At 68.0% G+C, this 54,026-nt stretch carries 61 protein-coding genes (1 of these 61 running past the window's edge); 38 read left to right on the top strand and 23 right to left on the bottom strand.

Annotated elements, in window-relative coordinates; translation table 11 throughout:
• Positions 1-912, bottom strand: the 5' portion of a protein-coding gene (locus WBL06_RS02785; protein WP_424454454.1) for an RNA-binding domain-containing protein. 879 nt of this gene lie to the left of the window's left edge; the window shows 912 of its 1,791 coding nt (coding positions 1-912); the start codon lies at positions 910-912; the stop codon falls past the left edge of the window.
• A gap of 298 nt (positions 913-1,210) precedes the next feature.
• Between WBL06_RS02785 and WBL06_RS02780 the strand changes: the two genes are divergently transcribed.
• Complete coding sequence (locus tag WBL06_RS02780; RefSeq protein WP_424454453.1) at positions 1,211-1,708, top strand: single-stranded DNA-binding protein; 498 nt, start codon at positions 1,211-1,213, stop codon at positions 1,706-1,708.
• A 19-nt stretch (positions 1,709-1,727) separates the two neighbouring features.
• Here WBL06_RS02780 and WBL06_RS02775 read toward each other — a convergent pair whose 3' ends face one another.
• Entirely contained in the window at positions 1,728-1,967 is a 240-nt protein-coding gene (locus WBL06_RS02775) for a hypothetical protein (RefSeq protein WP_424454452.1), read from the bottom strand.
• A 98-nt stretch (positions 1,968-2,065) separates the two neighbouring features.
• On the opposite strand from WBL06_RS02775, the gene WBL06_RS02770 reads away from it, so the two are divergent.
• The 5 genes from WBL06_RS02770 (at position 2,066) to WBL06_RS02750 (ending at position 6,272) form a co-directional block, all read left to right on the top strand.
• Positions 2,066-2,530: a DUF6993 domain-containing protein gene (locus WBL06_RS02770; protein WP_424454451.1), complete on the top strand. Its 465-nt coding sequence runs from the start codon at positions 2,066-2,068 to the stop codon at positions 2,528-2,530.
• Positions 2,531-2,579: 49 nt separating this feature from the next.
• Complete coding sequence (ettA, locus tag WBL06_RS02765) at positions 2,580-4,262, top strand: energy-dependent translational throttle protein EttA (RefSeq protein WP_424454450.1); 1,683 nt, start codon at positions 2,580-2,582, stop codon at positions 4,260-4,262.
• A gap of 2 nt (positions 4,263-4,264) precedes the next feature.
• Positions 4,265-4,747 (top strand): acyl-CoA thioesterase, encoded by a 483-nt coding sequence (locus tag WBL06_RS02760; protein ID WP_424454449.1) that lies wholly within the window; start codon positions 4,265-4,267, stop codon positions 4,745-4,747.
• 176 nt (positions 4,748-4,923) lie between these two features.
• Positions 4,924-5,259, top strand: coding sequence for a PadR family transcriptional regulator (locus WBL06_RS02755; RefSeq protein WP_424454448.1), 336 nt, complete (start codon positions 4,924-4,926; stop codon positions 5,257-5,259).
• Positions 5,256-6,272, top strand: a complete 1,017-nt coding sequence (locus WBL06_RS02750) for a permease prefix domain 1-containing protein (protein WP_424454447.1) — start codon at positions 5,256-5,258, stop codon at positions 6,270-6,272. Before WBL06_RS02755 ends, WBL06_RS02750 begins: the two co-directional genes overlap by 4 nt.
• Here WBL06_RS02750 and WBL06_RS02745 read toward each other — a convergent pair.
• Positions 6,269-7,138 carry an acyl-CoA thioesterase gene (locus WBL06_RS02745; protein WP_424454446.1) on the bottom strand — a complete coding sequence of 290 codons (870 nt, stop codon included), beginning with the start codon at positions 7,136-7,138 and terminating at the stop codon, positions 6,269-6,271. The two genes, WBL06_RS02750 and WBL06_RS02745, sit on opposite strands and share 4 nt — an antisense overlap.
• Positions 7,139-7,159: 21 nt before the next feature.
• Here WBL06_RS02745 and WBL06_RS02740 point away from each other — a divergent pair, with 21 nt between their 5' ends.
• Complete coding sequence (locus tag WBL06_RS02740) at positions 7,160-7,816, top strand: hypothetical protein (protein ID WP_424454445.1); 657 nt, start codon at positions 7,160-7,162, stop codon at positions 7,814-7,816.
• A gap of 72 nt (positions 7,817-7,888) precedes the next feature.
• On the opposite strand, the gene WBL06_RS02735 is transcribed toward WBL06_RS02740, so the two are convergent.
• From WBL06_RS02735 to WBL06_RS02725, 3 genes are all read right to left on the bottom strand, one after another.
• The gene (locus WBL06_RS02735; RefSeq protein WP_424454444.1) at positions 7,889-9,547 is read right to left on the bottom strand and encodes an FAD-binding dehydrogenase; all 1,659 of its coding nucleotides are present in this window, start codon (positions 9,545-9,547) and stop codon (positions 7,889-7,891) included.
• A 74-nt stretch (positions 9,548-9,621) separates the two neighbouring features.
• A complete protein-coding gene (locus tag WBL06_RS02730) occupies positions 9,622-10,032 on the bottom strand; it encodes a globin (protein WP_424454491.1) in 411 nt (136 codons plus the stop codon).
• A gap of 8 nt (positions 10,033-10,040) precedes the next feature.
• Positions 10,041-11,027, bottom strand: coding sequence for a mechanosensitive ion channel family protein (locus WBL06_RS02725; protein ID WP_424454443.1), 987 nt, complete (start codon positions 11,025-11,027; stop codon positions 10,041-10,043).
• A 216-nt stretch (positions 11,028-11,243) separates the two neighbouring features.
• Here WBL06_RS02725 and WBL06_RS02720 point away from each other — a divergent pair, with 216 nt between their 5' ends.
• From WBL06_RS02720 to WBL06_RS02710, 3 genes are read left to right on the top strand one after another with little or no spacing between them, the layout of a single operon-like run.
• On the top strand, positions 11,244-11,810 hold the full coding sequence (locus WBL06_RS02720) for a DUF4386 family protein (protein ID WP_424454442.1): 567 nt from the start codon (positions 11,244-11,246) through the stop codon (positions 11,808-11,810).
• Positions 11,811-11,825: 15 nt separating this feature from the next.
• The gene (locus WBL06_RS02715) at positions 11,826-12,254 is read left to right on the top strand and encodes a hypothetical protein (RefSeq protein ID WP_424454441.1); all 429 of its coding nucleotides are present in this window, start codon (positions 11,826-11,828) and stop codon (positions 12,252-12,254) included.
• Positions 12,248-12,472: a helix-turn-helix transcriptional regulator gene (locus WBL06_RS02710; RefSeq protein WP_424454440.1), complete on the top strand. Its 225-nt coding sequence runs from the start codon at positions 12,248-12,250 to the stop codon at positions 12,470-12,472. Before WBL06_RS02715 ends, WBL06_RS02710 begins: the two co-directional genes overlap by 7 nt.
• A gap of 256 nt (positions 12,473-12,728) precedes the next feature.
• On the opposite strand, the gene WBL06_RS02705 is transcribed toward WBL06_RS02710, so the two are convergent.
• Positions 12,729-12,986 (bottom strand): metal-sensitive transcriptional regulator, encoded by a 258-nt coding sequence (locus tag WBL06_RS02705; protein ID WP_424454439.1) that lies wholly within the window; start codon positions 12,984-12,986, stop codon positions 12,729-12,731.
• An 83-nt stretch (positions 12,987-13,069) separates the two neighbouring features.
• Between WBL06_RS02705 and trxA the strand changes: the two genes are divergently transcribed.
• From trxA to WBL06_RS02690, 3 genes are read left to right on the top strand one after another with little or no spacing between them, the layout of a single operon-like run.
• Positions 13,070-13,450 carry a thioredoxin gene (gene trxA / locus WBL06_RS02700; RefSeq protein WP_424454438.1) on the top strand — a complete coding sequence of 127 codons (381 nt, stop codon included), beginning with the start codon at positions 13,070-13,072 and terminating at the stop codon, positions 13,448-13,450.
• Entirely contained in the window at positions 13,450-13,758 is a 309-nt protein-coding gene (locus WBL06_RS02695) for a rhodanese-like domain-containing protein (RefSeq protein ID WP_424454437.1), read from the top strand. The genes trxA and WBL06_RS02695 overlap by 1 nt, the downstream gene beginning before the upstream one ends.
• Positions 13,755-14,147, top strand: a complete 393-nt coding sequence (locus tag WBL06_RS02690; protein WP_424454436.1) for a rhodanese-like domain-containing protein — start codon at positions 13,755-13,757, stop codon at positions 14,145-14,147. The genes WBL06_RS02695 and WBL06_RS02690 overlap by 4 nt, the downstream gene beginning before the upstream one ends.
• A 27-nt stretch (positions 14,148-14,174) precedes the next feature.
• Here WBL06_RS02690 and WBL06_RS02685 read toward each other — a convergent pair whose 3' ends face one another.
• The 7 genes from WBL06_RS02685 to WBL06_RS02655 all read right to left on the bottom strand — a co-directional run bounded on the left by WBL06_RS02685 (position 14,175) and on the right by WBL06_RS02655 (position 23,484).
• Complete coding sequence (locus WBL06_RS02685) at positions 14,175-14,717, bottom strand: DUF4395 domain-containing protein (RefSeq protein WP_424454435.1); 543 nt, start codon at positions 14,715-14,717, stop codon at positions 14,175-14,177.
• Positions 14,714-16,366, bottom strand: coding sequence for an FAD-dependent oxidoreductase (locus tag WBL06_RS02680; protein WP_424454434.1), 1,653 nt, complete (start codon positions 16,364-16,366; stop codon positions 14,714-14,716). Before WBL06_RS02680 ends, WBL06_RS02685 begins: the two co-directional genes overlap by 4 nt.
• A gap of 175 nt (positions 16,367-16,541) precedes the next feature.
• Positions 16,542-19,109, bottom strand: coding sequence for an aminopeptidase N (gene pepN, locus WBL06_RS02675; protein ID WP_424454433.1), 2,568 nt, complete (start codon positions 19,107-19,109; stop codon positions 16,542-16,544).
• 39 nt (positions 19,110-19,148) lie between these two features.
• On the bottom strand, positions 19,149-20,171 hold the full coding sequence (locus WBL06_RS02670; RefSeq protein WP_424454432.1) for an ABC transporter ATP-binding protein: 1,023 nt from the start codon (positions 20,169-20,171) through the stop codon (positions 19,149-19,151).
• The gene (locus WBL06_RS02665; RefSeq protein ID WP_424454431.1) at positions 20,168-21,637 is read right to left on the bottom strand and encodes an ABC transporter permease; all 1,470 of its coding nucleotides are present in this window, start codon (positions 21,635-21,637) and stop codon (positions 20,168-20,170) included. The genes WBL06_RS02670 and WBL06_RS02665 overlap by 4 nt, the downstream gene beginning before the upstream one ends.
• 74 nt (positions 21,638-21,711) lie before the next feature.
• Positions 21,712-22,740 (bottom strand): iron ABC transporter substrate-binding protein, encoded by a 1,029-nt coding sequence (locus tag WBL06_RS02660; protein WP_424454430.1) that lies wholly within the window; start codon positions 22,738-22,740, stop codon positions 21,712-21,714.
• A 66-nt stretch (positions 22,741-22,806) separates the two neighbouring features.
• Positions 22,807-23,484, bottom strand: a complete 678-nt coding sequence (locus tag WBL06_RS02655; protein WP_424454429.1) for a hypothetical protein — start codon at positions 23,482-23,484, stop codon at positions 22,807-22,809.
• Positions 23,485-23,654: 170 nt separating this feature from the next.
• On the opposite strand from WBL06_RS02655, the gene WBL06_RS02650 reads away from it, so the two are divergent.
• From WBL06_RS02650 to WBL06_RS02635, 4 genes are read left to right on the top strand one after another with little or no spacing between them, the layout of a single operon-like run.
• Positions 23,655-24,140 carry a ribose-5-phosphate isomerase gene (locus tag WBL06_RS02650; RefSeq protein ID WP_424454428.1) on the top strand — a complete coding sequence of 162 codons (486 nt, stop codon included), beginning with the start codon at positions 23,655-23,657 and terminating at the stop codon, positions 24,138-24,140.
• 3 nt (positions 24,141-24,143) lie between these two features.
• Positions 24,144-25,088 carry an Fpg/Nei family DNA glycosylase gene (locus WBL06_RS02645; RefSeq protein WP_424454427.1) on the top strand — a complete coding sequence of 315 codons (945 nt, stop codon included), beginning with the start codon at positions 24,144-24,146 and terminating at the stop codon, positions 25,086-25,088.
• Positions 25,088-25,699: an FMN-binding negative transcriptional regulator gene (locus WBL06_RS02640; RefSeq protein ID WP_424454426.1), complete on the top strand. Its 612-nt coding sequence runs from the start codon at positions 25,088-25,090 to the stop codon at positions 25,697-25,699. The genes WBL06_RS02645 and WBL06_RS02640 overlap by 1 nt, the downstream gene beginning before the upstream one ends.
• Positions 25,696-27,090, top strand: a complete 1,395-nt coding sequence (locus WBL06_RS02635) for an amidohydrolase (protein WP_424454425.1) — start codon at positions 25,696-25,698, stop codon at positions 27,088-27,090. Before WBL06_RS02640 ends, WBL06_RS02635 begins: the two co-directional genes overlap by 4 nt.
• Positions 27,091-27,105: 15 nt before the next feature.
• On the opposite strand, the gene WBL06_RS02630 is transcribed toward WBL06_RS02635, so the two are convergent.
• Together WBL06_RS02630 and WBL06_RS02625 are read right to left on the bottom strand one after the other, a co-directional pair.
• The gene (locus tag WBL06_RS02630) at positions 27,106-27,438 is read right to left on the bottom strand and encodes a cupin domain-containing protein (protein ID WP_424454424.1); all 333 of its coding nucleotides are present in this window, start codon (positions 27,436-27,438) and stop codon (positions 27,106-27,108) included.
• A 22-nt stretch (positions 27,439-27,460) separates the two neighbouring features.
• Positions 27,461-27,949 carry a Dps family protein gene (locus WBL06_RS02625; protein WP_424454423.1) on the bottom strand — a complete coding sequence of 163 codons (489 nt, stop codon included), beginning with the start codon at positions 27,947-27,949 and terminating at the stop codon, positions 27,461-27,463.
• Between the two features lie 162 nt (positions 27,950-28,111).
• On the opposite strand from WBL06_RS02625, the gene WBL06_RS02620 reads away from it, so the two are divergent.
• The 3 genes from WBL06_RS02620 to WBL06_RS02610 all read left to right on the top strand — a co-directional run bounded on the left by WBL06_RS02620 (position 28,112) and on the right by WBL06_RS02610 (position 32,603).
• Positions 28,112-29,485, top strand: coding sequence for a sensor histidine kinase (locus tag WBL06_RS02620; RefSeq protein ID WP_424454422.1), 1,374 nt, complete (start codon positions 28,112-28,114; stop codon positions 29,483-29,485).
• A 37-nt stretch (positions 29,486-29,522) separates the two neighbouring features.
• Complete coding sequence (locus WBL06_RS02615) at positions 29,523-30,179, top strand: response regulator transcription factor (RefSeq protein ID WP_424454421.1); 657 nt, start codon at positions 29,523-29,525, stop codon at positions 30,177-30,179.
• Between the two features lie 186 nt (positions 30,180-30,365).
• The gene (locus WBL06_RS02610; RefSeq protein WP_424454420.1) at positions 30,366-32,603 is read left to right on the top strand and encodes a family 16 glycoside hydrolase; all 2,238 of its coding nucleotides are present in this window, start codon (positions 30,366-30,368) and stop codon (positions 32,601-32,603) included.
• A gap of 37 nt (positions 32,604-32,640) precedes the next feature.
• Here WBL06_RS02610 and WBL06_RS02605 read toward each other — a convergent pair whose 3' ends face one another.
• Positions 32,641-33,660 carry a LacI family DNA-binding transcriptional regulator gene (locus WBL06_RS02605; protein WP_424454419.1) on the bottom strand — a complete coding sequence of 340 codons (1,020 nt, stop codon included), beginning with the start codon at positions 33,658-33,660 and terminating at the stop codon, positions 32,641-32,643.
• Between the two features lie 168 nt (positions 33,661-33,828).
• On the opposite strand from WBL06_RS02605, the gene WBL06_RS02600 reads away from it, so the two are divergent.
• The 4 genes from WBL06_RS02600 to WBL06_RS02585 are packed head-to-tail and all read left to right on the top strand — an operon-like array spanning position 33,829 to position 39,106.
• Entirely contained in the window at positions 33,829-35,184 is a 1,356-nt protein-coding gene (locus tag WBL06_RS02600) for an ABC transporter substrate-binding protein (RefSeq protein WP_424454418.1), read from the top strand.
• Positions 35,185-35,214: 30 nt separating this feature from the next.
• Positions 35,215-36,141 (top strand): carbohydrate ABC transporter permease, encoded by a 927-nt coding sequence (locus WBL06_RS02595; RefSeq protein WP_424454417.1) that lies wholly within the window; start codon positions 35,215-35,217, stop codon positions 36,139-36,141.
• Between the two features lie 2 nt (positions 36,142-36,143).
• Complete coding sequence (locus WBL06_RS02590) at positions 36,144-37,016, top strand: carbohydrate ABC transporter permease (protein ID WP_424454416.1); 873 nt, start codon at positions 36,144-36,146, stop codon at positions 37,014-37,016.
• A 35-nt stretch (positions 37,017-37,051) separates the two neighbouring features.
• The gene (locus WBL06_RS02585) at positions 37,052-39,106 is read left to right on the top strand and encodes a glycoside hydrolase family 2 protein (RefSeq protein ID WP_424454415.1); all 2,055 of its coding nucleotides are present in this window, start codon (positions 37,052-37,054) and stop codon (positions 39,104-39,106) included.
• A 55-nt stretch (positions 39,107-39,161) separates the two neighbouring features.
• On the opposite strand, the gene WBL06_RS02580 is transcribed toward WBL06_RS02585, so the two are convergent.
• From WBL06_RS02580 to WBL06_RS02570, 3 genes are read right to left on the bottom strand one after another with little or no spacing between them, the layout of a single operon-like run.
• A complete protein-coding gene (locus WBL06_RS02580) occupies positions 39,162-39,527 on the bottom strand; it encodes a hypothetical protein (RefSeq protein ID WP_424454414.1) in 366 nt (121 codons plus the stop codon).
• Positions 39,488-39,682, bottom strand: a complete 195-nt coding sequence (locus WBL06_RS02575; RefSeq protein ID WP_424454413.1) for a PLDc N-terminal domain-containing protein — start codon at positions 39,680-39,682, stop codon at positions 39,488-39,490. Before WBL06_RS02575 ends, WBL06_RS02580 begins: the two co-directional genes overlap by 40 nt.
• 9 nt (positions 39,683-39,691) lie before the next feature.
• Positions 39,692-39,877, bottom strand: coding sequence for a hypothetical protein (locus WBL06_RS02570; RefSeq protein ID WP_424454412.1), 186 nt, complete (start codon positions 39,875-39,877; stop codon positions 39,692-39,694).
• Positions 39,878-39,923: 46 nt separating this feature from the next.
• Between WBL06_RS02570 and WBL06_RS02565 the strand changes: the two genes are divergently transcribed.
• Together WBL06_RS02565 and WBL06_RS02560 are read left to right on the top strand one after the other, a co-directional pair.
• On the top strand, positions 39,924-40,280 hold the full coding sequence (locus WBL06_RS02565) for an ArsR/SmtB family transcription factor (RefSeq protein WP_424454411.1): 357 nt from the start codon (positions 39,924-39,926) through the stop codon (positions 40,278-40,280).
• A complete protein-coding gene (locus WBL06_RS02560) occupies positions 40,277-41,317 on the top strand; it encodes a cation diffusion facilitator family transporter (protein WP_424454410.1) in 1,041 nt (346 codons plus the stop codon). The genes WBL06_RS02565 and WBL06_RS02560 overlap by 4 nt, the downstream gene beginning before the upstream one ends.
• A 22-nt stretch (positions 41,318-41,339) precedes the next feature.
• Here the strand turns inward: WBL06_RS02560 and WBL06_RS02555 are convergent, their stop codons facing one another.
• The gene (locus tag WBL06_RS02555; protein ID WP_424454409.1) at positions 41,340-42,677 is read right to left on the bottom strand and encodes a PLP-dependent aminotransferase family protein; all 1,338 of its coding nucleotides are present in this window, start codon (positions 42,675-42,677) and stop codon (positions 41,340-41,342) included.
• A 101-nt stretch (positions 42,678-42,778) separates the two neighbouring features.
• On the opposite strand from WBL06_RS02555, the gene WBL06_RS02550 reads away from it, so the two are divergent.
• The 8 genes from WBL06_RS02550 to WBL06_RS02515 all read left to right on the top strand — a co-directional run bounded on the left by WBL06_RS02550 (position 42,779) and on the right by WBL06_RS02515 (position 51,292).
• On the top strand, positions 42,779-43,630 hold the full coding sequence (locus tag WBL06_RS02550; protein WP_424454408.1) for a nitrilase-related carbon-nitrogen hydrolase: 852 nt from the start codon (positions 42,779-42,781) through the stop codon (positions 43,628-43,630).
• Between the two features lie 3 nt (positions 43,631-43,633).
• Positions 43,634-45,067, top strand: a complete 1,434-nt coding sequence (gene hydA, locus WBL06_RS02545) for a dihydropyrimidinase (protein ID WP_424454407.1) — start codon at positions 43,634-43,636, stop codon at positions 45,065-45,067.
• 106 nt (positions 45,068-45,173) lie between these two features.
• Positions 45,174-46,202 carry a TIGR03842 family LLM class F420-dependent oxidoreductase gene (locus tag WBL06_RS02540; protein ID WP_424454406.1) on the top strand — a complete coding sequence of 343 codons (1,029 nt, stop codon included), beginning with the start codon at positions 45,174-45,176 and terminating at the stop codon, positions 46,200-46,202.
• Positions 46,202-47,092, top strand: a complete 891-nt coding sequence (locus WBL06_RS02535; RefSeq protein WP_424454405.1) for an ABC transporter permease — start codon at positions 46,202-46,204, stop codon at positions 47,090-47,092. The genes WBL06_RS02540 and WBL06_RS02535 overlap by 1 nt, the downstream gene beginning before the upstream one ends.
• Entirely contained in the window at positions 47,089-47,895 is an 807-nt protein-coding gene (locus WBL06_RS02530) for an ABC transporter ATP-binding protein (protein ID WP_424454404.1), read from the top strand. Before WBL06_RS02535 ends, WBL06_RS02530 begins: the two co-directional genes overlap by 4 nt.
• Entirely contained in the window at positions 47,892-48,662 is a 771-nt protein-coding gene (locus tag WBL06_RS02525; protein WP_424454403.1) for an ABC transporter permease, read from the top strand. The genes WBL06_RS02530 and WBL06_RS02525 overlap by 4 nt, the downstream gene beginning before the upstream one ends.
• 45 nt (positions 48,663-48,707) lie before the next feature.
• A complete protein-coding gene (locus WBL06_RS02520) occupies positions 48,708-49,868 on the top strand; it encodes an ABC transporter substrate-binding protein (RefSeq protein ID WP_424454402.1) in 1,161 nt (386 codons plus the stop codon).
• 80 nt (positions 49,869-49,948) lie between these two features.
• Positions 49,949-51,292: an aspartate aminotransferase family protein gene (locus tag WBL06_RS02515; protein ID WP_424454401.1), complete on the top strand. Its 1,344-nt coding sequence runs from the start codon at positions 49,949-49,951 to the stop codon at positions 51,290-51,292.
• 55 nt (positions 51,293-51,347) lie between these two features.
• Here the strand turns inward: WBL06_RS02515 and WBL06_RS02510 are convergent, their stop codons facing one another.
• Both WBL06_RS02510 and WBL06_RS02505 read right to left on the bottom strand, forming a co-directional pair.
• Positions 51,348-51,860 carry a hypothetical protein gene (locus WBL06_RS02510; protein ID WP_424454400.1) on the bottom strand — a complete coding sequence of 171 codons (513 nt, stop codon included), beginning with the start codon at positions 51,858-51,860 and terminating at the stop codon, positions 51,348-51,350.
• A complete protein-coding gene (locus WBL06_RS02505) occupies positions 51,844-52,182 on the bottom strand; it encodes a helix-turn-helix domain-containing protein (RefSeq protein WP_424454399.1) in 339 nt (112 codons plus the stop codon). Before WBL06_RS02505 ends, WBL06_RS02510 begins: the two co-directional genes overlap by 17 nt.
• Positions 52,183-52,314: 132 nt before the next feature.
• Between WBL06_RS02505 and WBL06_RS02500 the strand changes: the two genes are divergently transcribed.
• The 4 genes from WBL06_RS02500 to WBL06_RS02485 all read left to right on the top strand — a co-directional run.
• Positions 52,315-52,806: a YceD family protein gene (locus WBL06_RS02500; protein WP_424454398.1), complete on the top strand. Its 492-nt coding sequence runs from the start codon at positions 52,315-52,317 to the stop codon at positions 52,804-52,806.
• A gap of 2 nt (positions 52,807-52,808) precedes the next feature.
• Positions 52,809-53,012, top strand: a complete 204-nt coding sequence (gene rpmF, locus WBL06_RS02495; RefSeq protein ID WP_191281622.1) for a 50S ribosomal protein L32 — start codon at positions 52,809-52,811, stop codon at positions 53,010-53,012.
• A 40-nt stretch (positions 53,013-53,052) separates the two neighbouring features.
• Entirely contained in the window at positions 53,053-53,769 is a 717-nt protein-coding gene (gene rnc / locus WBL06_RS02490; RefSeq protein ID WP_424454397.1) for a ribonuclease III, read from the top strand.
• 2 nt (positions 53,770-53,771) lie between these two features.
• Positions 53,772-54,026 (top strand): DNA-formamidopyrimidine glycosylase family protein (locus WBL06_RS02485; protein WP_424454396.1); only part of this gene is annotated, 255 nt, incomplete at its 3' end.

Below are 54,026 nucleotides of genomic sequence, written 5' to 3'. Positions count from 1 at the left end.
CGGGCGCCGTTCGCGATGATCGCCGTGCATAAGCGCATTGGCGAGCGCCTCACGGATGGCGACCTGCGGATAGTCCTGGATCTGTATCTGCTGGCCGGACGGAAGGTTTACGGGCGTCGAGTCAATGCGTGCCTCGATCATGGCCCTCGCCTCGACGAACGCCTGGAGGAGGGGGGTGGTCCAGCGTCGTCCCGCCCGGACTTCACCACCCGCCGTCTCACGGAACTGATACACGAGTAGTTCCTCGCCGCCACGCGGCGCACAGAGCATGATTTCACCAGCTCGGTTGAGGTTCCCGTTCTCAAGTGAGAGAGATAGCGACGCCAGTAGGTCGTTGGTGGAGATCGCGTTGACGTCTCGTTGAACCCCGCCGGGACCGGTTCGAACCAGCGAGCGTAGAAGCAGCTCCGCCCCAGGATCGACCTCCGAGATGGGCCGACCGCTGTCCACGGCGCTCCAGTCGGACCCACGCCGCTCCTCGTGGAGGCGGCTCACATCGGAAGTAGTCATTTGGAGACATGACGTCTCAAAGCGTCGGGTGGGGACCCTTCCTCGAGACTGGTAGACATCCAGTCCTTCCTGGACCACCACTTCGAGCAGTCGGGCTCCCGCAAACCGGATCTCGCGAACAACGGCATCGAGCGCGGGGACTGTTACCTCGTAGATGCGCTGTCGCAACCACGACGGCTCGAGTTCAGTCCCGACGAACGCTGGAGCCCCCGAGGTCTTGTCGGCGACGCCAAGCACGATAGTCCCGCCCTGGGCATTGGCGAAGCAGACGGCGGCGTCAGCGATGTCGAGGGCCGTATCGTTTCGGGAGTCGGTCGGTCGTTTGAAGTCAAGTTGGCCCGTTTCGAGCGAGTGAGCGGTGGCTCCATCGAGGATCTTCTGAAGGGCTTCTCTGGTTCGCATTGTGTTCCTTTGGGGGAAGTGCAAACTGGCACTATCCCCAAACTAATCCATGCTGTCACTCTGGACAACCGTCTGCGTTTCATAGCAGGAACAGCGCAGGCTACGCAGAAGAAGTGTGCAGCTGCCCGGACTGTCCTTCCCAACCGCCGACGCCCGGCCGCGTTCCGCAGATCGCGTGCCGGGCGTCGTCGCGTCCGCGCGGGTTCGCGAGGGTGGAGCGATCGGATGCCGGTCGCCCCTTCCACGGCACGAGCGGGCGCCGGCATCCGAGCCCACCTATCGAAGAAGGAGAACTCGGATGTCAGACACCATCACCCTCACGGGAATCGTCGCCACCCCGCCCAAGCACATCGTCACGAGCGAGAAGTTGGAGATCACCTCGTTCCGCCTCGCGTCGACGCAGCGCAAGTTCGACAAGACTCAGCAATCTTGGGTCGATGCCGACACCAACTGGTACACCGTCACTGCCTTCCGGTCGCTCGCGGCGAACGCGATCGGCTCGATCCTCAAGGGTCAGCGCGTGATCGTCACCGGTCGGCTGCGAGTGCGCGAGTGGGCGACCGACGAGAAGTCGGGCATCAACGTGGAGGTGGATGCCGACAGCCTCGGCCACGACCTCACGTTCGGCACCTCGGTCTTCACCCGCACCCCGGCGTCCACCGCGACGCCTGACACCCCCGAGAGTGCGGCCGCGGCGGAAGAGATCCCCGAAGGGCCGGAGGTGCCGGAACTCTCGGTCGATGAACTCGCCGAGCAGCGGGCGAAGCACCCGAGCGAGCTGCCGGTGCCGTTCTGAGTCGGTCGGCGACGATGCGTCAGTTGAGGCCGAGCGTCTTCAGCAGGTTCGGTTGCTTCTTCGGTGCGGGCGGGATGTGCTCGCCCGCCCGGTAGCGCCGAATGACTTCGGCCTCGACGGCGGCGTAGAGCCGGTTGAGCGCCCGGTTGTGGAACTTCGAGACGCCACTCAGTTCGGGATACTCGGTGACCGTCGCCACCCACTGCTTGTCGTTGCGGCGCTCGATGAAGTAGCTGTAGCCACGCACGTCGACTGCCATTCGACCCTCCCGGTCTCTCAGGTCGAGGCTACCGTTCCCGCTGCACCGTACAATCGTGACGACCCTCGGCAGCCGACGGGTCAGGACGGGGAGTGGGAATGCCGAGCAGGCCGGTGCGCGCAGGTGTCATCGGGTTCGCGGTGCTAGCGCTCGTACTCACCGGGTGCGTCGAAGCGCCCACGCCGACCCCGACCCCGACGCCCAGCGGCAGTGCCACGGCAGCACCGCCGACCGGGCCCGGAATCGACCTCGAGGGTTCCGCCGACGACAACCTCGCGTTCTTCGACCTCGTCAACACTGAGCTGATCGCCGCAGGGGGAGCGCTCGACGGTCGTGCGTTCATCGACAACCTCGTCAACGCCGGCTACCCGAAGTCAGACATGGAAGTCACCCCCGACCGAACGTCGATCGACCTCGCCGCCGACAACATCCAGTTCGCCATCCGTATCAACGGCACTTGCCTCATCGGCCAGTACGGCAACATCGGCTACGCCTCCACGACCGGCGTGCTGCTGAGTACAGGCCGCTGCCTCGTCGGCTCCACCCGCCCCATCGACTGGTAGCGCCACCGCCCGTCCGGTTGCGCACGCAGCCCCTCCTAAGCTGGAGGGTATGGCCGAATACATCTACTCGATGGTGCGCGCCCGCAAAGCGGTCGGCGAGAAGCTCATCCTGGACGACGTCACGATGGCGTTCTTGCCGGGCGCGAAGATCGGCATGGTTGGCCCCAACGGCGCCGGAAAGTCGACGATCCTGAAGATCATGGCGGGCCTCGACACCCCGAGCAATGGCGAGGCGCAGCTCACGCCCGGCTTCAGCGTCGGCATCCTCATGCAGGAGCCGGTGCTCGACGAGTCCAAGACGGTACTCGAGAACGTGCAAGAGGGCGTCGGCCCGATCATGGCCAAGCTCGCGCGGTTCAACGAGATCTCGCTCGCGATGGCCGAGCCGGATGCCGACTTCGACACGTTGCTCGCCGAGATGGGGCATCTGCAGGAAGAGATCGACGCAGCCGACGCGTGGGACCTCGACTCCCAGCTCGAGCAGGCGATGGATGCCCTGCGCACCCCGCCGGGGGACGCCGCGATCGGTCCGCTGTCGGGTGGTGAGAAGCGCCGCGTCGCGCTCACCAAGCTGCTGTTGAGCAAGCCCGACCTGTTGCTGCTCGACGAGCCCACCAACCACCTGGATGCCGAGAGCGTGCTCTGGCTGGAGCAGCACCTCAAGTCGTATCCCGGCGCTGTCATCGCCATCACCCACGACCGGTATTTTCTCGACAACGTCGCCGAGTGGATCGCCGAAGTCGACCGCGGCCGGCTCATCGGCTACGAGGGCAACTACTCGACCTACCTGGAGAAGAAGGCCGAGCGTCTCGACATCCAGGGCAAGAAGGATCAGAAGCTCGCCAAGCGGCTCAAGGACGAGCTGGAGTGGGTGCGTAGTAGCGCGAAGGGTCGCCAGACCAAGTCGAAGGCCCGTCTCGCCCGCTATGAGGAGATGGCGGCGGAGGCCGACCGCACGCGCAAACTCGACTTCGACGAGATCCAGATCCCGCCGGGGCCGCGGCTCGGTCAGATCGTCATCGAAGCCAAGAAACTGAAGAAGGGTTTCGGCGAGCGCGTGCTCATCGACGGGCTGTCGTTCACGCTGCCGCCGAACGGCATCGTCGGCGTCATCGGCCCGAACGGCGTCGGCAAGACGACGCTGTTCAAGTCGATCGTCGGGCTCGAACCCATCGACGGGGGAGAGCTGAAGATCGGCGAGACCGTCAAGATCAGCTACGTCGACCAGACCCGCTCCAACATCGACCCGAACAAGACGCTGTGGGAGGTCGTCTCCGACGGGCTCGACATCATCGTCATCGGCAAGACCGAGGTGCCGTCGCGCGCCTACGTCTCGAAGTTCGGCTTCAAGGGGCCCGACCAGCAGAAGAAGGCCGGGGTGCTCTCCGGTGGTGAACGCAACCGCCTCAACCTCGCACTGACGCTCAAAGAGGGCGGCAACCTGCTGCTGCTCGACGAGCCCACCAACGACCTCGACATCGAGACCCTCTCGAGCCTCGAGAACGCGCTGCTCGAGTTCCCCGGTTGCGCGGTGGTCATCACCCACGACCGGTGGTTCCTCGACCGGATCGCGACGCACATCCTCTCCTACGAGGGCACCGATGACGACCCGGCCAACTGGTACTGGTTCGAGGGCAACTTCGAGTCATACGAAGAGAACAAGATCGCCCGGCTCGGCCCCGAAGCCGCCGCCCCGCACCGCGCCACCCACCGCCGCCTCACGCGGGATTGATCGTGTCGCGCATCCACGTTCCGATCCGGCTGCGCTGGAACGATCTCGACGCCTACGGCCACGTCAACAACGCCGCCATGCTGACGCTGCTCGAAGAGTCGCGCATCTCGGTGTTCTGGGGCGCCGGCGACCTGCGGGTCGAGGGCGTGAACGACGCCGAGGCACCCATCGCCGACACCCGGGATGCCGACACCATCACCCTCGTCGCCCGGCAAGAGGTCGAGTACCTCGCGCCGATCCCGTACCTGCGGGAGCCGCTCGACGTGCAGCTCTGGATCGGCCGCCTCGGCGGCGCGAGCCTCGACGTCTGCTACGAGGTGTGCTCGCCCGACGGGGCCGACCCGCACGTCGTGTTCGCGAAGGCCGCGACGACGATCGTGCTGGTGGATGCCGCATCCGGTCGCCCGCGGCGCATCACCGACCGCGAGCGGGAGGCGTGGGCATCCCACATCGACACCCCGGTCGCGTTCGCCAAGCGTTCCTAGGCGCTTCCCCTCCTCGGTGGTCGAGTAGCCCGCGAAGCGGGCGTGTCGAGACCGGGTGTATCGAAACCCACGTTCGTCCTGTCTGGTTTCGACACGCATCCCGCTGCGCGGCATGCTACTCAACCAACGATATTGGCGATTGACGATAGTGTGTGACACACAGTAAAGTGTGAATCGTGAGTGAGAATGACAATGCGCAACTCCAGGAGCTGCGCCGCGGCACCGCGGTGCTCGCCTGCCTGCTGATGCTGCGCACCCCGCAGTACGGGTATGCGCTACTCGAGCAACTCGCGGCGGCCGGCATCCCCGTCGAAGGCAACACGCTCTACCCGCTGTTGCGCCGCCTCGAATCCCAGGGGCTACTGGTGAGCGAGTGGAACACCGACGAGTCGCGGCCGCGCAAGTTCTACCGCACGAGCCCCGCCGGCGACTCGCTCGCCGGCGTCCTCCTCGCCGACTGGAACAACCTCCAGACCTCGATCGACCGAATCTCCCGGAAGGAGACCCCATGAGCACCACCCGCCGCCCCGTCGGCCGCCCGACGGCCGACACCCTCACCGACCGCTACGTCTGGGCGGTGCTCAAGTCGCTGCCCGAGAGCAAGCGCACCGACATCGATCGCGAGTTGCGCGCCAGCATCGCGGATGACGTCGACGCCCGGGTTGCCGCCGGGGCGACCCCGGATGCCGCCGAGAAGGCCGTGCTGACCGAACTCGGGGAGCCGATGCGTCTCGCTGCCGGGTATGCCGGGCGCCCGCTCGCGCTGATCGGCCCCGACCTGTACGTCGACTACGTTCGGCTGCTGAAGTTGCTGGCGGTCACCGTCATCCCGATCGTCGCCATCACCCTGTTCGTGATCAACGCGCTCACCGGCGCCGCACCCGGGGAACTCATCGGCGGCACCGTCGGCATCGTCATCAGCGTGGGGGTGCACCTCGGCTTCTGGGTGACCCTCGTCTTCGCGCTCGTCGAGCGCATGGGGGTCGCCAAGAAGTCGGGGCTGAAGGACAACTCGCCGTTCGACCCCGACGACCTTCCCGCCGTCGCGACCGGAACCACCGGTGGCCGCAGCGAGCTGATCGCTTCGCTCGTCGTCGCGCTGTTGGTGCCAGTCGCGCTGGTCTGGCAGCAGATCTCGTCGAACTTCGAGGAGGCCGACGGATCGCCGATTCCCGTGATCAACCCCGCGCTGTGGTCGTTCTGGCTGCCCTACCTGATCGCCCTCGCCGTGCTGACCGGTACCTTCGCCGTGGTGCTCTACCGCGTCGGACGGTGGACCTGGCCGCTCGTCGCGGTCAACGCGGTGCTCACGATCGCGACGATCGGCCCGATGGTCTGGCTGGTCGCGACCGGTGCCGCCCTCAACGAGGCCTACCTCGACCGGCTCGGCTGGGCGGAATTCGTCGCCGCTGGAAGCCCGGGTGCGACCATCGCATCGATCGCGCTCGTCGCGATCGGCGGGTGGGCGACCGCCGACAGCGTGATCAAGACGGTGCAGGCCGACCGGTCGGTAACCCGCGGCTAAGCGACCGGAACGCGGACCATGCCCTCCTGGGCGACTGTCGCGAGCAACACTCCGTCGCGCGAGAAGATACGGCCGAACGACAGGCCGCGACCGCCGAGGGCGACCGGTGACTCCTGCTCGTAGAGCAGCCACTCGTCGACCCGACCGTCGCGATGCCACCACATCGCGTGGTCGAGGCTCGCGGCCTTGAGCCCGGGCGTGCCCCAGGCGACGCCGTGCGCGCGCATGATCGGCTCGAGAATCGAATAGTCGCTCGCGTAGGCCAGCGCCGCCCGGTGCAGGTTCACGTCGTCGGGGAGGCGGCCGATCGCCTTCATCCACACCGCCTGCCGCGGCGTGCGCTCGGCGTCACCGGGGAAGTACACGGGATGCTGAACGTGCCGGATGTCGAACGCGCGCCCGGTCGACCAGAACTTCGCGACCGGGTGATCGGAGCCGCCCAGCACGTCGGCCGTGCTCGGCAGCGACTCGGGGTCGGGGACCCCGTCGGGCATCGTGACGGAGTGCTCGAGCCCCGGGTCGGCATCCTGGAACGACGCGATCATCGACAGGATCGGCTCGCCGTTCTGGTAGCACTGGGTGCGGCGGGTCGCGAAGGACCGGCCGTCGTGGATGCGGTCGACCGAGAACGTGATCGGCTGCTCGACATCGCCCGGGCGCAGGAAGTAGCCGTGCATCGAATGCACCCGGCGATCCTCCGGAACGGTGCGAGTGGCGGCGACGAGAGCCTGCGCGAGCACCTGCCCGCCGAACACCCGCCCGCCCGGCATCCATTGGCTCGGACCGGTGAAGATGTCTTCCCTGGTGCGTGCTCCGGTGTCGGTCAGATCGAGGGCGGCCAGAAAGCCTGCCAGGGGATCGCTCACGGGTTGTAGTTTAGAAGGCGCATGAGCTCCTTCACTCTGGCCGATGCTCCCTCCCTCGATGATCTCCAGGTCTACCTCTCGCGCGCCGCGCGGGTCGAGGAGGGTTCCGTGCGACTCATCGCGGGCTCCGGGGTTCTCGCTGCCTACTGTTCGGTGTTCGCTCCCGCGGGTCTGCTCGACGAGAGCGCGACGGTTCTCGGCCTCCGCACGTTCGCGCTCACGCAGCCCACCGGCTTCGACGTCGTCGTGCCGGTGCGCTCCCTCATCCAACGCATCGAGCGCGCTCAGGGCGAAGGCGCCACGACGGTGGGCCTGCCGATGGAGGTCAACACGGCCACCTGGGCCGCCATCTCACCTCCCCGCGGCGGCTGGCAGCAGATCGGCGAAGTGTTACCGACGCTCCTCGAGGGGTCGGCGCGCGCCGGCATCCGGGATGTCGCGGCAGCTGTTCCGGACGGCGTCGGTGAGCAGATCGTGCGTCGCGTTCGCGGTGAAGTCTGGGGCCGCCCCATCGCCGGCGCGGAACACATCCCCTCCGGCGCCGCCTTCGCCGCCTTCGCCCTCGGCTTCCTCGGCGACGACCCCGTCCGGGTCTACGAGAGCGGACCGTGGACGCGGCTCAGCACGCAGCGCGGCCACGTGCTCGTCAAACGCCGCGCCTGGAACCTTCTGCGCTAGCCCGATTCGGTGGTCGAGTAGCCGCGTAGTCTCGACACGGCGGCTGCGCCGCCTACTCGACCACCGAGTGGGTCAGAGGCTGTCGGCGATAGCCCGACCCGCGGAGCGACCCGTGAAGAGGCAGCCTCCGAGGAAGGTGCCCTCCAGGGAGCGGTAGCCGTGCACGCCGCCGCCGCCGAAACCGGCGACCTCGCCCACCGCGTAAAGGCCGGGGATCGGTGACCCGTCGGAACCGAGGGCGCGCGATGACAGGTCGGTCTGGATGCCGCCCAGGCTCTTGCGGGTGAGCACGTGCAGCTTCACCGCGATAAGCGGGTGGTGCGCCGGGTCGAGGAACTTGTGCGGCTTGGCGACGCGGATGAGTTTGTCGCCCCGGTAGTTGCGGGCGCCGCGCAGGGCGGTGATCTGGGCATCCTTGGTGAAGGTGTTGTCGATCTCGCGGTCGCGGGCCTCGATCTCGTACTTCATCTCCTGGAAGTCGATCTCGACGTCAGGCGACAGCTGCTTCATGCCGGCGAACAGTTCGTCGAGGCTGTCGGCGACGACGAAGTCGGCACCCTTCTCTTTGAACGCCTCGACGGCATCCGTCGCGCCCTTGCCCAGTCGCTGCCGGATCAGTTCGCGCACGCTCTTGCCGGTGAGGTCGGGGTTCTGCTCGCTGCCGGAGAGGGCGAACTCCTTCTCGATGACGCTTTGCGTGAGCACGAACCAGGAGTGGTCGTGCCCGGTCGTGCGCAGGTGTTCGAGGGTGCCGAGCGTGTCGAATCCGGGGAACAGTGGAACGGGCAGGCGGCGACCGAGGGCATCGAACCACAGGCTCGACGGCCCGGGCAGGATGCGGATGCCGTGGTCGGCCCACACCGGCGTGTGGTTTTGGATGCCTTCGAGGTAGTGCCACATGCGGTCGCGGTTCACGAGCGTCGCGCCCGCCTCTTCCGAGATGCCGAGCATTCGCCCGTCGACGTGGGCGGGCACCCCGCTGAGCATCGTCGTGGGCGCGGTGCCGAGCCACTCGGGCCACCACTTGCGCACCAACTCGTGGTTGCCGCCGATACCGCCGGAGGCGACGAGCACGGCGGAGGCTTCGAGGGTGAACTCGCCGACGGTGTCGCGGCTCGACGCCTCACCGCGGGCCGCATCCGACGGGGCGAGGATGCTGCCGCTCGCTCCGGTGACCGCGCCTTTGGTGACGGTGAGGGCATCCACCCGGTGCCGGAAGCGCAGGTCGACGAGACCCTTCTCGACCCCCTGCCGCACGGCCTTGATGAACGGTTCGAGGAGCCCGGGCCCGGTGCCCCAGGTGATGTGGAACCGGGGCACCGAGTTGCCGTGGCCGGTCGCGGTGTACCCGCCGCGCTCCGCCCAGCCGACGACGGGGAAGAACTTCACGCCCTTCGAGGCGAGCCACTGCCGCTTCTCGCCAGCGGCGAACGCGAGGTAGGCCTCCGCCCACTGGCGCCCCCAGGCATCCTCGTCGTCGCGGTCGAACTCGGCGCTCGCGAACCAGTCCTGCCGGGCAAGCTCGTGGGAGTCCTTGATGCCCAAGCGGCGCTGCTCGGGCGAGTCGACGAGGAAGAGCCCGCCGAACGACCACCAGGCCTGCCCCCCGAGGCACGATTCGGGCTCCTGTTCGAGCACGATCACCCGCTTGCCGGCCTCGACGAGTTCTGCCGTGGCGACGAGCCCCGCCAGTCCGGCTCCGATAACGATCACGTCGGCGTGCGCAGTCATGCGGCCCCTTTCCCTGACTTCTGAGGCTAGCCGCCCTTCGAGCGTCGGGGTTCATCCTGACGAATGAACGTCGACTATTCGTCGAACGTGTTGACCATCGCGTGGGCGGCGCGTTCGAGGTAGTCCCAGAGCATGTTCTCGTGCAGCGGCGAGAGGTCGAGCGAATCGACCGCAACGCGCATGTGCTTCAGCCACCGGTCGCGGGCGTCGGGATTGACCTTGAACGGGTTGTGGCGGATGCGCAGCCGCGGATGCCCGCGCTGCTCGCTGTAGGTGCCGGGGCCGCCCCAGTACTGCTCGAGGAACCCGGTGAGGCGCTGGATCGCCCCCTCGAGGTCGCCCTCCGGGTACATCGGCCAGAGCACCTCGTCGGTCTGCACGCCCTCGTAGAAGGCGCGCACGAGTTTCTCGAACGTCGCGCGCCCGCCGACCTCGCGCCAGAAGTTGGCGCCGACGGGTTCGCCGCCGGGGCCGTCGCGCAGCATCAGGTTGTTCACTTCTTGCCTCCGGTGGTGGGCGGTCGCGGCGCCGCCTGCTGCTTGATGACACCCGGGATGACGGGGGTTTCTTCGGTGCCTCCCCCCGCTCCTGCGCCGGTGGCCGTAGCTGCGACGGCCGGAACCCGGATGCCGAGGCTGTCGAGGGTGCGCTTGACCCGAGCCCGCAGCTCGCGCGCGACCTCGTCTTTCGCGCCGGTGCGCGTCTTCACCACGAGCCGAAGCACGATCGCGTCGGCCGAGATCGACTCGATGCCCCAGATCTCGGGTTGCTCCATCATGAGGCGCTTCCACTTGCCGTCGCCGCGCATCTCGATACCGGTCTGCAGCATCCGCTCCTTGACCGTCTCGACGTCGGCGTCGTAGGGGAGCGCGAGGTCGAGGATGACGCGCGCCCAGCCCTGCGACATGTTGCCGACCCGCAGGATCTCGCCGTTGCGCACGTACCACAGGGTGCCGTTCACGTCGCGCACGGTGGTGACGCGGATGCCGACCGCCTCGACGACGCCGGTCGCCTGCCCGAGGTCGACGACATCCCCGACCCCAAGCTGGTCTTCGGCGACGATGAAGAGCCCGTTGAGCACGTCGCGCACGACGTTCTGGGCGCCGAAGCCGAGGCCTGCGCCGAGGGCCGCCGTAATGAGCGAGAACGCTCCGGTGGCGTTCGGGTCGATGGCCGAGACGATGAGCACGAGTGACACGAGCACGACGATCGTCGTCACCGTGCTTGAGAGCACCCCGCCGAACGCGCGGGTGCGCTGCACGATGCGCATGGCGGCGACCGGGGATGCCTGCAGCGCCGCAGTGTCTTCGACGTTCTGTTTCTTCTTCACGCCGCTGATCACGCGGTTCACGGTGCGGCGGATGGCGATCTGCAGCACGAGCCGCACGAGCGAGGCGACGACGACGATCGTGAGGATGCGCGCCGGCACGCCGAACGGCCCCTCGTAGAACGCGACGACTGCCGCCCAGAACTCCGCCATGCCCCCATTCTCTCGGGTGCGCCCTGGATGCCGCCCGCGCACCCTTTCCCCAGTTGGGCCGCGATCTGCGAATCGTGCCTGCACGAATCGCGCGGCGCGATTCGCACATGGCGGACCAGGTAGCCGACACCCAAGCTCGTGTAAAGAAGACTTGACATGGTGTCCGGATGTCTTTACAGTGAGCGTGTCAAACATTCTTTACACACGGAGACACGCATGGACTGGACACCTCGGCAGGCGAGCATCGCCGCCGCACTCTCGCTGATCGGCATGGCCGTGCTCGGCCCGCTCGCCGCATTCGGCGTTCTTGCCGACGGGCCCGCCGGGCTCGCCATGACGGGCGTCGCGATTCTCGACATCGTCGTCGGCGTCGCTCTCTGGCGGGTTCTCGCGCCGACTCACGGCAGCCTCGCCGTGTTGGCCGCGACCTTGCGCATCGCCTACGCCGCTGTGCTCGTCGTCGCAGCGGGCCGGCTGTCGGCAGGTGCTCACGCCGAGTTCGAGAGCATCTGGGATGCCGGACTCGCGATCTTCGGCCTGCACCTGGTGGTCGTCGGCGGCCTTCTCGTGTCGCGACCCGGGTTCGCGCGGGTCACCGGCATCCTCGTGGCCGTTGCGGGCGCCGGCTATCTGGCCGACGCGATCGCTGCCTTGCTCGTGCCTGGTACCGTCCTCGGCGTCGCGACGTTCACGTTTGTCGGGGAACTGGTGCTCATCGTCTGGTTGTTCATGCGCGGAGGCCGTCCGGTCGTCACGCGTCGCGTCGCGGCTGTCGCCGTCTGATCCTGAAGGAGATCCATGTCGTACGAAGAGAAGAACGCCTGGGTGTTCGGTTTCATCGCCCCGATCGGCTACATCGTCTACGTCGTGCTGGTGCTCACGCAGGCCGGTGGGCGACCCCTCGAGGAGGCGAACTACGTCGGGCCGATGCTGGGCACCATTCTCGGAGCGATCGTCGTCGGCATCCTCGGCGGCATCGTGGTCGGGGCATTCTCGGGCAAAGATGCCGGCAAGTCGGATCAGCGCGACAAGCAGATCAACCGATTCGGTGAATACATCGGCAGCGCGTTCCTGGTGGCCGGAGCGCTCGGTGCTCTCGTGCTCGCCTGGTTCGAGGCTCCGCACTTCTGGATCGCCAACGCGCTGTATCTCGCCTTCGTGCTGCAGGCGATCCTCTCGACGATCGCAAAACTCGTCGCGTATCGGCGGGGGCTGCGCCAATGGTGAAGCCGACCCGCGTCACCAACTGCATCCGGGCTCTGCGGTTCGCGGCGGGTGAGATGACGCAAGCCGACCTTGCCGAGCGCATCGGCGTGACGCGACAGACGGTCATCGCGATCGAGCAGGGGCGCTACTCGCCCTCGCTCGAGATGGCGTTCCAGATCGCCCGCGTGTTCGGGGTCGGTCTCGACGACGTCTTCAGCTACGACCCCGAGCAGAACTGACGCGGAGCAGAACTGACGCGTCAGCGCGCGAAGAACCGGGCGAAGAACCCGACTCGCTCGGCCTTCGGGTGACCGGGGCAGCGCTGCGAGGCGGGAACCCTGCGCATCACTTGGTCGACGTGCTGGCCGCAGCCCGCCCAGGTCGTCTTTCCGCAAGTGCGGCACGTCACTGCTGAACACATGGTGATTCCGATCGTCGGGGAGATGAGATCTCCAGTATACCCCCAGGGGTATCTGGTCCGCGACCGTCAGCGGGTCAGGCGAGCGAGAGGAAAAGCTTCTCCAACTGCGCGCGGTCGAGTTCGGGCTCTTCTTGCTTGGCGCACTTCTCGAGCGTGTCGGCGATGATCGCGAAGCCGGCACGGTCGAGGGCGCTGGATGCGGCAGCGAGTTGCGTAACGACGCTCGTGCAGTCGTTGCCCTCTTCGATCATGCGGATCACAGCGTTCAACTGGCCTTGCGCGCGCCGCAACCGGTTGAGCACCGGCTTCATGGCGATCGGGTCGAGATCCATGGCATTCTCCGCTTCCGTTGGGCACGGCAATGGTACCGGCCGTCTCCCAATATACCCCCTGGGGTATCTGATACGCTGTCGGTATGGCAACCATCGCCCTCACCTCAGACACCTTCGAACAGACGGTTCGTGACAACGACATCGTTCTCATCGACTTCTGGGCCGCCTGGTGCGGCCCGTGCCGCGCCTTCGCGCCGATCTTCGAGCGCGCCTCGGAGGCGCACCCCGACATCGTGTTCGCGAAGGTCGACACCGAGGCCGAACAGCAGCTCGCCGCCGCCGCGCGCATCCAAGCCATCCCCACGCTGATGGCATTCAAAGCCGGGGTGCCGGTGTTCTCCCAGGCCGGGGCGCTGCCCGCCCCGAGTCTCCAGAAACTCGTCGACGCCATCCGGGCTCTCGACGTCGAACCGCGAGCCGGCAGCGTCGGCGCCGCGGCATCCCCCTCACAAGGAGCAGCATGATGACCATCACCGCAGCCGACCTGGCTGCACTCGGTGCCGACGCGACGATCATCGACGTGCGCGAGCCCCACGAATTCGCGGAAGCCCGCCTCGACGGGGCGACCAACGTGCCGCTGGGCGACCTGCCTAGTCGGCTGGCCGAACTGCCGCGCGACCGCACGATCTACGTGATGTGCCTCTCGGGTGGACGCAGCGCCCGTGCAACGGCGTTCCTGCGCGGCGCAGGCTTCGACGCGATCGACGTCGAAGGTGGCATCTCGCGCTGGTACCAGGCCGGATTCCCGGTCGAGACCGGGGTGGCCGCGTGAGCGTCGGGCGTGGATCGCGCATCGCGCGGCTCACGGCGGCACTCGGTGTTGCCGCATCACTCACGCTCGCCGTTGCAGGATGTGCGCCGGCTTCGGCACCGTCGTCGATCGCAGTGAGCGCCGACACCGTGATCGTCGATGTCCGGACGCCCGCCGAGTTCGCGTCGGGCCACCTGGAAGGCGCGATCAACATCGACGTGCGGGCCGCTGACTTCGACGCGCAAGTGGACGCTCTCGACCGCGACGCGGAGTACCTCGTGTACTGCCGATCGGGCAACCGCGCCGGATCGGCGATCGACCGCATGGCGGCGATGGGTTTCACCACCCTCGAGAACGGCGGCGGAGTCGAGCAGGCAGCGCAGGCGACCGGGCTCGACATCGTCGGCTGAAACCAGGAGCAGTTGCGACCCCGCCGGTCAGGATGACGGCGGGGTCGCACTCGCTTCGGTCCGGCAGGTCCCGCCCGGGCAGAGCTGCGGAGGGGTGCGACCGAACCGGCGCTGCAGTGCGCAGCCGACGCAGATCCCGAACGCGCTCTCAAGGAACAGCAGCGCCAGGCACATCCCGCAGAGCACGAGCGCGACGACGGTCCAGCCGAGCCAGCCCATCGCGAAGCACGCGAGCAGCGACATCCCGAGACCGAGCGACCAGGCGAAGGTTTTCTGCGACGCCCCCACCCACTCGGGGCGCTGACCCCGCACGGCGATTTTCCCCAGCACGAGACTCGGGGCGAAGCGTGAGCCGATGAACACCCGCACGAACAGGTCGACGGCGAACAGCATCCCGAACCCGCGCAGCGGAGCGAGAAACCCGGTGAGCAGCGCCGTCAGGTAGGCCGCGAATCCGAGAACGAAGAGGATGCCGGCGCTGGCCCGCATGACGCGCTCGTCAACGACGGGCACATCGATTCCGTCGACGTACTCTCCGACGACGGGTCGCTCCGTCGCCGCGCGCGTCATGCCGCGACGAGCCGGGTTGCCGCGGCGGTTCCCGCGCTCCAGGTGAGGTAGCCGCCGTCGAGGTTGACCGCCTCGCGGCCGAGCTGGGACAGCAGCCGCACGGCGGTGTGTCCGCGCTGGCCGACCTTGCAGTGCACGATGAGGCGTCCGGCGGGGATCTCGGCGATGCGCTCGCGGATGTCGTCGAGCGGGATGTTGAGCGACCCGGGGATCGCGCCGCCTCGGTACTCGCCGGGGGAGCGTACGTCGATGAGCGTCGCGCCGGCTTCGAGTTCGTCGGCCAGTTCATGCCACTGGATCGCGGGCGTGAGGCCCTCGAGGGCGTTCAGCGCGACGTAGCCGAGCATGTTGACGGGGTCTTTCGCCGACGAGTACTGCGGTGCGTAGGCGAGTTCGAGGTCGGCGAGATCGGATGCCGTGAGCCGCCCCGCCATCGCCGTCGCGATCACGTCGATTCGCTTGTCGACGCCGTCGCCGCCGACGCCTTGTGCTCCGAGGATCTCGTCGGTGCGGGCATCCACCAGCAGTTTGAGGGCCATCGGCTGCGCGCCCGGGTAGTAGCCGGTGTGGGAGGCGGGGTGGGTGTGGATGACCCGGATCTCCCGACCGGCGGCACGGAGCTGCTTCTCGTTCCAGCCGGTCACGGCGATGGTGAGGTCGAGCACACCGACGACGGCGGTGCCGAGGGCATCCCGCACGACGACGGGCTTACCGGCGATGACGTCGGCGACGAGCCGGCCATGCCGGTTGGCGAGGCCGGCGAGCGGCACGAGGCGCTGCTCGCCGCTCAGCGAGTCGACCTTCTCGACGGCGTCGCCGATCGCATAGATCGCGGGATCGTTGGTGCGCAACTGGTCGTCGACGCTGATGCCGCCACGCGGCCCGAGTGCGAGCCCGGCCCGCACGGCGAGGGTCGTCTCGGGGCGCACCCCGATCGCGGCGATGACGATGTCGGCGGCCACGGTATCGCCGTCGGCGAAGATCGCGGTGTCGGCGCCGAGTGCCACCACTTCGGCGCCGAGCCTGAGGTCGACACCGGCCGCACGGAGCCGTGCGGCGACGGGCTCGGCCATCTCGGGGTCGAGGGGGGTGAGCACCTGCGGGTTGCGCTCGACGAGGGTTACGGCGATCCCGCGGTGCAGCAGGTTCTCGGTCATCTCGAGTCCGATGAACCCGCCGCCGAGCACGAGTGCCGTGCGAGGCGCGCCAGAGAGTGCGCTCATCGCGGCGTCGACGTCGTCGATGTCACGCAGGGTCAGCATCCGCTCGGCGCCGGGGATCTCGGGCCGCACGGGGTTCGCGCCGGGGGAGAGGATGAGGGCGTCGTAGTGCTCGTCGGACTCGGTGCCGTGCTCGAGGTCGCGCACGCGGACCGTGCGAGCGGCGCGGTCGATCGCGATGACCTCGTGACGCACGCGTACGTCGAGTTCGAACCGCGACCGCAGCGATTCGGGAGTCTGCAGCAGCAGGCTGGCCCGGTCATCAATGACGCCGCCGAGGTAGTAGGGCAGGCCGCAGTTCGCGAACGAGACGTGCCCGCCGCGCTCGAAGACGACGATCTCGGCGTCTTCGATGAGGCGACGAAGTCGGGTCGCTGCGGACATTCCGCCCGCGACGCCACCGACGATGAGGATGCGCTGTGTTGCCATACCCCAGAGGGTATCAGATATACCCCCTGGGGTATGCACGTTCGGTGGTCGAGTAGCGCCGCAGGCGCGTGTCGAGACCTCCCCGCCCGGTCTCGACACGCCGCTGCGCGGCTACTCGACCACCGAGTTACTCGCGGGTCTCGACACGCCGCTGCGCGGCTACTCGACCACCGAGTCAGGCGGAGCGATCTCTTTGCTGAGCCTGGAGGGCGCGCTCGACGCCGGCGAGGTTCTCGATCACGAGGCGACGCAGGGCCGGGATGTCGGGGTGCGCGTCGAGCCAGGCGTGGGTGGCATCCACCAGCTCCTGCGACGCGAGCGGCGCCGGGTAGAAGCCGAGAATGACGTACTCGGCGATCTTGTAGGAGCGTTCCTTCCAGATGCGGTCGAGTGCCTCGAAGTACGGGGCCACGAGCGGCTCGAGTGCGGACGGTTCGTTGACGTGGTGGTAACCCATCCCGGACGCGCGCAGCACGACGTTCGGAACCGTCGCGTCGGTGAGCGCCGCATCCAGCGCTGCCTTCTTGTCGCCGGTCGCGCGTGCGCGGGCCACGGCCTGCTGACCATTGGCGGTCATGTCCTTGTCGAACTGTGCGGCGATCTCGGCTTCGCCGGCCTCGCCGAGCAGCACGAGCCCTTCGAGCAGCTCCCACTGCAGGTCGGCGTCGATCTCGAGCTGGTCGAGCTTGACCGACCCGTCGAGCAGCGCCCTGAGCTTCGCCGCGTGGGCAGGAGTCGAGGGGATGTTGGCGAAGAACTTCACGAACTGGAACTGGGCGTCCGAACCCGCTTCCGCAGCAGCAGCGAGCTCCCACAGTGCATCCCCGACGCGTTCGATGGTGGCGGCGCGCTTCTCGGGAGCAACGTAGAGCCGCGCGACCTGGGTGAGCTGGGTGAGCGACAGGCGGATCGTGGTCGACTCGGTCTCGGTGGCGATGTTGCCGAGCACCAGGTCGACGTAGTCACTCGAGGCGACTTCGGCATCACGGGTGGCATCCCACGCGGCACCCCAGACGAGGGCGCGGGCGAGCGGGTCTTCGATGTCGGCGAGTTTGTCGATCGCGAACTCCCACGACTGCTCGTCCATGCGGATCTTCGCGTAGGCGAGGTCGTCGTCGTTGAGCAGGATGAGCGACGGTCGCTTCATGCCCACGAGCTGCTCTACCGGGGTGGAGGCGTCCGCGTCGATGTCGAGCTCGATGCGGTGGGTGCGCACCACCTTCGGCGACAGGTCACCCGCCACCCCGGTGTTCGGCTCGCCGTCGGCAACGTCGTAGAACCCGATCGCGAGCCGATGCGGACGGATCGTCGGCTGCTCGGCGATCGCGGTCTGCGAGATCTCGAACTTCGTGATGACGCCGTCGGCGTCGGTCTCGACGACGGGTTTGAGCGTGTTGACGCCCGCGGTCTCGAGCCACAGCTGCGACCACGAGGTGAGTTCGCGCCCCGACGTGATTTCGAGTTCGCGCAGCAGGTCGGTGAGTTCGGTGTTGCCGTACTCGTGCTTCTTGAAGTACGCCCCGACTCCCGCGAAGAACGCGTCGACACCGACCCAGGCGGCGAGCTGCTTGAGTACCGACCCACCTTTGGCGTAGGTGATGCCGTCGAAGTTGACCTGCACGTCTTCGAGATCGTTGATGGTCGCGACGATGGGGTGAGTCGAGGGCAGCTGGTCTTGCTTGTAGGCCCAGCTCTTCTCCATCGCTTGGAAGGTGGCCCAGGCTTCCTTCCACTCGGTGGCTTCGGCGGTCGCGATCGTGGAGGCCCACTCGGCGAACGACTCGTTCAGCCACAGGTCGTTCCACCACTTCATGGTCACGAGGTCGCCGAACCACATGTGCGCGAGCTCGTGCAGGATCGTGACGACCCGGCGCTCCTTGATCGCGTCGGTGACCTTCGACCGGAAGACGTAGGTCTCGGTGAACGTCACCGCGCCGGCGTTCTCCATCGCGCCCGCGTTGAACTCGGGCACGAAGAGCTGGTCGTACTTCGCGAACGGGTAGGCGTAGCCGAACTTCTGCTCGAAGTAGGCGAATCCCTTGCGGGTGATGTCGAAGATGTAGTCGGCGTCGAGGTACTGCATGAGCGACTTGCGGGCATACACCCCGAGCGGGATCACGCGGCCACTGCTGCTGGTGAGCTCGCTGTGCACCGACTCGTACGGGCCGGCGACGATCGCGGTGATGTACGACGAGATGCGCGGCGTGGCCTCGAAGGCGAACACCTTCTTGCCATCCACGGCCTCGGGCGACGGGGTCGGCGAATTCGACACGACGACCCAGTTCTCGGGGGCGGTGACGGTGAAGGTGAAGGTCGCCTTCAGATCGGGCTGCTCGAACACGGCGAACACGCGGCGGCTGTCGGGCACCTCGAACTGCGAGTAGAGGTACACCTCGTCGTCGACCGGGTCGACGAAGCGGTGCAGGCCCTCACCGGTGTTGGTGTACGCGAAGTCGGCGTCGACGACGAGGGTGTTGGATGCCGCCAGCCCGTCGAGCGCGATGCGTGCGCCGTCGGCGACCCCGGCATCCAGCTCGGTGCCGTTGAGCGTGATCGCGTGCACCTTCGCGGTGAGCGCGTCGATGAACGTCGAGGCGCCCGGCGTCGCGTCGAAGACGACGGTGGTGGCCGATCGGAAGGTCTCCGGCCCGGTCGTCAGGTCGAGCTCGACGTCATACGAGGTGACCGAGACGAGCGACTTGCGCTCCTGAGCTTCGACGCGGGTGAGGTTCTCTCCAGGCATCCGACAACGATACGTGAGCGCCGTCGCCGCGAGGCAACTTCAGGGCGCGAGGTAGGCGAGCACCGGGTCGACCACCCGGAGGTTCACCGCGTCGCCCACGTTGAGGGCGACCGGCGTGGCGAGCCGCGCCGAGAGGCGGATGCCGGGATCGGCGATGAGGTCGAGGTCGACGAGGGCGTCATGCCCGTAGTAGTCGATCGAGGTCACCCGCGCGGCTGTGCCGGGTGCGTCGACGATGCGGAGGTGTTCGGGACGGATCAGAACGGTGACCGATCCGACAGCGGGGTCGACGAGTCGCAGATCGCCGAGAGCCGTCGTCACGTGCGCGCCGTGGCCCTCGCCGGCGAGCACGTTGGCTTCGCCTACGAATCGTCCGGTCCACAGATCGACCGGACGCCGATAGACCTCCTCGGGCGCTCCGACCTGTCGTACCCGACCGTCATCGAGCACGATGAGCCGATCGGCGATCGAGAGCGCCTCGGTCTGGTCGTGGGTGACGAGGATGGCGGTCGTGCGGGTTTCGACGAGAGCGCGACGCACCTGTTCGCGAACCGCTCCGCGCAGCGTCGCATCGAGTGCCGAGAATGGTTCGTCGAGCAGCACGATGTCGGGCGAGGGTGCGAGCGCGCGCGCGAGGGCGACACGCTGGGCTTGACCGCCGGACAGCTCGTGGGGCAGCCGGCTCGCCATCCCCGGAAGCTCGACCAACTCGAGCAACTCCTCGACCCGCCGACCCCGCCGACCGCCGCGGTCGAGCCCGAACGCGACGTTCTGCCCGACCGTCAGGTGCGGGAACAACGCCCCGTCTTGCGGAACGAGCCCGACCCGCCGGCGCTCGGCAGGCAGACCGTGCAGGGTGCGATCGCCCGCCCGGATCGTGCCGCTCACGACCGGGTGCAACCCGGCGATGCAGCGCAGCAGGGTGCTCTTGCCGCTGCCGCTCGGGCCGAGCACGGCGCCGAGAGTTCCCGACTCGACGCTCAGCGAGACCTCGTGCAACACGCGTTTGCGGTCGCGTCCGTCTCCGACCTCGGCGGTCAGCGAATCGACGATGAGGCTCATGTGCGGTCTCCCGATCGGGCCAGAAGGAAGGCGGGGATGCTGGCGACCAGCACGAGCGCGATCGCGTAGGGGGTCGCGGCCCCGTACGAGGCGATCGCGGTCTTCTGCCACAGGTCGGTCGCCAGGGTCTCGACCCCGATCGGCCGCAGCATGAGTGTCGCCGGCAGCTCCTTCATCGCGGTCACGGCAGCGAGCAGCCCGCCGGCCGCGATCCCCGGGACGGCGATGCGCGCGGTGACGCGCCACCAGGTGGTGAGACGCCCGAGCCCGAGGGTGCGGGCGGTGTCTTCCAGCGCCGGCGGCACCTGCCGAATCGCCGCGCGTGACGCCCCGAGCGCTTTCGGCAGGAACAGTACCCCGTACGCGAACACGAGGGCGAACACCGTCTGATAGAGAGCGGGGGCGACCGTGAGGGTGAAGAAGACGAGCGACAGCCCGACGACGACGCCGGGCACGACGTGCCCGAGGTAGGCGACCGATTCGAGCGCGTTGCCGACGAAGGTGCGATAGCGCGCGCCGAGAGTCGCGATCGGTAGCGCCAACAGCACCGCCACGCCGGCACCGGCGAGCCCGAGGCCGAGGGTCGACGCGGTGCTCTCCGCGAGTCGCGGCCACTCGAAGTCGCGGTCGACTCCGAGCGTGAGCCGCACTACGAGGGCGCCGAGCGGAATGCCGATGGAGACGGCAGCGACGACGACGAGTCCGGCCAGCGCGGCGATCCGGGTGCGTGTGTGCGGCGCGATGCCGGCGGGGACGCCTCCCGGAGCTGACACGATGCGCGCGGCGCGGCGCCGCATCCATTGCTCGCCCGCGACGAAGACGAAGGCGAGCGCGACGAGCACCACCGACAGCGCGGCGGCGAGCATGCGGTCGAGACTTCCTTCGAATGCGGCATGCACACCCCAGGTGAGCGTCTCAAAGCGCAACAGAGAAACGGCCCCGAAGTCGGCGAGGGTGTAGAGCGCGGCCAGGAGCGCGCCGGCGGCGGCGGCCGGGGCGATGCGGGGGAGTGTCACGCGTGTCAAGACGCGCGCCGGGCCGGCGCCGAGGGTGCGGGCGGCATCCGTGTACCGCGAGTCGGCCATGGTCAGGGCCGCCGCGACGGGCAGGGTCACATAGGGCGCGCAGGCGAGCGTGAGAATCACGGCGGCCGGCCAGAATCCAGAGACCCCGGGCCAGGTCGCGACCCACGCGAACGCCGCGACGTAGGACGGGATCGCCAGGGGAAGGGTGGCGAGGGCGCGCCACAGCGCCGGCGCGGGCAGCTTGAGCCGGGTGATAGCCCAGGCGGAGGGGACGCCGATCAGCAGGCAGCCGGCCGCAACCGTCAGCGAGAGCCCGAGCGAGTTGGCGGCGAGCTCGAACGTGCGATCGCGCAGCAGCGACTCGGCAAGACGCTCCGGGTCGGCTTGGGCGAGCCGCAGCACGAGATACCCGAGCGGGATGGCGGCGATGAGCGCCGGCACCGTCGCGGCGACGACCAGAAGCGCGGGAGGACGACGGATCGTCCTCCCGCGCTTCGTGGCGCGTGAGGCGAGGGTCAGAGCAGGCCGACCTTCTGCAGCAGAGCGATCGTGCCGTCGAGATCGGCCAGGTCGGCGAAGTCCAGCTCGGGCCCGCGGATGTCGTCGAGCGCGGGTGCGTCGGCCGGCGTGGGGCCGTCGGGCACGACCGAGTACTCGGTGGTCTGCGCGACGAAGTAGTCCTGGCCTTCGGTCGAAAGCAGGTAGCGCACGAACTCGAGTGCTTCGGCGTTGTCGGCGGAAGGGGCCAGGACGCCGGCACCGGTCACGTTGACGAGGGCGCTCGCGGTGCCCGGCTCGCCGTACTGGAGCTGGGCGCGCATGTTCGCAACCCCGACCTCGGCCGCCTGCTGGAACCAGTAATAGTGGTTGATCAGCCCGACGTCGATGGCACCCGTGTTGACCGCCTCGAGGATGGCGCCGTTGCGCGGGAAGATCTGCGCGTCGTTGGCGACGAGGCCGCGCAGCCACGCTTCGGTCGCCTCCTCACCCTCGAGCACACGAAGCGCGGTGACGAACGACTGGAACGACGCATTGGTGGGCGCGATGCCGACCTGCCCCTTCCATCGCGCATCGGTGAGGTCGAAGACGCTGGTCGGCACGTCGCTCTCGGTCAGCTCTTCGCCGTCATAGGCGATGACCCGCGCTCGACCGGTGAGGCCGACCCAGGTGCCATCCGCCGACGTGTACTGGGGGTCGACGGCGTCCGTGATGTCGGCGGGCAGCTCGGCCAGTAGACCGGCCTCGCTCAGGGCGCCGAGGGCTCCGGCCTCCTGCGACAGGAAGACCTGTGCCGGCGTGCGGTCGCCTTCCTCCAGCAGCTGGGCGGCCATCTCGATGCTGTTGGCGTACCGCACCTTGATGGTGATGCCGCTCTCGGCCTCGAATGCGTCGAGGAGAGGCCCGACGAGTTCCTCGTCGCGACCCGAGTAGACGACGAGTGAGCGCTCGTCGGGCTGAGGCGCTTCGGCGTTGGGGGAGCAGCCGACGAGAACGAGGGTGGCCGTGATCGCCGCGAGGGCGATCGTCGGGCGCGGAAAACGCATAGCGATAGGAACCTTTCCACAGGGAGACTGCGCGACTGCGCAACAAGGTAAGGCTATCCTAATCCGCTATGCGGCTGAGACGGCGACGACCTCCCGCACGACGCCCGACGGCTCCGGCGTGCTCAGCACGTCTTCGACATCCGTGATCGCGTCGCGCAGCAATGCGACGAGCAGCGACTGCGGATCGGTCACGCACGCCTCCGCGATGCCGGTCACCGAGAGCGTGACCGCGGCAGCGCATCCGTAGCGCCGCAACTCCCGTTCCCGCACCGGGTACCGGCGCACGTGGTCGATCGCCCAGGCCTCAGCATGCGGTGCCGCGTCGAGCGCGGAGCGGGCGGTCGCGGCCACGCGGGGTGCCACCTCGGCCGGCAGGAGCCCGGGAAGCGCGAGCAGCGCACCAGCGAGAGCCCGCTGTCGACCGTCGCTCGCGACGGGGAGCGCAGCCGCCGCAGCGCGCACTGCGACAACCGGGGCGAGGATGCGATGGTCGCCTCGCAAACCGATGACGCGCGGGATGTCCCTCGCAATCTCGCCGCGTCGCGCGTCGCTCAACTGATCGTTGACGGCCCGCGCCAGATGGGCCAGCAGCGGGTCGGTGCACTGCGGAGAGTCGCTCCAGGCCTCGCCCGCCAGATAGGAGGCGAACTCCATGAAGCAGGCGCCGGACTTGGCTGACCGGTGCCGCCCTCGCGACAGGCGCGGCATCCCCTCGGGAATGGTCTGGATCTCGATCGTGCTCATCCCTGTTCCTTTCCTCGACGTTTCCCGGCCGAGAAGCGACGGCGGGGTCCAGGGCGACCCCGCCGTCGCGATCAGGGGCGCCGGGATGGTGAATCCGGCGCGTTGGTGCGATTCTGCTCCCGCTTCCGGGGTCTGGCAAGGGCTTTCGGATCTCTAAGCTGGGGCGCATCATGCGCATCCATCTGGGCACCGATCACGCCGGCCTCGAGTTCAGCACCGACCTGCAGCACTATCTGGCGGCGCAGGGTCACGAGCTCGTCGACCACGGGCCCACCGAATACGACCCGCTCGACGACTACCCGGCCTTCTGCATCAACGCCGCGCGCGCTGTCGTGCGCGACGAGCAGGCCGGAGTCGCCGCCCTCGGCATCGTGTTCGGCGGCTCGGGCAACGGCGAGCAGATGGCTGCGAACAAGGTGCACGGCATCCGCGCTGCCCTGGTCTGGAGCCTCGCCACAGCAGAACTGGCGCGCGAGCACAACGCGGCCAACGTCATCGCCATCGGCGCACGCCAGCATTCCTTCGACGAGGTGAAGAGCTTCATCGACGCGTTCATCAGCACACCGTTTTCGGGTGAGGAGCGGCACGCTCGCCGGGTCGCACAGCTCGCCGAGTACGAGACCACCGGGGCGATCACCGGGCACGAGATCGTCTGACGGATGCCGGAAGGGCACAGCGTCCATCGGATCGCGCGGCAGTTCGCGCGGTCGTTCACCGGCCCGCCCGTGACGGTGTCGTCACCGCAGGGGCGCTTCACCGCCGGTGCGGCCAGGCTCGATGGACACGCGATCGTGCAGTCGCGTGCGGTGGGCAAGCAGATGTTCCTCGAGTTCGACCACCACCTCTGGTTGCGGGTGCACCTGGGCATGTATGGGGCGTGGGATTTCGCGGGCGACATCGCCGTGAACCCGGTGTCGCCCGCGGAAAGAGGTTCCCGGCGCGTCGTCGGCGCGAACGAGGACTCACCGTGGTCGATCGGCGCGCCGCGGCGCACCCGCTTGCGGATGGCGGAGAGCGAGCGCTTGCAACCCGAGATCGACGTCTGGCCGCCCGAGCCGATCGGGCAGGTGCGGGTGCGGTTGCTGACCCCGGTGGCGGTCGCCGACCTGCGCGGGCCCACGGTGTGCGAGCTGCAGACGATCGACGAGGTGGATGCCACCATCGCCAAGCTCGGTCCCGACCCGCTCGTCGATCCCGACGGTGAAGAGCGATTCGTCGAAGGAGTGCGGCGTCGCAACGTCGCGATCGGCCAACTGCTGATGGACCAAGAGGTGGTCGCCGGAATCGGCAACGTCTACCGGGCCGAACTGCTGTTCCGGGCGCGCCTCGACCCGTATACCCCCGGCAAGAACGTTCCGACCGACGTGGCCCGCGCCCTCTGGCGCGACTGGTCGTACCTGCTCGGAGTCGGCGTCGAGAGCGGCCAGATGTTCACCATGGACGGCCTCGAAGGCGACGACCTGGAGCGGGCGAAGGCATCCCGAGACGACCGCCACTGGGTCTACCACCGCACCGGTGAGCCGTGCCGGGTGTGCGGCACCCCGATCACGCAGGCCGCGATGGCCGGACGCAACCTCTACTGGTGCCCGAAGGATCAGGTCTGATGCGACACACGCCGCACTACCTACTCGAAGACCCGGGCGAGGTGAAACGGCTCATCCGCCGCAATCCCTGGATGACGTATGTGTCCCCGGCATCCACCGGTCTCGTCGCGTCGCACTACGCGACGCTGCTGGAGGAGACCGATGACGACACCATCTCGATCGTCAGTCACTTCGGCCGCCCCGACGAGGTCGCCCACGAGCTGGGGAAGCACGAGGTGCTCGTCATCGTGCAGGGTCCGCACGGGTACATCTCGCCCAACTGGTACGCCGAAGGTGACTTCGTGCCCACCTGGAACCACGTCACCGCGCACCTCTACGGGGTGCCCGAGATCCTGTCGGATGACGAGAATTTCCGCATCCTCGGTGAGCTCGTCGATCACTTCGAGAAGCGGATGCCGACCCCCGTCTCGCTCGACATCGATCTCGAGAAGGCCGCTCGGATCGCCCGTGGCACCGTCGGCCTGCGCATCCGCATCACCCGCTTCGACGCTCGCGCCAAGCTGTCGCAGAACAAGCCTCCCGAAGTGCGGAACGCGATCATCGCCGCCCTCTCCGGCGACGGCCCCTATTCGGACCCTGCGCTCGCCGCAGAGATGCGACGGCTGGAATGATCCTCCGTAACGCCCGAGACCTCCGCTCGGCGCTCCTTCGGTGGTCGAGTAGCGAGCGCAGCGAGCGTGTCGAGACCCCACCTCCGACCGACATCGAACTCCCCGGCGAAGGCGACCACGACCTAGAGGGCCGCTGGGTCATCCCCGGTCTCTGGGATCATCACGTGCATTTCGGGCAGTGGGCGATGGCTGCGCGTCGGCTCGACCTCTCTCCCGCAACGTCGGCGGCACACGCGGCGTCGCTCGTGCGTGACGCATTGGCCGACTCGCCGCTGGAGCCCGGCGTGGTGTTTCTCGCATCAGGGTTCCGCGACGGGTTGTGGCCCGATACGCCGGTGCCCGAGTTGCTCGAGTTCGGCGACATCCCGGCGGCGCTGCTGTCGGGCGACGTGCACACCCTGTGGACCAACCGCGCGGCGCTTCGGATGCTGGGGCGGCCCGACGAGGACTGGTGGCTGCGCGAGCAACCGGCTTTCGATCTCACCCGTCGCATCTCGACGGTGCCGGCCGAGGTGCTCGACCGCTGGGCGCTCGACGCCGCCCGGAAGGCTGCAGCGCGCGGGGTGACGGGCATCGTGGATTTCGAGATGGAAGACGGCCCCGGCTCGTGGGCTCGACGCTTCGCGGCCGGGTTCTCGGGGCTGCGGGTGCGGGCCGCGGTCTACCCGCACACCCCAGACCTTCCCGATGTTGCATCACCGCTCTACGAGGTGGGCCCGTACAAGTTGTTCACCGACGGCTCCCTCAACACCCGCTCGGCCTGGTGCTACGACGTCTACCCCGGCACGGGCGACGCCGGACTTCCCAGCTACGAACCGGGCGGGTTGCTGGCCGCCGCGCGTGCGGGCGTCTCCCGGGGCCTGACTCCCGCCATCCACGCGATCGGCGACCGGGCCGTCACCGAGGCGCTCGATGTCTTCGAGCAGCTCGGGGTGCCCGGCTCGATCGAGCACGTGCAATTGATCCGGGATGCCGACCTTCCGAGATTCGCGGCCCTCGGCATCGGTGCGTCGGTGCAACCGGAGCACGCGATGGACGACCGCGACGTCGCCGAGCACTACTGGGCCGGCCGCACGGGTCGCGCCTTCGCGTACCGTGCCCTCCTCGACGCCGGTGCGGAGCTGTCACTCGGCTCCGACGCCCCCGTGGCGCCGCTCGACCCGTGGATCACGATGGCTGCCGCCGTCACCCGCACCCGCGACGGGCGCGCCCCGTGGCATCCCGAGCAGGCGATCTCTGCGCTGGATGCGCTCGCGGCATCCAGTCGCGACATCGCCGGCGACCTTGTCATCGTCGACGCCGACCCGACAACGCCCGACAATCTCCGCGAGATGCCGGTGCACGCCACGATGCTGGGTGGCGGTTGGATCCATGGTCCGTACGGCGGATAGCTGCTGAAGGTGGTTTCAGCGCTTCTTGACCACGGTGAGCAGAATCACCGAGTCTTCAACCGCATCCACTGAATGGCGGCCGTCGGGAATGGTCAGAAGATCTCCGGGGGACCCGTTCCACTGCACGTCACCGCTCTTCAGAAGCACTCGACCGACCAGCACCTGCAGCGTCGCCTCTCCGGGGTTCTCGTGTTCGGAGAGCTCTTCCCCAGATCGAAGGGCGATCATGGTTTGACGGAGCTGGTGCTCGTGTCCGCCGAACACCGTGCTCGCGTGCCGGCCACTCGAGGCATCGCGCGCTTGTGCGAGTTCGGTGCGTGCGAGGGCGATCAACGACGTCTTCTGCATGGCAATCCCAGGCGGAACGTCGCTACTTGCTCGCGACGTGCGCGAACAAGAACCAACGGTCCTTCTCGAGCCCCCGCGCGATCTCGACGACGACATCCTGGGATGCGGGGTCGAGTTCGGCGAGCTCGTCGATGGCGACGCGCACCGATTTGAGGGTGGCGTCGATCTGCGCGATGACTTCGGCGATGACCTGGTCGGACTGCTGGAAGCCGGCGCTGAGCGGCGGCACGGTGGTCTTCGCCGCGACGGTCGCGATGCGCGCGTCGATCGGGAGCCCGAGGGCGACGACGCGCTCGGCGGCGGTGTCGGCGTAGCCCTGCACGTGCGCGACGATGTCGTCGAGCAGTTCGTGGATGGCCTGGAAGTTGGCGCCGCGCACGTGCCAGTGGGCCTGCTTGGTGTCGACCACCATGGCTTCGAGGTCGATCACGACGGGCTCGAGGAACTGAGCGACCCCCGAGGTGACGTCGGGGTCGATGGCGCTGGTGGGGATGCTCTTCACGTCGGTCATGTCTCCACGGTACCCACGGGTTCCTGTTTCGCAAGGCAGTTGAGCCTGCCCTCATTTCGTGTCAGGCGGGGGGATATCCCCACCGGTTTCGGGATGCCGTCACCATGCCGCCGCGCGGCTCGCGGCGCGAGGGTGGGGTGAAGCCTCGACAATGGAGATCACATGAGCACCGACACCGTCCCGACCGCCACCCGTCCGCTGTACCTGCGGCTCTGGGCGGGGGTGCCCAAAGAGCTGCTGTTCCTGTTCATCGCCTTCCCGATCGGGGTGGTGATGTTCGCGGTGAGCATCGGGCTGTTCTCGGCCGCGGTAGGGACGTTCGCGACCTTCTTCCTCGGCGTGCTGTTCCTCGTCGGCGTGCTCTACCTCGCGCGGGGAGCAGGTGTCGTCGAACTCGCGTTGCTCCGCTGGGTGGGGCGGCCCGAGATCCGCCGGCCCGACTGGAACGATCGCACCGCGAAGACCGGGTTCCTCGGCTGGCTGAAGGCGCTGTTCGGCAACGGTCACTACTGGCTCTACCTGGTGTGGACGATGCTCGTGAACTTCATCATCACGACGATCTCGTTCACGATCGCGGTCATCTGGTTCTCGATCGCGGTGGGCGGTGTCACGGGATGGATCTGGGTCGGTTTCGTGCCGAACAGCGACCGTGACTTCTTCGTCTCGAGCTGGATCGCCGAGCGGGTCTTCGGGCTCGCCGGGCGCTTCGACCCGCTGCTCTTCGATTCCCTGCTCTGGCTGGTCGTCGGCCTGATCTTCCTCGCCACCCTGCCGTTCGTGACCCGCGGGCTCACCTGGATGCACTGGGGCGTCGCCCGCGGACTGCTCGGTGCGTTCCGCACCGACGCCCTCGAGAAGGAGGTCGCGACGCTGACCGAGTCCCGCTCGGCCGCGGTCGCCGCCGAGGGCACCGCGCTTCGCCGACTGGAGCGCGACATCCACGACGGTCCGCAGCAGCGGCTGGTGCGCTTGCAGATGGACATCGCGGCGGCCGAGCGACAGCTCGACACCGACCCGGATGCCGCCCGAAAGCTGCTCGAGGAGGCTCGCCAGCAGTCGAAGGACGCCCTGGAGGAGCTACGGGCGCTGTCACGTGGGTTCGCGCCGCCGATCCTGCTCGACCGCGGTCTCGTCGCCGCGCTCGAGTCGCTCGCGGTGCGCAGTGCCGTCACGGTGCGCGTGGTGTCGTCGCTGCCCGAGGGCACCGACCTGCCGACCGAGTTGGAGCGCAACGCCTACTTCATCGCCGTCGAAGGTCTGACGAACGCCGTGAAGCACAGCGGCGCATCGGCGATCGACCTGCGCCTCGACCTGCGCCGGCTGCCCGACAGCGAGGAGACGTGGCTCGACATCACGGTGACCGACGACGGCCGGGGCGGCGCGAAGGCGGTGCCCGAGCACGGTCTCGCCGGGCTGCAGGAACGTGTGCTCGGCCAGGGCGGCACGCTCGACATCTCGAGCCCGAAGGGCGGCCCCACCGTCGTGACGGCCCACCTGCCGATCGCCGTCCCCCCGCCCGCCCCCTCCGCTGGTTGAGCAGCCGCGCAGCGGCGTGTCGAAACCACCCACCACAATGGAACACGTGAGCGGATTACGGGTCGTCGTCGCGGATGACTCTGTGCTGCTGCGCGAGGGCCTCGTGCGGGTGCTCGTCGAGGCCGGGCACGAGGTCGTCGGATCGTTCGGCGACGCCGACTCCCTCCTCGCCGCCGTCGTCGACCTCGACCCCGACCTGGCCGTTCTCGACGTGCGGATGCCGCCGACGTTCCGCGACGAGGGGGTGCGTGCCGCGATCCGGTTGCGGTCCCTGGTGCCGCGCGCCGGCATCCTCTTGCTGTCGCAGTACGTCGAGGTCGCCTACGCACAGGAGCTGCTCGGCTCAGGCAGCGGGGGAGTCGGCTACCTGCTGAAAGACCGGGTCGCGTCGCTGGAGGAACTGGTGGATGCCATCGACCGCATCGCCGACGGCGGCACCGTGCTCGACCCGGAGGTGGTGGCGCAACTCATCGGCCGCCGCCACGACCCGCTGGCGACCCTCACCCCGCGCGAGCGCGAGGTGCTGCAGCTGATGGCGGAGGGCCGCACCAACGCCGCGATCGCCGAGGCCCTGTTCATCGGCGTCGGCGCGGTCGAGAAGAACGTCACCTCGATCTTCGCGAAGCTCGCGCTCGAGGACTCCGGCACCGACCACCGGCGGGTGCTCGCGGTGATCGCCTGGTTGCAGCGTTAGCCGCGCGAAGGCGGGTTGCTCTCGCAGCGTTCTAGTCGTAGGGTTTTGCGCACGTTGGCAAAACTGTTGCGATGTCGCACGGCAGGTCCTTCGTCGTCGGCCTCGCCTCCGACGAAAGGCAGCAACGTGAGACGAACACTCAGTATGGGGGTCGCAGCCGCGATTCTCGCCGCCGTGATAGTGGCCGTGCCCTCTCCCGCCACCGCAGTCGCGGACGGATCGGTCTTCTTCAGCCCCAACCTCTCCACCTACCCCGATGGCGATGCCAGCTATCCCCGGCTGATCCGGATCGAGAACGACGGCAGCGCGAACGAGACCCTTCTCGCGACCTTCGCAAAGCGGTTCCAGGGAGCGCCCACCAATCTCCCGATCTACCGCAGCACGAACGGTGGGCAGAGCTGGAGCCAGGTCTCGACGATAACGTCGAACACCTCGGGCTGGGATCTCGAGGCTCCCGTGCTCTACGAGGTGCCGTACACGGCGAACGGCCTCACGGCTGGGGACATTCTCGCGGCCGGAACCGCATGGGATGTCGGCGACTACACCGCGCAGAAGGTCGAAGTGTTCCGTAGCACCAACCAGGGGTCGACCTGGTCGTACCTCTCGACCTGCACCACGACCTCGGGTGAGCCAAACACCTGGGGCCACGGCATCTGGGAGCCCTGGTTCGTACAGACCGAAGACGGCACCCTCGCTTGTTTCATCAGCGACGAGCGCCCTTCGGGCGGCTCGACGAACAACCAGATCATCGGTCACTACGAGTCGAGCAACGGCGGGGCTTCGTGGTCGGGGTCGATCACGCAGGATGTGGCGTTCCCGTCCGACAATCTCGCCCGGCCCGGAATGCAGACGATCGTCCAGCTTCCCGACGGTACCTACCTCATGAGCTACGAGATGTGCCGCGACGCGACCGACCCCGACCACGCCTGCCAGGTGTATGTGAAAACGAGCGTCGATGGGCTCGACTGGGGAACCGCGAGCGATCCCGGTGAACTCGTCGAAACCGCCGACGGTCGCCAGCTGCTACACACGCCCTACCTCGCGTGGACACCCGCGGGTGGCCCGAACGGCACGGTGCTGATCTCGGGCCAACGCGTAGTGACCGGAAGCACGGGCAGCTACACCGTCGAGCCAGAATCGGGTCGCGTTGTCTTCGCCAACACCACGATGGGCACCGGCGACTGGGTGGAGCTCACAGCACCCCTCACGATCGACCCGACGGGCGGGTACAACTCTGGCGAGCCCTCGTGCCCCGGCTACAGTTCACCGATCTTGCCGAGCGAAGACGGCGAGACGCTGCTATACCTCGCCGGGACGTGGATCTCGGGTGCCGGGAACCAGTGCGAGGTGCGCATCGGTTCGGCGAGTCTCGGCCAGGTGGACGCCGTACCGAGCTTCGCGTCGAGCACCAAACAGGGATTCGCCGAGTACGGCGGCACCTGGACTTCGGGGTCGGGCGTGCTCGCTCAGACCGCGAGCGTCGCAGGTGCCAAGGCGCTCTTCGGATCGACCGGATGGGCTGACGGTGTCTTCGAGGCAGAGGTTCGCCTCGACTCCGCGGGACAAGCAGGCCTGCTCGTCCGGGTCACCGATCCGGATGTCGGGGCCGACGCCCACGCGGGCTACTACATCGGAATCGAGTCGGCGAGCGACGAGCTCGTGCTGGGGCGCCAGAACCACAACTGGACGGGGATCGCGACCGAGGCGGTGACCGGTGGCGTGTCAACGGGCGTGTGGTACCGCCTCCGCGTCGCGGTCGAGGGGTGCGCCTTCGCTATCAGCGTGCAACCGGCGGACCTGTCGTCGGCCGCTACGACGATCAGCGAGACGGTTTCGTCATGTGCGGCGACCGGGATGTTCGGGTTCAGGGCGCACTACACGAGCGCGAGCTGGCGCGAGGTCGACCTCACACCCAACGGGTTCGCGGAGTACGGCGGCAGCTGGGCCGGGGATGACGGCATCGTGAGCGTGACGACGAGTGTTGCGGGTTCGAAAAGCCTGTGGGGTCACCCGTCCTGGACGGACTATCGAGTCGAAGCCGACGTGCGGCTCGACTCCGCAGGTCAGGCCGGCCTACTCAGTCGGGTGACGAATCCGTCGACCGGAGCGGATGCCCACACTGGCTACTACGCGGGGATCGATTCAGGGACTGACACCCTCGTGTTCGGCTACCAGGACAACAGCTGGACTGGGATTGCAAGCACGTCTGTCACCGGAGGCGTGTCGACGGGCGTCTGGTACCACCTGTCGATCACGGTTGATGGCTGCGACTTCGTTGTCACGGCGCAGCCTGCCGACCTTTCCTCGGCGGCGACGACCATCTCGCAGACAGTGACCAGTTGCGAGCCGGCCGGATCGCCGGGTCTTCGGTCGCACTACACGACAGCGAGCTGGCGTGATATGGCGGTGAGTTCGGTCGGGTGACCTGTGACGGCGGGGTCGGGCGCGACCTGCCCCGCCGTCAACCCCCGAGGCCGAGAGTGCTCTCGCGCGCGATGAGTGTGTGCGGAGCGACGACTTCCTCGGCCGGAGTGTCGGGGTCCTCGATGCGCGCGGCTATGCGGGCGACCGCCTCGCGCGCGATGAACGGAGTATCGAGCGAGACGGTGCTGAGGCTCGGGCGGGAATAGCGACCCTCCTCGATGTCGTCGATGCCGATGATCGCGACGTCCTCAGGCACGCGGAGGCCCGCGTCGAAGGCGGCTCGAAGAGCGCCCATGGCGAGTAGGTCGGAATAACAGAAGATCGCGTCCGGCCGCGGGCTTCGGGCGAGCAGCGCCGTAGTCGCCTCGTAGCCGTCGGCGCGCCGGTAGTGTTCGGCCGGCTGCAGAAGCGACGGGTCGGGTTCAAGGCCGGCCTCACGTAGGGCTGCTTCATAGCCGGCGGTGCGCTGCTGAGGCGTCGCGTAGCTCTCGGCGGGCTGGGCGCCGAGAGCGGCGATTCGTGTCCGACCGAGGTCGATCAAATGCCGGGTCGCATCGTGTGCGGCTCGCACGTTGTCGATCGCCACGTGGTCGTATCGCCCATCGAAGTCGTGCTCACCGAGCATGACGATCGGCATCGAGCTGCGTCCGTTCATCTCCCGCAGCTCAGCCTTGGTCACGAGCGGGCTGAACAGGATGCCGTCGAAGAGCATGGCGCGGTCGGCGCCAGTCAGAAGATCGCGTTCGCGCTCGTGGTCGTGTCCGGTCTGGTCGATCATGACCTGATAGCCGAGTCCGGCTGCCGCGTTGATGACATCGCGGGCGAGCTCGCTGAAGTAGGGCACGTCGATCTCAGGCACGATGAGTGCGAGGACGCCCGTGCGTCCCGTCCGCAACGTTCGGGCGACCGGATTGGGTCGATAGTCGAGTTCGGCGATCGCGGCGAGAACGCGTTCGCGCATCCGTGCGCTCACGTGGGTGTAGCCGCTCACGACATTGGACACCGTGCGCATCGACACCTGGGCGCGCTCCGCGACGTCGCGCAATGTGGCAGGCACCGGCATCTCTCCCGTCCAGTCGGCAGTGGGCTCAGCATAGCGTTTGCAACGTGCGCAAAGTCACGGTAGGGTTTGCATACGTTGGCAAACGGCGGCGCCCGAGCCGCGATCCATCTGCACGGTGGTTCGATACCCCTCACGGGCGCCATGTCACAAAGGAGTGTCCCCATGCATTTGTCTCGCAGTTCGACCCGCCTCGGCGCCCTCGGTGCCGCCGCGGTCGTCACCATCGCGCTCGCCGGTTGCGGCCCGTCGATCGGTTCTGACGACGAAGCAGACTCGACCCGACTCCAAGCGCCCACCGGCGACTCACCCTCGGGGGAGATCACCATCTGGGATCGCGAGGGCGACCTGTTCGAGGTCTTCGACGCCGCCATCGAGGCGTTCAATGAGAAGTACCCCGACATCGTCGTCAACCACGAAGCCGTCGATATCGGCGGCAAGCTCCAGAACACCCTCATCACGGGCACCGATGTTCCCGACGGTGTCTTCCTCGACGACTCGCTCGTCGCGGGCTTCGCCGACCACCTCTGGGACCTGAGCGACGTGCTCGACCCCTATCTCGCCGACATCGCGCCGCAGAAGGTCGACGTGAACTCACTCGACGGCGGCATCTATGGGGTGCCGTTCGACCTCGACCCGGGCCTCCTGTTCTACAACGCGGCGGCGCTCGAGGCCGCCGGTGTCGACGTCGACGACATCGAGACCTACGACGATCTACTCGAAGCCGCCCGCGAATACCAGGCGGCGGTCCCCGGGTCGGGTCCGATCCACCTGGAGCAAAGCGCGTTCCTCGGGCAACTGCAGCTCGAGATGTACGCGAGCCAGCTCGGCACCAGCATCGCCGACGAGAACGGCGAACTGCGACTCGACTCCCCGGAGTACGAGCAGATCCTCGGCTTCCTCGACACGGTCGCACAGGAAGGGCTCGGAACCCGCGCGGAGTACCTCGGCCCGACCGACATCGCGACGCTCGAGTCAGGACAGCAGGTCTTCTACCCCTGGGCGCAATGGTTCAGCTTCGCGACTGAGCAGCTGCTTCCCGAAACGCGCGGCGACTGGCGCGCCATGCCACTCCCGGCGTGGGAGTCCGGCGGGGCTCGCAGCGGTGCGATGGGCGGTGCGTCCTTCATCCTCCCGCGTGAGGGGGAGAACTCGGAGCTCGCCTGGTTGTTCTACGAGTTCCTGATGTTCGACGAAGCCGGTTACACGGCGGTCTACGGGCCGAACGAGGTCTACCCCGGCGGGCTCAACACCTCGATCCCGTCCTACCTCCCGGCGGCCGACCCGTCGAATCCGCTCTTCGAGCCGCTCGAGTCGCTCGGCGGGCAGGATCTGTGGGAGGTCGCAACCGAGGCCGGCGCCGAGATCCCCGGCAGCGTGCCGACCCCCACCTGGTGGGCGGGTGCGGTCGACTACCTCGGCAACAACGTCCAGCGGATGCTCGACGGCGATCTGACGCCGGCCGAGGTGATCTCGATGTCGACTGCCGACATCCAGACCAACCTGGTCGACCGGCAGTAGCCGCACCCGACTGCTGAAGGAACTACCCCGATGACCGCCACGATCGCGCCTCGCACGGTGCGTCCGGCGACCCGGCCGAAGCGGGGAGCCGCGCGCTTCCCGCTTCGCCGCCGGCTCGCGCCGTACGTGTTCGTCCTGCCGTTCGTGGCGGTCTTCGGCACCTTCAGCGTCTACCCGATGCTGTTTACCCTCCGCCTGTCGTTTACGAACTGGCGGGGATCGGGCAGCGCGGAATGGGTGGGCCTCGACAACTACAGCTACCTGCTCTCCAACCCCGGCTTCTGGTCGTCGATGTCGAACTCCGGGGTGCTCTGGCTGCTGATCGTGCCCGTGCAGCTCGTGATCGCGCTGCTCGTAGCGGTGCTGCTCGACAACGCGAAGACCCGGTTCCGCTCGTTCTACCGCACGGCATTCATCGTGCCGTTCGTGACCCCGCTCGTGGCGATCGCCCAGATCTGGGTCGTGCTGTTCGACCAGAACTACGGCGCGATCAACGGCGCCCTCGGTCTCGTCGGGCTGCCCGACATCGGCTGGCTCACGACGAGCGAGTGGGCCAAGCCGACGCTGGCGCTGCTCTTTCTCTGGAAGACGACGGGCTTCATCGTCATCATCCTGCTCTCGGGACTTCAGGCGATCGACGGCAACGTCTACGAAGCCGCAGCCCTCGACGGCGCCTCGCGCCGCAGGCAGCTGTGGAGCATCACGGTTCCGCTCATCCGCCGCACGATCATGTTCGCCGTCGTGTTGCAGACCCTCGCGGTGTTCCAGATGTTCGCGGAGCCCTACGTCGTGACGCAGGGCGGTCCGTACAACTCGACGACCACCGCGGGCTACTACCTCTACAACCACATCACGCGGGGTGACCTCGGCACGGGTGCGGCGAACTCGTTCCTCCTGGTGATCTTCGTCATGGCGCTGTCGCTCGTCTTCGTACGGCTGCTGAGGGCGAAGGACTGATCATGGCCCCTCTCCAGACTCCGCGCCGCCGCTTCGCGCTCCCCGCCGTCGGCTCGCAGCTCTTCCTCGTGCTGCTGACTCTCGGCTTTCTCGCCCCCGTCGCCTGGGCCGTGCTCTCGGCGTTCAAACCGGCGATCGACATCATCCGCTATCCGCTCGTGTTCGACCCGACGATGTTCACGCTCGACAACTACGTCGAGATGTTCTCCGATGTGCCGATCGGGCTCGGATTCCTCAACACCGGCATCGTGCTCGTCATCAAGGGCGCGATCACGTTGTTCTGCGCCCCGCTCGCTGCATACGCCTTCGCGAAATACGACTTCCCGGGCAAGACTCTGATCTTCGGCGCCGTGCTGGTCACCCTCATGCTGCCGACGATCGTGCTGATCATCCCACTGCTGCTGGAGATGAAAGAACTCGGGTGGGTGAACACCTACCAGGCGCTCATCCTGCCCGGTTCGGTCGACGCGTTCGCAATCTTCTGGATGCGGCAGGTCATCGCGGCCGTGCCCGACGAACTGCTCGACGCCGCGCGTGTCGACGGCTGCGGCGAGTTCGGCATCTTCTGGCGCATCGTCGTGCCGGTGATTCGGCCCGGACTCGCTGGGTTGGCGGTGCTCACCGTGATGAACATCTACAACGACTTCGTCTGGCCGGTCGTCGTCGCCAGCTCGGAACGGATGGCCACCCTGCAGGTGATGCTCTCGACGCTTGCGCAGACCATCACCGGCAACAAGATCGGGGCGGACTACGCGACCGTGACCGGTGAACTGCTGGCTGCAGCGTCGGTCGCGCTCGTGCCGCTCCTCATCGTCTTCATCGTCTTCCAACGGCACTTCATCAACGGCATCCTCGCCGGAAGCGTGAAGGGCTGACCATGCTCCGACCCGACTCGAAAGGCTCCACCCGCATGACTGCCGTGCCCAAACACGAGTACCCGCGCCCTGATCGCGACCGGTCAGATCGTTGGCTCACCCTCAACGGCATCTGGGATTTCGACAGCGAGGACGGCGCGGCCGAGATCGTCGTGCCCTTCGCCTGGGAGACACCGGCGTCCGGCGTCGGGCGCACCTGGCTCGAACACGCCCGCTACCGACGCACCGTCACGGTTCCGACCGAATGGACGGATGCCCGCATCGCGCTCTGTTTCGGCGCCGTTCACCACCGCGCCGTCGTCTCGATCGACGGGGTGCCCGTCGGCGAGCACGTCGGCGGCTCGACCTCGTTCGAGTTCGACGTGACCGACCGGCTCTCTCCCGGTGTGTCCGCCGAGGTCGTCGTCGAGGTGGAAGCGCCTGCCGACAAGCGCGCGATCGCGCACGGCAAGCAGCGGTCGATCCCGCGTGACGACTACGACGGGGTCTCGTTCACGCCCACCTCGGGCATCTGGCAGAGTGTGTGGCTCGAGGCCCGCGGCCGGGACTATCTGGCGACGGTTGCCGTGCGCGGCGACTCCCTCGAGGCGTTCGAGTTCGAAGGGCGGGTTGCCGGCGATGCTCCGGCGGGGGCCGAAGTGCGCGTCCGTGTCGTGGAGGGTTCCGAGGCGGGGGAGCAGGTCGCACTCGTCGCCGACGCCGATGGTCAGGTGCGCGGCCGACTCGCGCTCGTCGAGCCACGCACCTGGTCTCCCGATCATCCGCACCTCTACCGGCTCGAGTTCGAGACGGGTTCGGGTGCTTCCGCCGATCGCGTCATCGTTGTCGCGGGCCTGCGTCGCATTGAGACGCGTGGTGAGCAGCTGTTCTTGAACGGAGAGCGGTTCGTGGTGCGCGGAGTGCTCGACCAGGGCTACTGGCCCGAGACCGGGCTCACCGCGCCCGACGATGCGACCCTGCTGCGCGACCTGGATCTCGCGCGAGCGCTCGGATACAACTTGGTTCGCAAACATCTCAAGTTCGAGGAGCCGCGCTGGCTCGACCGCGCCGACCGGATGGGCATGCTCGTCTGGGCGGAGCCGGCCTGTCCGAGCCGGTTCAGTGCCGCGGCGGCGGCGGCGTTCGAGGCGCAGCTCGCGCCCATGGTGGAACGCGACGGCAACCATCCGTCGATCGTGATCTGGGGCCTCTACAACGAGGAGTGGGGTCTCGACTGGGATATCCCCGGCAGCCCGGAACGTGCCGCCGCAGCCGTACAGGCGTACGACGCGATGCGGGCGATTGATTCCTCGCGCCCGATCGTCGAGAACTCCGGCTGGGCACATGTGCGCACTGATCTCGTCGACTGGCACTACTACGACGAGGATCCGGCGGCGTGGGCTGCCAACGTCGCTGCCCTCGCCGCGGGGGAGCGTGAGGACTTTCCGGTGAAGCTCGGCCCCGACTTCATCGTCGACAAGAGCTTCTACGGCTCGGCGGACTTCCCACGACGCGGAGTGCCGATCGTCAACAGCGAATACGGCGCGGGTTTCACGAGCCTCGAACGTGCCTGGCACCTGAGGTGGCAGACCCAGGAGCTGCGGCGCCATGACCGCTTCGCCGGCTATGTCTACACCGAGCTCGCCGACGTCGAGCACGAGATGGCGGGCCTGTTCGATGCCGAGCGTCGGCCCAAAGACTGGGGCGGGCTCGACCCGGCGCACGTCAACGCCGACACCGTACTCGTCGTCGATGTGGTGCCCAGGTGCGCGGGAGCCGACATCGAGGTTCCCACAGAGCCGTGTGAGCTCGTGGTTCGGGTCTCGCACCACGGGCGGGAGGCCATCACCGGCACTGTTCGCGCGGCCTGGACATCGGCGGGCCGGCCCTTCCCGTCGACACCCCCCACAGCCGCTTCGGTGTCGAATGCGCTTGAGGCGTCCCCATTCATCCTGAGCCCTGGGGTTTCGGTCGCCGTGCCTCCGCCCGGGCGCCCCGCACGACTCCTGCTCTGGCTCGAAGATGCCGACGGACAGGTGCTCGCCCGCACATTCGTCGACGCGGCTCCGATCGAGCCACCGAACCGCCGAGGCGGCAGACCGCCCGGCTAGGGACGACGTGACGCGCGTCGCCTGCCAACGTGGCGCGCGTCACGTCTTCGACGGTCTACGTTCGCGGGCGACGGAGGCTGCCGGCGAGAAGTGCCAGCAGGATCGTGGTGAGTGCGATGAGCACCGCGCCGAGCCCGCCGATACCTGACGTGACGATGAACACCAGGTTGAGCCCGAGGCTCACCACCCCGGCCACGATCGGCACGACCGGGGTGCGAAGTGCGGGGAGGGCGAGCCCCCCGACCGCCGCCGCGATCACGACGATGTTGCCCGCGATGCGCAACGGCTCGACCTGATCGATCGCGACGTGCAACGCGATGTCGCCCACGTTCACCAGAGCGACGACAACGATCAGGATGCGGGCGAGGGAGGCCACCTCGATCATCGCTTGGGCACGCGCCCGCGGCCGAAGATCAGCCACAGGATCGAGCCGAGGATGCTGAGGAAGAACGCCACGACGATCCACACGAACTTGCCGAAGCCCCCATGGTTCGGGTTGTTCACGATCGAGACCACGGTGACGATGAAGACGACGAGGGCGATCACGCCGCCGATGCCGGCGGAAATTGGCTCCATGTTGCGAGCCTAGCGACGTTCGGTGCAACGCGAGGAGCGCCCGCATCTCGATGGTCTGCCGGGCCAGGATGATCGCGTCCACACGGTTGCCAGGACGGGCAACGCGAGCGCGACGCCGAATTCGACACCGAAGTAGCCGAGGTTGAGGGCGGCGACGGCCAGCACGATGGTGCGGAAGGTGAGGGGGTCGCTCACCCCGACATGTTTGGGGTCGGCCCCTGTTGTATGTAAGTATCTGCGTATGAATGCAGATATGCAGCAATGCGGACGCCATCCCGACAGCGAGTATGTCGAACTCGCTGTCGAGGTGTTCGCGATGCTCGCCGACGCGACCCGCGTACGCATCGTTCTCGCGTTGCGCGACGGCGAACTCTCGGTCGGCGACCTGGCGGATGCCGTGGGCAAGTCGGCGACGTCGGTGTCGCAGCATCTGGCGAAGCTGCGGCTCGCACGTATCGTGCTGACCCGCACCGACGGCACCCGCGTGTTCTACCGGCTCGCCGACGAGCACGCGAAGCGGCTCGTGAGCGACGCGATCTTCCAAGCCGAGCACAGTCTCGGCGGCACCCCGCGCCACCACCAGGAGGAGGGTTCGTGAACGACCACCACCCGCACGACCACGACCACGACCACGACCACGACCACGACCACGAGCATGAGCATGACCACCCTCACGAGCACGCGCGCGGACTGAAGGGAGTGCTTCAGGCGATCTTCGTGCCGCACAGCCACGACGCCGCCGACTCGATCGACGACGCGCTCGAGGCGAACCGCCACGGCATCCGCGCGGTCAAGATCAGTCTCGTCATCCTCCTCGTCACGACCGTGCTGCAACTCGTCGTCGTGATCGCGAGTTCGTCCGTCGCACTGCTCGCCGACACCATCCACAATTTCTCGGATGCCCTCACCGCCGTGCCGCTGTGGATCGCCTTCGTGCTCGGGCGACGCCTGCCGACCCGTCGCTACACCTACGGCTTCGGGCGCGCCGAAGATCTCGCCGGGCTGTTCATCGTGTTCGTCGTATTCGCCTCGGCGGTCGTCGCGGGGTGGCAGTCGATCGAGCGGCTGATCAACCCGCAGCCGATCAGCAACGTGTGGTGGGTGCTCGCCGCCGGCCTCGTCGGCTTCGCGGGCAATGAGGCGGTGGCGATCTACCGCATCCGGGTCGGACGCCGGATTGGATCCGCGGCCCTTGTCGCCGACGGCATCCACGCCCGCACCGACGGCTTCACCTCGCTCGCGGTGGTATTCGGCGCCGTGGGTGTGATGCTCGGATTCCCACTGGCCGACCCGATCGTCGGCCTCGTCATCTCGGCCGCGATCTTCGTGCTGCTGATCGGCACCGTGCGCAGCATCGGACGACGACTGATGGATGGCGTGGAGCCCGACCTCGTCGGGAGCGCCGCGCGGGCTCTGGCCGGTACTCCCGGGGTGCTCGCGACCTCCGAGCTCCGTCTGCGCTGGGTCGGTCACAGGTTGCAGGGTTCGGCGAACATCACCGTCGCCGACTCGCCCGTAAGCGTCGCGGAGGAGATCGCGCATGAGGCGGAGCACCGGTTGGAGCATGCGCTGCCGAACCTCGACCACGTCGTCGTGCGCTTCGACACCGGTGGCGGGCACAGCCACAGGAGGTGAGGCGGGCAGCTGAGGATCGAGCTCAGGATCCGTCCGACGTCGACGCCGCAGCCAGCGCTCGTGCGACGTCGCGGGCCGACTCGACCGGCACCACGCCGACCGTGACGCGCACGTGCGGGGCGGGAGCTGCGCCGAGTTGGAACGGCGCGCCCGGAGCGACCCGGATGCCGGCCGCAGCGAGGTGCACGAGGGCAGCGCGTTCTTCGGCCACGGGCAGCCAGGCGTTGATGCCGTCACCGCGCGGCAGCTCGACTCCGACGGCGAGGAGTTCCCGTTGCAGCGCCGCCCGCCGTGCGGCGTAGGCGGCACGCGCCGCCTCGACCTGGGCGACCGCGTCGGCATCGGTGAGCAGCGCGTGCAGGATCGCCTGGATCGTGCGCGACGTCCATCCCGGCCCCAGCAGACGCCGCGCCACGACCCGGTCGACGAGGGCGCGCGGACCGCCGAGGGCGCCGATGCGCAGGTCGGGGCCGTGCGACTTCGAGAAGCTCTTCACGTGCAGCACCCGGTCGGGCACGGCGGATGTCAGGGTCACGTCGGGCGCCGAAGAGATCGATCCCGAGTGGTCGTCTTCGATCACGATGGCGTTCGGGGCGGTGCGGGAGCGCGTGAGCAGCCGGCCGAGCTGCGCCGCCCGTTCCGGGGAGAGCGACGCCCCCGTCGGGTTGTGGGCGCGAGTCTGCAGCAGCACCACGGCGGGCGCGGTGCCGAGGGCACGCGCGAACGCGTCGGGCAGCATGCCGTCGGCATCCATCTCGACCCCGACCGGCTCGAGCCCGTAGGCGTCGAGCAGGTCGAGGAACGGCGGGAACGTCGGATTCTCGACGAGTACCCGGTCGCCGTACCGCACGAGGGTCGCGAGCGCTCGGTCGATGGCGTCGAGGGCACCGTTGGTAACGGTGATCGATTCGACCTCGCTCGGCCAGGTGCTGCGCAACAAATCGTGCAGCTCGGGGATGTCGGGCTTGGCCTGATACGACCGCGTGTCGACGTGCACCTCAAGTGCGGCGAGGAGCGGGCCGAGGCGGGGCAGCAGGGACGGGTCGGGGGTGCCGCGCGATAGATCGAGCGCAGCCTCGAGCGAGCCGTCGAGTCCCTGATAGCGCCGCGGCATCCATTCCCTCGGGGCGGAGCGCACGAAGCTGCCGGAGCGTCCCCGGGAGGTGATGAGACCCGCCGCGGCGAGGGTCTGCCAGGCGTGACTGACGGTGGCCGGCGAGACCCCGAGGTCTTTCGCGAGATCGCGCACGGTGGGTAGCCGGTCACCGGGCGCGAGGTCTCCGGTGGTGATCAGGCGCGAGATCGCTCCGGCAATGCCGTGCGGCGTGCGCTTTTCCACGGTGAGAGCTACCGACTTCACGCGAGACCGCCTAGCTTTCTGTTACGCCAAAGACATGGAATGAAACAACAAAGAAATGTTTACGGCGAACAATAACAAAAGACAACCTGGGAAGGACGGGCATGGCCAACATCGTGCGCGCAGCCATTACGCAGACCACCTGGACCGGCGACAAGGAGTCGATGCTCGACAAGCACGAAGGCTTCGCGCGTGAGGCGGCGAAGCAGGGCGCGCAGGTCGTCTGCTTCCAGGAACTGTTCTACGGCCCGTACTTCGGCATCACCGAAGACAAGAAGTACTACCGCTACGCCGAACCCGCCGACGGCCCGATCGTGCAGCGGTTCGCGGCGCTGGCGAAAGAGCTCGGGGTCGTGATGATCCTGCCCATCTACGAAGAAGACATGACGGGCGTCTACTACAACACCGCGGTGGTGGTGGATGCCGACGGACGCGTCTTAGGCAAGTACCGCAAGCACCACATCCCGCATCTCGATAGGTTCTGGGAGAAGTTCTACTTCCGCCCCGGCAACGGTGGCTACCCGGTGTTCGACACCGCCGTCGGCAAGATCGGCGTCTACATCTGTTACGACCGACACTTCCCCGAGGGCTGGCGCGAGCTCGCCCTGAACGGGGCGCACATGGTGTTCAACCCGAACGCCACCAAGCCCGGGCTCTCCAACCGGCTGTGGGAGGTCGAGGGGCCGTGCGCCGCGGTGGCGAACGGCATGTTCGTGCTGCAGCCCAACCGCGTCGGGCGCGAAGACAACGAGTACGGCGAACTCGCCGTCGACTTCTACGGCACCAGCCAGGTGATCGACCCGCGCGGCAACTTCGTCGGGGAGCGCGGTTCGGGTGAGCACGAAGAGATACTGGTGCGCGACCTCGACATGGACATGGTTCAGCAGATGCGCGACGACTGGCAGTTCTTCCGAGACCGCCGGCCCGAGTCGTACACCGCGACGGCAAGGCCCTGACTCATGAGCACGACGCTGATCAAGGGCGGAACCGTCGTCTCGGCCACCGGCCGCACCGAAGCTGACGTTCTCATCGACGGCGAGAAGATCGTCGCGCTGCTCGCGCCCGGCTCCGTGCTGCTCGGCGCCGACCTGGGCGCATCCGCCGACACCGTGATCGACGCGACCGGCAAGTACGTCATCCCCGGCGGCATCGACGCGCACACCCACTTCGAGTTGCCCTTTGGCGGCACCGAGGCATCCGACAGTTTCGAGTCGGGTACCCGTGCTGCCGCGTGGGGAGGCACGACGACGGTGGTCGACTTCGCCGTGCAGGTCGCCGGCACCCCGGTGCCAGACGGGCTCGCCGCCTGGCACGAGAAGGCCGCGGGCAACTGCGCGATCGACTACGGCTTCCACCAGATCATCGGTGGCGTCGACGAGGCATCCCTCGCCTACATGCCGAAGCTGCTGGATGAAGGCATCTCGAGTTACAAGATGTTCATGGCCTACCCGGGGGTGTTCTACTCCGACGACGGGCAGATCCTGCGGGCGATGCAGAAGGCCGCCGAGCTCGGGCTGCTGACGATGATGCACGCCGAGAACGGCCCCGCGATCGACGTGCTCGCCGCCCAGCTCGCGGAGGCCGGCAAGACCACGCCGTACTACCACGGCATCGCGCGCGCCTGGCAGATGGAGGAGGAGGCGACGCACCGGGCGATCATGCTGTCGCACCTCACCGGTGCGCCCTTGTACGTGGTGCACGTCAGCGCGAAGCAGGCGGTGGAACAGCTCGCCTGGGCCCGGGATCGCGGCCAGAACGTGTTCGGTGAGACCTGCCCGCAGTACCTCTACCTGTCGCTTGAAGAGCAGTTGGGTGCGACATCGGAGGAATGGGGGAGCTTCGAAGGTGCGAAGTGGGTGTGCTCGACGCCGCTGCGTTCCCGCGAGGAGGGCCACCAGGATCACATGTGGCAGGCGCTGCGCACCAACGACCTCCAGATGGTGTCGACCGACCACTGCCCGTTCTGCATGAAGGGACAGAAGGAGCTCGGAAAGGGCGACTTCCGCAAGATCCCGAACGGCATCGGCAGCGTCGAACACCGCATGGACCTCATGTACCAGGGCGTCGTCACCGGGCAGCTCACCCTCGAGCGTTGGGTGGAGCTAACATCCACGACCCCTGCGCGCATGTTCGGCATGTATGGCAAGAAGGGCGTCATCGCCCCCGGAGCCGACGGGGATGTCGTCGTCTACGACCCCAACGGCCACACGAGAATCTCGGCCACGACCCACCACATGAATATGGACCACTCCGCCTGGGAGGGCTACGAAATCGACGGCCACGTCGACACCGTGCTGTCTCGCGGCAAGGTCATCATCGATCGTGCCCAGTACCTCGGATCGAAGGGCGACGGACGCTTCCTCAAGCGCGGCCTGTCGCAGTACCTCGTATGAACGCCGTGACTTCGGTCATAGAACCCTCTATGGCGCTAGGGAACTCCGCACGCGGGATTCCCTGGCGCCAGAGAACCCTCTATGGCGGCAAAGGGACGGACAACTGATGGATTTCGGAGCAGTACTTCAGACGAACCCGCCGGCTTCGCGCACGGTGCACCTCGCGAAGCTGGCGGAACAGTACGGGTTCAGCCACGTGTGGACGTTCGACTCGCACCTGCTGTGGCAGGAGCCGTACGTCATCTACAGCCAGATCCTCGCCGAGACGCGGCGGGTGAAGGTGGGCCCGTTCGTCACCAACCCGGCGACGCGCGACTGGACTGTCACGGCATCCGTCTTCGCGACGCTCAACGAGATGTATGGCAACCGCACGGTCGTCGGCATCGGCCGCGGCGACTCGGCCGTGCGGGTCACGAACGGCAAGCCGACGACGCTCAAGGAGCTGCGCGAGTCGATCCACGTGATCCGCGAGCTCGGCAACTCGCGCAGCGTCGAGTACAACGGCGCCGAGCTGCGCTTCCCGTGGAGTCGGGGCAGCGAACTCGAGGTCTGGGTCGCCGCCTACGGCCCGCTGGCGCTGAAGCTCACGGGCGAGGTCGGCGACGGCTTCATCCTGCAGCTCGCCGACGTCGACATCGCGAAGTGGATGATCGCGACGGTGCGTGACGCCGCCGAGAAGGTGGGCCGAGACCCCGACAGCATCACCTTCTGCGTCGCCGCGCCGTTCTACATCACCGACGGCACGGATGCCGGGCTCGCCCACGCGCGGGAACAGTCGCGCTGGTTCGGCGGCATGGTGGGTAACCACGTCGCCGACATCGTCGCGAAGTACGGAGACTCGGGGGCCGTCCCGCAGGCGCTCACGGATTACATCAAGGGCCGCGAAGGCTACGACTACAACTCGCACGGCAAGGCCGAGAACGACCATGTCGACTTCGTACCCGACGAGATCGTCGACCGGTTCTGCATCCTCGGCACGGCTGCCGACCACATCGCGAAGCTCGAGCAGCTCAAGGCGATCGGCGTGCACCAGTTCGCGGGCTATCTGCAGCACGACAACAAGGAGGAGACCCTCCGCGTCTACGGAGAGACCGTCATCCCCGCGATGCGCGAACACGTAACGGCCAAGGCCTGATGCAGCGCTGGGCCGGCGCCGCATGGGGGGTGCTCGGCGTGCTTGCGGTCGCGGGCGCATGGCAGCTGTACAAGTTCCTCGGCCCGGCCGACGGATTCGTCGTCGGTGCGATCGCGGGCGAGACCGGCTCGGGCGTGATGCTGCTGCCGCGCACTCACGACCGCGCGATGCCGCACCTCTGGGACATGGTCACCCGCCTGTTCGAGTCGACCAGCGGGGGAGACACTCCGCCACTCATCGTCTCGGTCGCCTCCGCCGCACTGCTCACCCTCGGCATCGCGGCGGCCGGGTGGGCGATCGGCGTCGCCGTCGGGATGCTGTTGGGCCTGGCGATGCAGCGCTGGCGGCTCGTCGAGTGGGGGCTGCTGCCCTGGATCGTCGTCAGCCAGACGGTTCCGCTCATCGCCTTCGCCCCGGTGGTGAACGTCATCGGCAACCAGATCGACCGCGGCGGCTTCCCGTGGCCGCAGTGGGTGTCGGTCGCCGTGATCGCCTCGTACCTCGCGTTCTTCCCGGTCGCCATCGGGGCGCTCAAGGGCCTCGGGTCGCCCGACCGCATCCATCTCGATCTCATGCGCAGCTACGCCGCCGGCTACCGGGCCACCCTGCTGCGCCTGCGGCTCCCGGCCGCCGTGCCGTACCTGTTGCCCGCCCTGCGACTGGCCGCTGCGAACGCCGTCATCGGCGCCGTCGTCGCGGAAGTCTCGATCGGAATGCGGGGCGGCATCGGTCGCATGCTCATCCAACTGGCGGGGCAAGGGTCGAGCGACCCGGCAGCCCCGTGGGGTCCGACCTTCGGGTCGATCGCGCTCGGCCTCGTGGCCGCCGGCTCGGTCGCGCTCGTCGGGTTGGGCCTGCGCAGATATCGACGCGGAGAGGCGACGACGTGACGACCAGCACCACCTCCATCCCGGCCGTGAGGGCCGAGGGCGTCGGCAAGACGTTCCCGACGAAGGGCGGGGATGTCGTCGCGCTCACCGGCGTCGACCTCGAGGTCGCGGCCGGCGAGTTCGTCTCGCTGATCGGGCCCTCGGGATGCGGCAAGTCGACGCTCCTGCGCCTCATCGCCGACCTCGACGACGCCTCGGAGGGCGCGCTCGAAGTGTTCGGCAAACCGGCCCGCGCGGCCCGACTCGACCAGGACTACGGCATCGCGTTTCAGCAGTCCGGCCTGCTGCCGTGGCGCAGCGTCGGGGCGAACATCGCGTTGCCGCTCGAACTGCACGGGGTGAGCTCATCCGACCGGGCGAAACGCGTCACCGAACTCGCCGAATTGGTGGGGCTCACCGACTTCGTCGACCGTTACCCCGACCAGCTCTCCGGCGGGATGCAGCAGCGTGTCGCGATCGCGCGGGCGCTCGCCGAGCACCCGCGGCTGCTGCTGATGGACGAGCCGTTCGGCGCGCTCGACGAGATGACCCGCGAGTACCTGCAGTCGGAGCTCGCCCGCATCGCCGCCGAAACCGGCGCGGCCGTCGTGTTCGTGACGCACTCGATCCCCGAGGCGGTGTTCCTCTCCGACCGGGTGGTCGTGATGAGCCCGCGACCGGGGCGGATCACGGATGTCATCGAGACCGGGCTCGGCGCGAACCGCGGCGAGGCGCTGCGCGAGTCGCCTGAGTACTTCGCGAAGGTGACCGAGGTACGCGAGGCGCTGCATGGCGCCCCGGTCGAGAGGGCGAACGAGCGATGACTGCTCGCGTGTGGCCCGCCTGGGTGCGCTTCGCCGCACCCATCGTGGTCGGCATCCTGCTCATCGCCCTGTGGGTGCTCGTCGTCGACGTGCTCAAGATCGCGCCGCGCATGGTGCCCGGCCCCGCCGCCATCGGAACGGAACTCGCGCTGCGCATCGGGATCATCGGCGAGGACATGCTCATCACCGGCACCAACTCCCTCGTCGGGCTGCTGTTCGGCGCGCTGCTGGGCATCGTGCTGGCCGGGCTCGGCGCCGCGGCGAGGCCGATCGACGGGATGCTCGCTCCGCTGGTCGCCGCACTCGCCGTCGTGCCGATCGTGGCGCTCACCCCCATCCTCAACACGATGTTCGGCGCCTCGAGCCAGTTCGGCCGGCAGGCGGTCGCGGCGATCGCGGCCTTCATTCCCGTCTACATCAACGTGCTGCGCGGGTTGCGCCAGACCCGCCCGGTGCACCGCGACCTGCTGCGGGCGTCCGGGGCGACCGGGTGGCAGACCTTCGGCAAGCTGACCCTGCCGACTGCCCTGCCGTACCTGCTCACGGGGGTGCGCATCGCGGCATCCCTCGCCGTCATCTCGGCGCTCGTGGCCGAGTACTTCGGTGGCCCGGCCGACGGCATCGGCACCGCGATCGCCACCTATGCGAAGTCGGGCCGAGCGGCTCTGGCGTGGGCCTACGTCGCCGGGGCGATCGCCATCGGTCTGTTGTTCTTCCTCGTCACGTCGCTGCTGGAGCGGCTCGTGACGAGGCGCTCGCCGGTCTGACCGGCATCCATGTCCCACCCCGCACCACCGATGAAAGGACACAGCATGAAACACAGCATCAGACGCACGCTGCTCGCCACCGCTGCCGCCGCGACCGCGCTCACGCTTGCCGCGTGCACCGGCCCTGCCGACCCCGGAACCGACGACGGCGACTTCGAGCCGCTCACCGAGATCAGCCTGCAGCTGCAGTGGCTGCCTCAGGCGCAGTTCGCCGGCTACTACGTCGCCCTCGACCAGGGCTACTTCGAAGACGAGGGCTTCGACTCCGTCGACATCGTCCCCTCGGGGGGCGACATCGTGCCGCAGGACGCCCTCGTCGCCGGGGACGTCGACTTCGCAATCGCGTGGGTTCCGAAGGTGCTCGGCAGCATCGAGGCCAGCGGCGTCGAGCTGACGAACATCGCGCAGGTGTTCCAGAAGTCGGGAACGTTGCAGGTCTCGTGGGCCGACAGCGGCATCGAGTCGGTTGCCGACTTCGAGGGCAAGCGCATCGGCTCGTGGGGCTTCGGCAACGAGTGGGAGATCTTCGCCGCGATGGCGGATGAGGGTCTCGACTCGACCACGGTGTCGATCACGACGCAGGACTTCAGCATGAACGCCCTGCTCGATGGCGACGTCGACGCCGCTCAGGCGATGACGTACAACGAGTGGGCGCAGGTGCTCGAGGTCGTGAACCCCGACACCGGCGAGCTGTACCAGCCGGAGGACTTCAACGTCATCTCGTATGAAGACACCGCCGGCGCGATGCTGCAGGACGCGATCTGGGCCGACACCGCCCGTCTCGACGACCCGGCCTACGCGGATGCCGCGGTGCGGTTCCTGAAGGCGATCATCAGGGGGTGGGTCTACGCCCGTGACAACCCCGAGGATGCCGCGGCGATCGTCTACGACGCCGCCATCAACGCCGAAGCCGCCTTCCCGGTCGGCCCGGTGCACCAGCTGTGGCAGATGAACGAGGTCAACAAGCTGATCTGGGCCGGTGGCGACTTCGGCCTGATCGACGCGAGTGCTTGGGACCGGACCGTCGCGGGTGCGCTCGCGGCGACCAACCAGGACGGCCTCAACCTCATCACGGCGGAGCCCCCCGCTTCGGCGTACTCGAACGAGTACATCGAACTGGCGCTCGCCGAACTGCTGGCGGCTGACGTCGTCGTCGACGGCGCGTACACGCCGATCGACGTCACCCTCACCGAGGGCGGCCAGTAACCACGTAGCACCGGTGGGGGTGCCTGCTCGCCAGGCGCCCCCACCATCCGCTCCACCCGTTTCACGAAAGGCACCACACCATGAGCGACACCGCAGCCGATCTCGATCCGGCTCTCGGCCGGCGCACGTACGACCTCGACCGGGCGCACGTCTTCCACTCCTGGTCGGCGCAGGGGTCGCTCACCCCGTTCGTCGTCGCCGGAGGTCTCGGCAGCGAGGTGTGGAATTACGACGGCACCCGCTACCTCGACTTCTCGAGCCAGCTCGTCAACATGAACATCGGCCACGCGCATCCGAAGGTCGTCGCGGCGATCCAGAAGCAGGCTGCCGAGCTGCCGATGGTCGCCCCCGCGCATGCCAACCTGGCCCGCGGCGAGGCGGCATCCCGAATTCTGGCGCGCGCCGGGTCGCACTTCGGCAAGGTGTTCTTCACCAACGGCGGGGCGGATGCCAACGAGAACGCCATCCGCATGGCCCGCCTCACGACGGGTCGCGACAAGGTGCTTTCGACGTACCGCAGTTACCACGGCAACACCGGAGCGGCGGTCGTCGCGACCGGCGACTGGCGGCGGGTGCCGAACGAGTACGCGCGGGGCCACGTGCACTTCTTCGGGCCGTTCCTCTACCGCTCGGAGTTCTGGGCGTCGACGCCGGAAGAGGAGAGCGCCCGCGCGCTGCATCACCTCGAGCGGGTGATCGTGAGCGAGGGGGCATCCTCGATCGCCGCGATCCTGCTCGAAGGCGTGCCCGGCACGGCGGGCGTGATGGTTCCGCCCCCCGGCTATCTGACGGGCGTGCGCGAACTGTGCGACAAGTACGGCATCCTGTTGATTCTCGACGAGGTCATGTCGGGCTTCGGCCGCACCGGCTCGTGGTTCTCGTGGCAGCACCGACAAGTCAACCCCGACGGCATCGTGCCCGACCTGATCACCTTCGCGAAGGGCGTGAACTCGGGCTACGTGCCCGTGGGTGGCGTCATCATCTCGGAGTCGATCTCGGGCGCTTTCGACGATCAGGTGTTCCCGGGTGGGCTCACCTACTCCGGGCATCCGCTCGCGATGGCGTCGATCGTCGCGTCGATCGACGCGATGGAGGAGGAGGGCATCATCGAGAACGCCGCCGCGATCGGCGAGAACGTGCTCGGCCCCGGTCTCCACGCCCTGGCCGAACAGCATCCGATCATCGGCGACGTGCGCGGGCTCGGGGTGTTCTGGGCGCTCGACCTCGTCTCCGACCGTGAGACCCGCGAGCCGGTGGCGCCGTCGGTCATCGGCGCGCTGAAGACCGAGCTGCTGTCGCGCGGGCTGCTGCCCTTCGTCGCCGACAACCGGCTGCACGTCGTGCCGCCGTGCGTCGTCACGCCCGAGGAGTGCCTGCGCGGGCTCGCGATCATCGACGAGGCCCTGACCGCGATCGGCGGCTGACATCCCGCGGGATGACTCGGTGGTCGAGTAGCGGCCGAAGGCCGCGTGTCGAGACCTATGACCGGTTGCGCGGGTTGCGCGAGGCGAGGATCTCGCGCAACGTCGGCAACACGCGCTGATCCTTGGGGCGGTTGGCGGCCTGCTTCGACCGGATGACGTCGGCCAGAGAGGCGATTCGGACCTCGATCCCCTGGATCCGCTCGTCGGCCGCGTCGCGGGCCAGGTCGTCGAATCCGGTCGTGCCGCTGGGGACGAACGAGATATCCAAGTCGCCGTACGAGGTTCTGAGGTTCCAAACGAGGCTTTCGCCGAGTGAGCTCCCGGTGTGCGAAAAGGGGATGCCTTCCGGTTCCGCGTCAACCCGGATTGAGGCTTCGAGCTCGGTCAGCGCCGAGGAGAGCCGATCGAGATTCTCCTGGCTCCGTTGTGGGGTGATGTCGAGATCGCGCGTGATGAACGGCGAGCCCCAATGCACGCTCGCGAGCCCCCCGATGAGGACGAACTCGACTCCATGGCGATGGAGAACCTCGAGAAGGGGACCGGACTTGAGTTCAGGCGGCACGTGCACGGATCAGGTCTACCTCCTCGACGAAGCTGCGACGGTGCTCGTGACGCTGATCTGTGGACAACGGGAGCATCCGTTGGGCTTGGATCCAGTCGGAGTCGTCGCGTTCGACGAGCATGAAGTCGAGGTCGAGCCCCATGATGCGCAGGAGGCGGATGACGTCGTCGAAGGCGGGGGAGGTGCGGCCCGACTCGAGCCTCGCGATCGCCGACTGCGTCGTGCCGGCCTCTTCGGCGAGGCGCGCCTGGGTCCACCCGACGCGTCGCCGGGCCTCCCGCACGAGGTCATTGCCCATGCCCTTGATCTGGTTGCCCATCCCTGCCATCTCGTGATCGTATCGCATCCACGCTATATAGCGCTAACGCTATGCTAGGTGAGGACCAGCTCGAGGTGGGCGGGGCGCGTACAATCGCAACTCGTGTCTGCTTCCCCGTATGTCGTGAACGTCCGCGACCTCGTGCACCGCCCCGGCGAGATGCGCGAGCGTACGCTCGACTTCGCCGTACCCGAGAAGCTCGGCGAGGGCGCCGCAGCCGTCGCGCCGGGGGAGAACATCCGCATCGACCTTCGCCTCGAAGGCTTGCACGACGGCATTCTGGTCTCCGCCGAGGTCGACACGGTCGCCCGGGCGGAGTGCGGGCGCTGCCTCGACCCGGTGCAGATCGACGTTCAAGTCGAATTCCAAGAGCTTTTCGCGTATTCTCCTGACGAAGCTTTCGACTATGTGGTTCGAGACGACCAGCTGGATCTCGAACCCGTCGTAAGGGATGCGGTGGTGTTGTCGCTACCGTTCCAGCCGGTCTGTCGCCCGGACTGTCCGGGCCTCGACCCCCTCACCGGGGAGAGGCTTCCGGACGGGTTCGAGCAGGAGGTCGAGGAGACGCCCGACCCGAGGTGGGCGGCTCTTGAAGCCCTTCGCGAAGACCTAGACACCAACGAGAAGAGATAGACATGGCCGTTCCCAAGCGCAAGCAGTCGCGCTCGAACACGCACTCCCGCCGCTCGCAGTGGAAGGCGACCCCGGTGCAGCTCGTGAAGACGATCGAGAACGGCAAGGTCACCTACAGCCTCCCGCACCGCGCAAAGGTTGTCGAAGACTCCGCCGGCACCCCCCTGTACTTGGAGTACAAGGGCCGCAAGGTCGCGGACGTCTAACACGTCCGCTCGTCCGACGCCCGCACGTCCTGAAAACGGAATGGCCGCGACCCCGGACGAACTCGCAGCCAAGCTCGGCATCTCCGTTGATGCCGGGCTTCTCGAGCTGGCGCTGACTCACCGCTCGTACGCGTACGAGAACGGCGCGATCGCCCACAACGAGCGCCTCGAGTTCCTCGGCGACGCGATCCTCGGGCAAGCGGTGACGGTGATGCTCTACCGCGAGCATCCCGACCTCGACGAGGGCGAACTCGCGAAGCGGCGGGCGAGCCTGGTGTCGGCTGTCGCCCTCGCCGAGATCGCCCGCATGATCGACCTCGGCGCGCACCTGCGCCTGGGCCGCGGCGAGGAGATGACCGGCGGTCGCGAGAAGTCGTCGATCTTGTCGGACGCACTCGAAGCCGTCATCGGCGCCGTGTACCTCGAGGACGGACCCGACGCGGCGACCGCCCTCGTGCTGCGGCTCATCGACCCGCTGCTCGCCGACCCCAAACGGTTCGGCGCGGCGATGGATCCGAAGACGAGTCTGCAAGAGCTGTCGACACGGCTCGGCAAGGGGCTGCCGCAATACCAGGTCGCCGACAGCGGCCCCGACCACTCGAAGCGCTTCCACGCTGTGGTCTGGCTCGCGGGCGAAGAGATTGCCGACGGTGACGGCACCAGCAAGAAGCAGGCCGAGATGGCTGCCGCGCTCGCCGCCTGGTCGGTGCTGCAGGATGCCCAGCGCTCGGGCGAGCGCAACCCCGACGCGGGTTAGGGATGCCGGAACTCCCCGAGGTCGAGGTCGTGCGATCGGGCCTCGAACCCGCCGTCACCGGGGCGACGGTGCGCCACGTCGAGGTGCTCGACGCCCGCTCCCTGCGTCGCCACGCGGGCCCCGAGGAAGACTTCATCGAGCGCCTCTCCGGCGCCCGCCTCCTGACGCCCGAACGCCGCGGCAAGTTCCTCTGGATTCCGGTCGAACCCCGACGATTCGTGCCGTTTGGCGGCTCAGGGCCCGAGGAACCGCCAAAC

The sequence above is a fragment of the Pseudolysinimonas sp. genome (genome assembly GCF_049651805.1).
Taxonomy (GTDB): Bacteria; Actinomycetota; Actinomycetes; order Actinomycetales; family Microbacteriaceae; genus Pseudolysinimonas_A.
Note: the sequence above shows the minus strand (reverse complement) of the source record. Positions and strands in the feature narration are given on the sequence as shown.

Excerpts from the sequence above, each read along its gene's own strand:
- WBL06_RS02625 (WP_424454423.1), bottom strand. The coding sequence starts at position 27,949 with ATGACCGACGTGAAGAGCATCCCCACCAGCGCCATCGACCCCGACGTC.
- WBL06_RS02595 (WP_424454417.1), top strand. The coding sequence starts at position 35,215 with ATGACCGCCACGATCGCGCCTCGCACGGTGCGTCCGGCGACCCGGCCG.
- WBL06_RS02515 (WP_424454401.1), top strand. The coding sequence starts at position 49,949 with ATGAGCGACACCGCAGCCGATCTCGATCCGGCTCTCGGCCGGCGCACG.
- WBL06_RS02620 (WP_424454422.1), top strand. The coding sequence starts at position 28,112 with ATGAGCACCGACACCGTCCCGACCGCCACCCGTCCGCTGTACCTGCGG.
- trxA (WP_424454438.1), top strand. The coding sequence starts at position 13,070 with ATGGCAACCATCGCCCTCACCTCAGACACCTTCGAACAGACGGTTCGT.
- WBL06_RS02750 (WP_424454447.1), top strand. The coding sequence starts at position 5,256 with ATGAGCACCACCCGCCGCCCCGTCGGCCGCCCGACGGCCGACACCCTC.
- WBL06_RS02540 (WP_424454406.1), top strand. The coding sequence starts at position 45,174 with ATGGATTTCGGAGCAGTACTTCAGACGAACCCGCCGGCTTCGCGCACG.
- WBL06_RS02535 (WP_424454405.1), top strand. The coding sequence starts at position 46,202 with ATGCAGCGCTGGGCCGGCGCCGCATGGGGGGTGCTCGGCGTGCTTGCG.
- WBL06_RS02725 (WP_424454443.1), bottom strand. The coding sequence starts at position 11,027 with ATGGCGGAGTTCTGGGCGGCAGTCGTCGCGTTCTACGAGGGGCCGTTC.
- WBL06_RS02730 (WP_424454491.1), bottom strand. The coding sequence starts at position 10,032 with ATGCTGCGCGACGGCCCCGGCGGCGAACCCGTCGGCGCCAACTTCTGG.
- WBL06_RS02600 (WP_424454418.1), top strand. The coding sequence starts at position 33,829 with ATGCATTTGTCTCGCAGTTCGACCCGCCTCGGCGCCCTCGGTGCCGCC.
- WBL06_RS02670 (WP_424454432.1), bottom strand. The coding sequence starts at position 20,171 with ATGAGCCTCATCGTCGATTCGCTGACCGCCGAGGTCGGAGACGGACGC.
- WBL06_RS02655 (WP_424454429.1), bottom strand. The coding sequence starts at position 23,484 with ATGAGCACGATCGAGATCCAGACCATTCCCGAGGGGATGCCGCGCCTG.
- WBL06_RS02520 (WP_424454402.1), top strand. The coding sequence starts at position 48,708 with ATGAAACACAGCATCAGACGCACGCTGCTCGCCACCGCTGCCGCCGCG.
- WBL06_RS02505 (WP_424454399.1), bottom strand. The coding sequence starts at position 52,182 with ATGGCAGGGATGGGCAACCAGATCAAGGGCATGGGCAATGACCTCGTG.
- WBL06_RS02705 (WP_424454439.1), bottom strand. The coding sequence starts at position 12,986 with ATGGATCTCGACCCGATCGCCATGAAGCCGGTGCTCAACCGGTTGCGG.
- WBL06_RS02740 (WP_424454445.1), top strand. The coding sequence starts at position 7,160 with ATGAGCTCCTTCACTCTGGCCGATGCTCCCTCCCTCGATGATCTCCAG.
- WBL06_RS02550 (WP_424454408.1), top strand. The coding sequence starts at position 42,779 with ATGGCCAACATCGTGCGCGCAGCCATTACGCAGACCACCTGGACCGGC.
- hydA (WP_424454407.1), top strand. The coding sequence starts at position 43,634 with ATGAGCACGACGCTGATCAAGGGCGGAACCGTCGTCTCGGCCACCGGC.
- WBL06_RS02720 (WP_424454442.1), top strand. The coding sequence starts at position 11,244 with ATGGACTGGACACCTCGGCAGGCGAGCATCGCCGCCGCACTCTCGCTG.
- ettA (WP_424454450.1), top strand. The coding sequence starts at position 2,580 with ATGGCCGAATACATCTACTCGATGGTGCGCGCCCGCAAAGCGGTCGGC.
- WBL06_RS02680 (WP_424454434.1), bottom strand. The coding sequence starts at position 16,366 with ATGGCAACACAGCGCATCCTCATCGTCGGTGGCGTCGCGGGCGGAATG.
- WBL06_RS02735 (WP_424454444.1), bottom strand. The coding sequence starts at position 9,547 with ATGACTGCGCACGCCGACGTGATCGTTATCGGAGCCGGACTGGCGGGG.
- WBL06_RS02585 (WP_424454415.1), top strand. The coding sequence starts at position 37,052 with ATGACTGCCGTGCCCAAACACGAGTACCCGCGCCCTGATCGCGACCGG.
- WBL06_RS02660 (WP_424454430.1), bottom strand. The coding sequence starts at position 22,740 with ATGCGTTTTCCGCGCCCGACGATCGCCCTCGCGGCGATCACGGCCACC.
- WBL06_RS02575 (WP_424454413.1), bottom strand. The coding sequence starts at position 39,682 with ATGGAGCCAATTTCCGCCGGCATCGGCGGCGTGATCGCCCTCGTCGTC.
- WBL06_RS02565 (WP_424454411.1), top strand. The coding sequence starts at position 39,924 with ATGAATGCAGATATGCAGCAATGCGGACGCCATCCCGACAGCGAGTAT.
- WBL06_RS02780 (WP_424454453.1), top strand. The coding sequence starts at position 1,211 with ATGTCAGACACCATCACCCTCACGGGAATCGTCGCCACCCCGCCCAAG.
- WBL06_RS02775 (WP_424454452.1), bottom strand. The coding sequence starts at position 1,967 with ATGGCAGTCGACGTGCGTGGCTACAGCTACTTCATCGAGCGCCGCAAC.
- WBL06_RS02695 (WP_424454437.1), top strand. The coding sequence starts at position 13,450 with ATGACCATCACCGCAGCCGACCTGGCTGCACTCGGTGCCGACGCGACG.
- WBL06_RS02525 (WP_424454403.1), top strand. The coding sequence starts at position 47,892 with ATGACTGCTCGCGTGTGGCCCGCCTGGGTGCGCTTCGCCGCACCCATC.
- WBL06_RS02685 (WP_424454435.1), bottom strand. The coding sequence starts at position 14,717 with ATGACGCGCGCGGCGACGGAGCGACCCGTCGTCGGAGAGTACGTCGAC.
- WBL06_RS02715 (WP_424454441.1), top strand. The coding sequence starts at position 11,826 with ATGTCGTACGAAGAGAAGAACGCCTGGGTGTTCGGTTTCATCGCCCCG.
- WBL06_RS02635 (WP_424454425.1), top strand. The coding sequence starts at position 25,696 with ATGATCCTCCGTAACGCCCGAGACCTCCGCTCGGCGCTCCTTCGGTGG.
- WBL06_RS02590 (WP_424454416.1), top strand. The coding sequence starts at position 36,144 with ATGGCCCCTCTCCAGACTCCGCGCCGCCGCTTCGCGCTCCCCGCCGTC.
- rnc (WP_424454397.1), top strand. The coding sequence starts at position 53,053 with ATGGCCGCGACCCCGGACGAACTCGCAGCCAAGCTCGGCATCTCCGTT.
- WBL06_RS02640 (WP_424454426.1), top strand. The coding sequence starts at position 25,088 with ATGCGACACACGCCGCACTACCTACTCGAAGACCCGGGCGAGGTGAAA.
- WBL06_RS02770 (WP_424454451.1), top strand. The coding sequence starts at position 2,066 with ATGCCGAGCAGGCCGGTGCGCGCAGGTGTCATCGGGTTCGCGGTGCTA.
- rpmF (WP_191281622.1), top strand. The coding sequence starts at position 52,809 with ATGGCCGTTCCCAAGCGCAAGCAGTCGCGCTCGAACACGCACTCCCGC.
- WBL06_RS02650 (WP_424454428.1), top strand. The coding sequence starts at position 23,655 with ATGCGCATCCATCTGGGCACCGATCACGCCGGCCTCGAGTTCAGCACC.
- pepN (WP_424454433.1), bottom strand. The coding sequence starts at position 19,109 with ATGCCTGGAGAGAACCTCACCCGCGTCGAAGCTCAGGAGCGCAAGTCG.
- WBL06_RS02710 (WP_424454440.1), top strand. The coding sequence starts at position 12,248 with ATGGTGAAGCCGACCCGCGTCACCAACTGCATCCGGGCTCTGCGGTTC.
- WBL06_RS02615 (WP_424454421.1), top strand. The coding sequence starts at position 29,523 with ATGGAACACGTGAGCGGATTACGGGTCGTCGTCGCGGATGACTCTGTG.
- WBL06_RS02645 (WP_424454427.1), top strand. The coding sequence starts at position 24,144 with ATGCCGGAAGGGCACAGCGTCCATCGGATCGCGCGGCAGTTCGCGCGG.
- WBL06_RS02630 (WP_424454424.1), bottom strand. The coding sequence starts at position 27,438 with ATGCAGAAGACGTCGTTGATCGCCCTCGCACGCACCGAACTCGCACAA.